At 69.4% G+C, this 43,635-nt stretch carries 43 protein-coding genes and 1 other RNA gene (1 of these 44 cut by a window edge); 20 read left to right on the forward strand and 24 right to left on the reverse strand.

Features of this window, described 5'->3' with window-relative positions:
• Positions 1 to 783, reverse strand: partial view of a 2-hydroxyacid dehydrogenase gene (locus tag EJ913_RS21095; RefSeq protein ID WP_127001553.1) — the 5' portion only. The gene continues 210 nt to the left of window position 1, outside the view; the window shows 783 of its 993 coding nt (coding positions 1-783); its start codon is at positions 781 to 783; its stop codon lies beyond the left edge, outside the window.
• A gap of 109 nt (positions 784 to 892) precedes the next feature.
• Between EJ913_RS21095 and EJ913_RS21100 the strand changes: the two genes are divergently transcribed.
• The 4 genes from EJ913_RS21100 to EJ913_RS21115 all read left to right on the forward strand — a co-directional run bounded on the left by EJ913_RS21100 (position 893) and on the right by EJ913_RS21115 (position 4,126).
• Complete coding sequence (locus EJ913_RS21100; RefSeq protein WP_238519793.1) at positions 893 to 1,783, forward strand: cell envelope integrity EipB family protein; 891 nt, start codon at positions 893 to 895, stop codon at positions 1,781 to 1,783.
• A gap of 161 nt (positions 1,784 to 1,944) precedes the next feature.
• Positions 1,945 to 2,172: a hypothetical protein gene (locus EJ913_RS21105; protein WP_127001557.1), complete on the forward strand. Its 228-nt coding sequence runs from the start codon at positions 1,945 to 1,947 to the stop codon at positions 2,170 to 2,172.
• 85 nt (positions 2,173 to 2,257) lie between these two features.
• Positions 2,258 to 3,553: a replication-associated recombination protein A gene (locus EJ913_RS21110; RefSeq protein ID WP_244939436.1), complete on the forward strand. Its 1,296-nt coding sequence runs from the start codon at positions 2,258 to 2,260 to the stop codon at positions 3,551 to 3,553.
• Positions 3,554 to 3,910: 357 nt separating this feature from the next.
• Positions 3,911 to 4,126: a hypothetical protein gene (locus EJ913_RS21115; RefSeq protein WP_238519795.1), complete on the forward strand. Its 216-nt coding sequence runs from the start codon at positions 3,911 to 3,913 to the stop codon at positions 4,124 to 4,126.
• 84 nt (positions 4,127 to 4,210) lie between these two features.
• Here EJ913_RS21115 and EJ913_RS21120 read toward each other — a convergent pair whose 3' ends face one another.
• Together EJ913_RS21120 and EJ913_RS21125 are read right to left on the reverse strand one after the other, a co-directional pair.
• The gene (locus EJ913_RS21120; RefSeq protein WP_127001561.1) at positions 4,211 to 4,696 is read right to left on the reverse strand and encodes a GNAT family N-acetyltransferase; all 486 of its coding nucleotides are present in this window, start codon (positions 4,694 to 4,696) and stop codon (positions 4,211 to 4,213) included.
• A 108-nt stretch (positions 4,697 to 4,804) separates the two neighbouring features.
• Positions 4,805 to 5,878 (reverse strand): CgeB family protein, encoded by a 1,074-nt coding sequence (locus tag EJ913_RS21125; RefSeq protein WP_127001563.1) that lies wholly within the window; start codon positions 5,876 to 5,878, stop codon positions 4,805 to 4,807.
• A 350-nt stretch (positions 5,879 to 6,228) separates the two neighbouring features.
• Here EJ913_RS21125 and EJ913_RS21130 point away from each other — a divergent pair, with 350 nt between their 5' ends.
• Positions 6,229 to 7,518 (forward strand): lytic murein transglycosylase, encoded by a 1,290-nt coding sequence (locus tag EJ913_RS21130; RefSeq protein WP_127001565.1) that lies wholly within the window; start codon positions 6,229 to 6,231, stop codon positions 7,516 to 7,518.
• A gap of 50 nt (positions 7,519 to 7,568) precedes the next feature.
• Here the strand turns inward: EJ913_RS21130 and phoU are convergent, their stop codons facing one another.
• Positions 7,569 to 8,291: a phosphate signaling complex protein PhoU gene (phoU, locus tag EJ913_RS21135; protein WP_127001567.1), complete on the reverse strand. Its 723-nt coding sequence runs from the start codon at positions 8,289 to 8,291 to the stop codon at positions 7,569 to 7,571.
• Positions 8,292 to 8,465: 174 nt separating this feature from the next.
• On the opposite strand from phoU, the gene EJ913_RS21140 reads away from it, so the two are divergent.
• Positions 8,466 to 9,779 carry a pentapeptide repeat-containing protein gene (locus tag EJ913_RS21140; protein ID WP_127001569.1) on the forward strand — a complete coding sequence of 438 codons (1,314 nt, stop codon included), beginning with the start codon at positions 8,466 to 8,468 and terminating at the stop codon, positions 9,777 to 9,779.
• A gap of 73 nt (positions 9,780 to 9,852) precedes the next feature.
• Here EJ913_RS21140 and EJ913_RS21145 read toward each other — a convergent pair whose 3' ends face one another.
• A complete protein-coding gene (locus tag EJ913_RS21145; RefSeq protein ID WP_244939437.1) occupies positions 9,853 to 10,383 on the reverse strand; it encodes a MarR family winged helix-turn-helix transcriptional regulator in 531 nt (176 codons plus the stop codon).
• Between the two features lie 552 nt (positions 10,384 to 10,935).
• Here EJ913_RS21145 and aguB point away from each other — a divergent pair.
• Positions 10,936 to 11,835, forward strand: coding sequence for an N-carbamoylputrescine amidase (aguB, locus tag EJ913_RS21150; RefSeq protein WP_127001573.1), 900 nt, complete (start codon positions 10,936 to 10,938; stop codon positions 11,833 to 11,835).
• 3 nt (positions 11,836 to 11,838) lie between these two features.
• On the opposite strand, the gene EJ913_RS21155 is transcribed toward aguB, so the two are convergent.
• Together EJ913_RS21155 and EJ913_RS21160 are read right to left on the reverse strand one after the other, a co-directional pair.
• Complete coding sequence (locus tag EJ913_RS21155) at positions 11,839 to 12,405, reverse strand: putative metalloprotease CJM1_0395 family protein (protein ID WP_127001575.1); 567 nt, start codon at positions 12,403 to 12,405, stop codon at positions 11,839 to 11,841.
• Positions 12,406 to 12,474: 69 nt separating this feature from the next.
• A complete protein-coding gene (locus EJ913_RS21160; RefSeq protein ID WP_127001577.1) occupies positions 12,475 to 13,506 on the reverse strand; it encodes a histone deacetylase family protein in 1,032 nt (343 codons plus the stop codon).
• Between the two features lie 235 nt (positions 13,507 to 13,741).
• Here EJ913_RS21160 and EJ913_RS21165 point away from each other — a divergent pair, with 235 nt between their 5' ends.
• The 3 genes from EJ913_RS21165 to EJ913_RS21175 all read left to right on the forward strand — a co-directional run bounded on the left by EJ913_RS21165 (position 13,742) and on the right by EJ913_RS21175 (position 18,114).
• Positions 13,742 to 16,711, forward strand: coding sequence for an SLBB domain-containing protein (locus EJ913_RS21165; protein ID WP_244939439.1), 2,970 nt, complete (start codon positions 13,742 to 13,744; stop codon positions 16,709 to 16,711).
• On the forward strand, positions 16,708 to 17,520 hold the full coding sequence (locus EJ913_RS21170; protein ID WP_127001581.1) for a glycosyltransferase family protein: 813 nt from the start codon (positions 16,708 to 16,710) through the stop codon (positions 17,518 to 17,520). The genes EJ913_RS21165 and EJ913_RS21170 overlap by 4 nt, the downstream gene beginning before the upstream one ends.
• 123 nt (positions 17,521 to 17,643) lie before the next feature.
• Positions 17,644 to 18,114 carry a helix-turn-helix domain-containing protein gene (locus EJ913_RS21175; protein WP_127001583.1) on the forward strand — a complete coding sequence of 157 codons (471 nt, stop codon included), beginning with the start codon at positions 17,644 to 17,646 and terminating at the stop codon, positions 18,112 to 18,114.
• Here EJ913_RS21175 and EJ913_RS21180 read toward each other — a convergent pair.
• From EJ913_RS21180 to EJ913_RS21200, 5 genes are all read right to left on the reverse strand, one after another.
• A complete protein-coding gene (locus tag EJ913_RS21180; RefSeq protein ID WP_127001585.1) occupies positions 18,024 to 19,025 on the reverse strand; it encodes a glycosyltransferase family 2 protein in 1,002 nt (333 codons plus the stop codon). The two genes, EJ913_RS21175 and EJ913_RS21180, sit on opposite strands and share 91 nt — an antisense overlap.
• Entirely contained in the window at positions 19,022 to 19,969 is a 948-nt protein-coding gene (locus EJ913_RS21185) for a hypothetical protein (RefSeq protein ID WP_127001587.1), read from the reverse strand. Before EJ913_RS21185 ends, EJ913_RS21180 begins: the two co-directional genes overlap by 4 nt.
• On the reverse strand, positions 19,962 to 21,161 hold the full coding sequence (locus EJ913_RS21190) for a glycosyltransferase family 4 protein (RefSeq protein WP_244939440.1): 1,200 nt from the start codon (positions 21,159 to 21,161) through the stop codon (positions 19,962 to 19,964). The genes EJ913_RS21185 and EJ913_RS21190 overlap by 8 nt, the downstream gene beginning before the upstream one ends.
• Positions 21,162 to 21,234: 73 nt before the next feature.
• The gene (locus EJ913_RS21195; RefSeq protein WP_244939441.1) at positions 21,235 to 22,485 is read right to left on the reverse strand and encodes a hypothetical protein; all 1,251 of its coding nucleotides are present in this window, start codon (positions 22,483 to 22,485) and stop codon (positions 21,235 to 21,237) included.
• A 7-nt stretch (positions 22,486 to 22,492) separates the two neighbouring features.
• Positions 22,493 to 22,966, reverse strand: a complete 474-nt coding sequence (locus EJ913_RS21200; protein WP_127001591.1) for a DUF3299 domain-containing protein — start codon at positions 22,964 to 22,966, stop codon at positions 22,493 to 22,495.
• Between the two features lie 310 nt (positions 22,967 to 23,276).
• Between EJ913_RS21200 and hutG the strand changes: the two genes are divergently transcribed.
• On the forward strand, positions 23,277 to 24,101 hold the full coding sequence (gene hutG / locus EJ913_RS21205; protein WP_127001593.1) for an N-formylglutamate deformylase: 825 nt from the start codon (positions 23,277 to 23,279) through the stop codon (positions 24,099 to 24,101).
• Between the two features lie 498 nt (positions 24,102 to 24,599).
• Here hutG and EJ913_RS21210 read toward each other — a convergent pair whose 3' ends face one another.
• From EJ913_RS21210 to hflK, 3 genes are all read right to left on the reverse strand, one after another.
• Complete coding sequence (locus EJ913_RS21210; RefSeq protein ID WP_127001648.1) at positions 24,600 to 26,102, reverse strand: DegQ family serine endoprotease; 1,503 nt, start codon at positions 26,100 to 26,102, stop codon at positions 24,600 to 24,602.
• Between the two features lie 410 nt (positions 26,103 to 26,512).
• Positions 26,513 to 27,394, reverse strand: a complete 882-nt coding sequence (gene hflC / locus EJ913_RS21220) for a protease modulator HflC (RefSeq protein WP_127001595.1) — start codon at positions 27,392 to 27,394, stop codon at positions 26,513 to 26,515.
• A gap of 13 nt (positions 27,395 to 27,407) precedes the next feature.
• Positions 27,408 to 28,613 carry an FtsH protease activity modulator HflK gene (gene hflK / locus EJ913_RS21225; RefSeq protein ID WP_238519807.1) on the reverse strand — a complete coding sequence of 402 codons (1,206 nt, stop codon included), beginning with the start codon at positions 28,611 to 28,613 and terminating at the stop codon, positions 27,408 to 27,410.
• Positions 28,614 to 28,779: 166 nt separating this feature from the next.
• Between hflK and apbC the strand changes: the two genes are divergently transcribed.
• Positions 28,780 to 29,946: an iron-sulfur cluster carrier protein ApbC gene (gene apbC, locus EJ913_RS21230; protein ID WP_127001597.1), complete on the forward strand. Its 1,167-nt coding sequence runs from the start codon at positions 28,780 to 28,782 to the stop codon at positions 29,944 to 29,946.
• 25 nt (positions 29,947 to 29,971) lie between these two features.
• Here the strand turns inward: apbC and EJ913_RS21235 are convergent, their stop codons facing one another.
• Complete coding sequence (locus EJ913_RS21235; protein ID WP_127001599.1) at positions 29,972 to 30,349, reverse strand: DUF983 domain-containing protein; 378 nt, start codon at positions 30,347 to 30,349, stop codon at positions 29,972 to 29,974.
• Between the two features lie 164 nt (positions 30,350 to 30,513).
• Between EJ913_RS21235 and EJ913_RS21240 the strand changes: the two genes are divergently transcribed.
• The 3 genes from EJ913_RS21240 (at position 30,514) to EJ913_RS21250 (ending at position 33,341) form a co-directional block, all read left to right on the forward strand.
• The gene (locus EJ913_RS21240; RefSeq protein ID WP_127001601.1) at positions 30,514 to 31,482 is read left to right on the forward strand and encodes an ABC transporter substrate-binding protein; all 969 of its coding nucleotides are present in this window, start codon (positions 30,514 to 30,516) and stop codon (positions 31,480 to 31,482) included.
• Between the two features lie 156 nt (positions 31,483 to 31,638).
• Positions 31,639 to 32,547, forward strand: coding sequence for an ABC transporter permease (locus tag EJ913_RS21245; RefSeq protein ID WP_127001603.1), 909 nt, complete (start codon positions 31,639 to 31,641; stop codon positions 32,545 to 32,547).
• A complete protein-coding gene (locus EJ913_RS21250; RefSeq protein ID WP_127001605.1) occupies positions 32,544 to 33,341 on the forward strand; it encodes an ABC transporter ATP-binding protein in 798 nt (265 codons plus the stop codon). The genes EJ913_RS21245 and EJ913_RS21250 overlap by 4 nt, the downstream gene beginning before the upstream one ends.
• Positions 33,342 to 33,350: 9 nt before the next feature.
• Here EJ913_RS21250 and EJ913_RS21255 read toward each other — a convergent pair whose 3' ends face one another.
• The 3 genes from EJ913_RS21255 to thyX all read right to left on the reverse strand — a co-directional run bounded on the left by EJ913_RS21255 (position 33,351) and on the right by thyX (position 38,191).
• Entirely contained in the window at positions 33,351 to 35,123 is a 1,773-nt protein-coding gene (locus tag EJ913_RS21255; protein WP_127001607.1) for a monovalent cation:proton antiporter-2 (CPA2) family protein, read from the reverse strand.
• Positions 35,124 to 35,328: 205 nt separating this feature from the next.
• Positions 35,329 to 37,224 carry an O-linked N-acetylglucosamine transferase, SPINDLY family protein gene (locus EJ913_RS21265; RefSeq protein ID WP_127001611.1) on the reverse strand — a complete coding sequence of 632 codons (1,896 nt, stop codon included), beginning with the start codon at positions 37,222 to 37,224 and terminating at the stop codon, positions 35,329 to 35,331.
• Between the two features lie 25 nt (positions 37,225 to 37,249).
• Entirely contained in the window at positions 37,250 to 38,191 is a 942-nt protein-coding gene (gene thyX / locus EJ913_RS21270; RefSeq protein WP_127001613.1) for an FAD-dependent thymidylate synthase, read from the reverse strand.
• 107 nt (positions 38,192 to 38,298) lie between these two features.
• Here thyX and ssrA point away from each other — a divergent pair.
• The 3 genes from ssrA to EJ913_RS21285 all read left to right on the forward strand — a co-directional run bounded on the left by ssrA (position 38,299) and on the right by EJ913_RS21285 (position 39,589).
• Positions 38,299 to 38,659, forward strand: a transfer-messenger RNA (tmRNA) gene (gene ssrA / locus EJ913_RS21275).
• A 49-nt stretch (positions 38,660 to 38,708) separates the two neighbouring features.
• Complete coding sequence (locus tag EJ913_RS21280) at positions 38,709 to 39,212, forward strand: SspB family protein (RefSeq protein WP_127001615.1); 504 nt, start codon at positions 38,709 to 38,711, stop codon at positions 39,210 to 39,212.
• Positions 39,213 to 39,223: 11 nt separating this feature from the next.
• Positions 39,224 to 39,589 (forward strand): TfoX/Sxy family protein, encoded by a 366-nt coding sequence (locus EJ913_RS21285; protein ID WP_127001617.1) that lies wholly within the window; start codon positions 39,224 to 39,226, stop codon positions 39,587 to 39,589.
• A 169-nt stretch (positions 39,590 to 39,758) separates the two neighbouring features.
• On the opposite strand, the gene EJ913_RS21290 is transcribed toward EJ913_RS21285, so the two are convergent.
• A complete protein-coding gene (locus tag EJ913_RS21290) occupies positions 39,759 to 40,454 on the reverse strand; it encodes a COQ9 family protein (RefSeq protein ID WP_127001618.1) in 696 nt (231 codons plus the stop codon).
• 9 nt (positions 40,455 to 40,463) lie between these two features.
• Positions 40,464 to 40,991, reverse strand: coding sequence for a peptide deformylase (gene def, locus EJ913_RS21295; protein ID WP_127001620.1), 528 nt, complete (start codon positions 40,989 to 40,991; stop codon positions 40,464 to 40,466).
• A gap of 213 nt (positions 40,992 to 41,204) precedes the next feature.
• Between def and rpsU the strand changes: the two genes are divergently transcribed.
• Entirely contained in the window at positions 41,205 to 41,408 is a 204-nt protein-coding gene (gene rpsU, locus EJ913_RS21300; protein ID WP_012974546.1) for a 30S ribosomal protein S21, read from the forward strand.
• 209 nt (positions 41,409 to 41,617) lie between these two features.
• Complete coding sequence (gene panB / locus EJ913_RS21305) at positions 41,618 to 42,454, forward strand: 3-methyl-2-oxobutanoate hydroxymethyltransferase (RefSeq protein ID WP_127001622.1); 837 nt, start codon at positions 41,618 to 41,620, stop codon at positions 42,452 to 42,454.
• A 4-nt stretch (positions 42,455 to 42,458) separates the two neighbouring features.
• Here panB and EJ913_RS33085 read toward each other — a convergent pair whose 3' ends face one another.
• The 3 genes from EJ913_RS33085 to EJ913_RS21315 form a co-directional block, all read right to left on the reverse strand.
• Positions 42,459 to 42,587 carry a hypothetical protein gene (locus tag EJ913_RS33085; protein ID WP_274389796.1) on the reverse strand — a complete coding sequence of 43 codons (129 nt, stop codon included), beginning with the start codon at positions 42,585 to 42,587 and terminating at the stop codon, positions 42,459 to 42,461.
• A 117-nt stretch (positions 42,588 to 42,704) separates the two neighbouring features.
• Positions 42,705 to 42,992, reverse strand: coding sequence for a DUF1330 domain-containing protein (locus tag EJ913_RS21310; RefSeq protein WP_127001624.1), 288 nt, complete (start codon positions 42,990 to 42,992; stop codon positions 42,705 to 42,707).
• Positions 42,993 to 43,089: 97 nt separating this feature from the next.
• Positions 43,090 to 43,635 (reverse strand): NAD(P)(+) transhydrogenase (Re/Si-specific) subunit beta (locus tag EJ913_RS21315; protein ID WP_148125291.1); only part of this gene is annotated, 546 nt, incomplete at its 5' end.

A 43,635-nucleotide genomic window follows, 5' to 3' on the forward strand; every position in this document is an offset into this window, starting at 1 on the left:
GGCCTCAATCACCGCCGCGTCGTCCACCACCGATCCGCGCGCGGTGTTGATCAGGATGGCGCCCGGCGGCAGCTTTTCGATCCGCTCGGCGTTCAGCCAATGCCGGGTCTCGGCGGTGGCCGGAAAATGCAGCGACAGAAAGTCGCAGACCGCCAGCATCGCCTCGGGGTCGGCGTGGTAGGTCGCGCCTTCCTCCAGCTCCGGGGCCAGACGCTTGCGGTTGCTGTAGTGGATGGTCATGCCGAAAGCCCGCGCCCGGCGCGCCACCGCCTGCCCGATGCGTCCCATGCCGATGATCCCCAGCCGCTTGCCGCCAAGATGGGTGCCCATCAACTGGGTCGGGGTCCAGCCGGTCCAGGCATCGGCGCGAATCATCCGCTCGCCCTCCGACGCCCGGCGGGCGGCGCCCAGGATCAGCAGCAGCGCGATGTCGGCGGTGGCGTCGGTCAGCACGTCCGGCGTGTTGGTGACGGTCAGGCCGCGCGCCCTGGCGGCGTCGAGGTCGATGTGGTCGGTGCCGACCGAGAAGGTCGCCAGCACCTTCACGGACGAAGGCAGCGCCGCGATGGCGGCAGCGTCCAGTCGGTCACCGGCACAGCACAGCACAGCCTCGGCCCCGGCGGCGCGCTTGGCGATGGCGCCGCCGTCCAACGCCTCGTCGGCCGGGTTCAGGATCGCCGCGTAATCGCGCGACGCCCGCGCCTCGACCGCGTCCGGCAGGCGGCGGGTCAGCAGGACGACCGGGCGCGCATCGGGGGTGGAGTCTTCGGCGGAGCTTGTCATTCCGTGGTTTTCCCTTCCAATGGTAGGAATTGCGGGTGGCGGCTCTTCCGGTCCGCGTCGAAAACACCCATAATCCAACCAGCGCCGACAATCACCTGTGGAACCCATCTTGTCCGACCGCACCGCCGCCACCCGCTCCGCCCGCCCAGCGATTTTCGGAGCGGCTCTGGGGGTGACCCTGGGCGCCCTTGCGCTTACAAGCGTGCTCGCAAGCGTTCCGGCGGCGGCCCAGGCCGCGCCGGCCGCCGCGCCGCAATACGGCGCGGTCGCCGCCGGAATCCAGCCGCACCGGGCGATCTATAAGATGTCGCTGGCCTCGGCCCGCAACAGCTCCAAGGTCAGCGACGTGCGCGGCCGCATGATGTTCGAATGGGCCGACGCCTGCGACGGTTGGACGACGGAGCAGCGCTTCCAACTGCGCTTCGTCTACAGCGAGGGCGACGAGATGGCGATGAACACGAACTACACGACGTGGGAATCGAAGAACGGCCAGCGCTACCGCTTCAACGTCCGCAAGCTGATCAACGGCGAGGTCGACGACGACGTTCGCGGTGAAGCCAACCTGGCGCCCAACGACGGCAACGGCTCGGCCCAGTTCACCAAGCCGGAACCGCAGGAGATGGATTTGCCGGCCGCCACCATGTTCCCGACCGCCCACACGCTGGCGATCCTCGACCACGCCCTGAAGGGTGAGCATTTCTTCACCCGCACCGTCTTCGACGGTGCCGACGCCGAAGGCCCGACCGAGGTCTCCACCGTCATCGGACAGGCCGGCGCGCCCAAGGACGCCGCCAAGAGCGCGCTGCTGACCGACGCCAAGGCGTGGCCGGTGCGGATGGCCTTCTTCCCGACCCACAGCGACTCCGCCCAGCCCGAATACGAGATGAGCCTACGCCTGCTGCGCAACGGCATCGCCGAGTCGATGGAGATCGACTATGGCGACTTCACCGTCAACGCGATCCTCGACACCATCGAGGCGCTGCCCAAGTCCGGTTGCTGAGCGGCCGCTGGGCGGGATTTGCGGAAAATACTTAATGGTTGATCGCGACTCGTCCCTGCGCTTAACTGTTGAGACGATCAGGGTCACAACAGGCTGGTACGGGCCGCGGCACCGAATTCCCGGACGCCGCGGACACGGACCGGCCCCACAGGGGTTCCGCCATGAGCAAGAAAAGTGTCCAGATCGGGCAGGTCTTTCAGCCGGTCGGTGCCGGCAAGGGCCGCGCATGGCGGGTGATGGGCACCGTGAACCTGCTGGGCATCCCGCACGCCCGCATCGTCAGCACGGAGGACGGCGGCGTGTCGAAGACGCTGAGCTGTTCCGTTCTGATCGACACCGATCATTATCGCCTGATCGCCGCGGCGCCGATGGACGGCATGGCGGCCTGACCGCCGCTTCTCCCCCGTCTTTCCCCTCGCGTTCCTCCATGACCGGCGGCGACCGGGCGGCCCGCCGTCCACGCCTCCGGAGTTCATGATGTCCACGCCGAGCCTGCTCGCCGCCCAGGCCCCCAGGCCGCTTGCCGACCGTCTGCGCCCGACCCGCCTGTCCGAGGTCGCCGGGCAGGACCACCTCCTCGGCCCCGACGGCCCCATCGGCCGCATGGCCGAGGCCCGCGCTCTGACCTCCATGATTCTGTGGGGACCGCCCGGCTGCGGCAAGACCACCATCGCGCGGCTGCTGGCCCAGGCCACCGACCTGCGCTTCGAGTCCATCTCCGCGCTCCAGACCGGGGTCGCCGACCTCCGCAAGGTCTTCGAAGCCGCCCGCCAGCGCCGCGACGGCGGCCAGGGCACCCTGCTGTTCTGCGACGAGATCCACCACTTCAACCGCAACGTCCAGGACAGTTTTCTGCCCTATTTGGAGGATGGCACCGTCACGCTGGTCGGCGCCACCACCGAGAACCCCTCCTTCGAACTGAACGCCGCCATCCTGTCGCGCGTCCAGGTCTTCGTCCTGCGCCGGCTCGACGAGGCCGCGCTCGACGCCCTGCTGGCCCGCGCAGAGGAGCATGTCGGCCGCCCCCTGCCCCTGCAACCCGAGGCGCGCTCCGCCCTCCTGGCGATGGCGGACGGCGACGGGCGCTTCGTCCTGAACATGGCGGAGCAGATCTACGCTTTGGGTGGAGAGGAGCCGCTCGACAACGCCGCGCTCGGCCGGGTCCTGCAACGGCGCCTGCCCTCCTACGACAAGTCGGGCGACGGCCACTACAACCTGCTTTCGGCCTTCCACAAGAGCCTGCGCGCCTCGGACGCCAACGCGGCGCTTTATTGGATGTGCCGGATGCTGGCCGCCGGGGAGGATTGGCGCACGATCGCCCGGCGCATGCTCTGCGTGGCGAACGAGGACGTCGGCCTCGCCGACCCCAACGCGATCCTCCAAGCCACCGCAGCCTGGGAGACCTACGAGCGGTTGGGCGCGGCGGAGGGTGAACGCGCCCTGGCGCAGGCTTGTCTTTACTTGGCCACCGCCCCCAAGTCGAACGCCGTGGAGGTCGCTCTGGGCGAGGCGCGCAAGCTGGCGCGAATGACCGGCAGCGTCATGCCGCCAATGCACGCGGTCAACGCGCCGACGAAGATGATGGCGGAACTGGGCTATAAGCAGGGCTACATCTACGACCACGACACGCCGGAAGGCTTTTCCGGTCTCGATTATTTCCCGGAATCGGTGGGCCGCCATGAGTTCTACCGGCCGGTCGAGCGCGGATTCGAGCGCGATATCCGAAAGCGCCTGGATTATTGGGCGGGTCTGCGGCGGCGGCGGAAATAATGGTCCGGCGGCAGTAACCAAAAATGTCGCCCGTGACTTCGGTCGCCCACACCTTTCGATGGGCGATGCCACCAAATCCCCCAACCGCCGCGCGCAACCACCGCCAAACCCCGGTGTTGTTCAAAGGCGAGGTTCAGAACGCCGCGCCGCATTGACGCCATATGCAAGAACCAAGTCGTGATCATCCGGATAGAAGGCGGAAAAGGGGTAACTCCAAGGAATAGTCATAGAGATTATTTCCGAGTCCTAGAAGTACCCCTCAAGATACGACTTCGTTCATAGCGCCGTTAGTGAGTCATTAACCGGCGACGTGGCTCAATGACGTCACCACGAACGCACAGGCCAAGGGAGTTCTACATGATCGCCACCACCAAGTCGCAGAAGATCGCCGCTTCCTCCCTGACTCACGTCACGCTGCTGGATGAATTCATCCGCCTGACGCAAGACAAGATCGGCGCTCAGGACGACGCGTTCGTGCGCGACAGCTTGGCCGACCTTCTGATGAACCTGCGCGAAGAGCGCGCCGGCTACGTTGAAATCCTGGGCGCCACCGCCTACAACCGCGCGGCCTGACCCGGATCATCGTCAGCCTTGCGTTCGGGGTTCGTATAGAAGCGAGGATGGCGCGGTACGTCCCACGCCATCTTTCCCCCTTCTTCAGGGGCTTTCGGCGGCCAGCGCCGCCAGCGCGTCTCCGCTCAACCGGTAGGGCAGCCACTCCTCCATCTGGCGGAAGCCGATGCGGTCGTAGAAGCCACGCGCTGGGTTCCAGTTCAGCACGTTCAGATCCACACGCCGGTATCCCCGCTCGACCGCCCGCTGGGCGACGGCGGAAAGAAGGTGACGCCCGACGCTATGCTTGCGCGCGTCCGGTGTGACGTAGAGATCCTCGACGAACAGCCCTGGACGACCTTCCCAGGTCGAATAGTTGCGGAAGGTCAGCGCGAAGCCGACGGGCGTTCCGTCCAACTCGGCGATCAGCGCCTCGAAAACCGGATGCTCTCCCCAACCGTCGCGCCGAAAATCCTCCTCCGACGCCTTGACCGAATGGGCCTCGTGCTCAAACTCCGCGAGTTCGCGGACGAAACGCAGGATGTCGGCGCAATCGGCTTCAACGGCCGGGCGAACGGTCACGGAGGGCATGGGCGGAACTCTCTTGAGGAAGACGGGCGCCGACGATAGCCGCAGGCCGACTCCCCCGCACGCTCAATCACGCCCGGTCCAGTCACGCTGGGCTCAATCCCCCTGGACTCAATCGTCACCGCCGCCTTGAAGGTCGAGAATGCCGCGCAACTCCTGCACGCGGCGCTCGGCGCTGTGCTCCGCCAGGACCCGCTTGCGCGCGCGTTGGCCGAGGTCGGCCAGATGGTTGCGCGGCAGCATCATCGCCGTGGTCACGTCGTCGATCTGCGCGGCGACCAGGATTTCCCGACCCGGCTCGAAGAAGCTCTCAAGCCCCTCCCAGCGGTCCGACACGATGGCGGACCCGTACGCCGCCGCTTCCAGAAGCCGGCTGGTCGGGCACCAGCCGACGCTCCGCTCGTCGTCACGGGCCAGCGCCAGCGTGAGGGTGGAGGAGGCCAGCAGGTCGCCGGTCTCCGCCGGGTCGAAGCCGGGCAGCGTCACGACGTTCGGGGCCGCCCTCGCGACATCCGGCAGATTGCCGCCGGCCAGAACGAAACGGCGGCGGGTCAGCCGCTGCGCCGGATCGATGAAGAAGCGATCCAGCCCCTCCCGCATCGCCCCTGCGTCCGGCGCGACGCAGCACAGGTCGCCGAGGTAGCGGCGTTGGGAAGTGCCAGGCTTGTGCGCCTCGGGCACGATCCAGGGGTAGAGGGGTGCCACGGCGACGGCCCCCGCCTTCTCGCGGAACAGTTCCAGCGCCGGGCCGCCGCCCGAGGCCAGCACCAGATCGAAGCCGCCCAGGCCATCGACCGGCAGATGCGCCAAAGCCTCCCCCGCCGCCAGCGCGGCGAGCGAGGAGGGCGCGTCCGGATCGTACAGCACCCGGCGCGCGCTCTTCGACTCTTGCACCAGAGCGGCGGCGGCCCGCGCGTCCGGCCCATGCGCCACGACCAGGGCGACTCCGGAATCGTCGGCGTGCCGCGCCGCTTCGACGGCGATCGCATCCCAGTCCGTGTAGATCAGCCGCTCGCCGCCCGGAATGCTCCAGGCCGGGTTTCCCGCCGCGTCCGGCCCCTCCCGCTCCACGGCGATCACGCGATGGCCGCGAAGCGCCAGGGCCTGGACGAGAGAGCGCCAGCGCAGGGTGTGTCCGGCGTCGGCAAGGGTACCGGTGGTCAGTCCGAAAATGACGATCTTCATGGCGTCGGCACCTTCATGCGATCGGGAAAGCGATCCGTCGGGCGAAGCGATCCGTGCTCAGTCAACGCGGCCGGGCATGGTGGAGTTCCAGTCATGGCGGGGTTGCGGAGGAGGCCATCCGATGGGCGGAAACGACCGCCGACAGGGCTTCGACCCTGCGTCCTGACGCGGCCGGTTGGGATGAAAGGGATATGGCGCAGCGCCGGAAGCGTTCAAGCTTCGTTCCCGCCCGCGACGCCCGATTCGGATTTCGCGGTTGAGCCCGGCGGCGGGGCACCGTAGGGTCACGGCCCGGCATTCCCAGTGCCCCGGCATTCCCAGCCCCGGCATTCCCAGCGATGATCGAGCGCATGCGAACCCTGTCCCGCACCTTGCCCCGCCATTCCGCCCGCCTCCTTCTCGTCGCGCTCCTGCTGGCCGGCTGCCAGAGCACCGGCGTCACGGCTCCTGTGACGGCGGAGGGCGGTGCCTCGTCGGCGTCCCCGGCGTCGGCCGTCCAGACGGCCGCGCAGCCGCGCCTGCCCTTCCCCGACTGGCTGCGCGCGCTCCGCGCCGAAGCGTTGGGCCAGGGCATCCGCGCCAAGACCTTCGACCGCGCCTTCGAGCGCGTGAAGCTGTCCGACCGGGTGGTGGAACTGGATTCCAGCCAGCCCGAGTCCACCCGCCAAGTGTGGCAGTATCTTGACAGCGCCGTGAACGAAAAGCGCGTCCAGAACGGCCGCCGGAAGTTGCAGGAGAACGCGGCGTTGCTGAATCGCATCAGTCAGCGTTCCGGTGTTCCGGCCGAGATCCTCGTCGCCTTCTGGGGAATGGAAAGCGATTTCGGCAATTCGACCGGCGGTTTCTCCGTGATCGACGCGCTGACCACGCTGGCCTACGAAGGCCGCCGCGCCGCCTATTTTCGGACCGAGCTGCTAGCCGCCCTGCGCATCCTCGATTCGGGCGATATCGCGCCGGAGCGCATGTCGGGATCCTGGGCTGGGGCGATGGGGCAGACCCAGTTCATGCCGACCATTTTTCTCCGCCACGCCATGGACGAGGACGGCGACGGCCACCGCGACATCTGGGGCAGCCTGCCCGACGTGATGGCCTCGACCGCCAAGTTCGTGCAAGCCAACGGCTGGCGCAGCGGCGAGCGCTGGGGGCAGGAGGTGCGGCTGCCCGATGGTTTCCCCTATGACCAAGCCGAGTACACCATCGTCAAACCGGTATCGGAATGGCGCCGGATGGGAGTGCTGCCGGCCGGCGGCGGCGAACTAGCCGGCGACAACCCGGCGGCGATTCTCGTACTGGCCGGGCACCAGGGACCGGCCTTCCTGGTGCACGAGAATTTCCGTGCCATCATGCGCTACAACCCTGCGACCAGCTACTCGCTGGCGGTGGCCCTGCTGGCCGACCGCATGGCGGATCGGCCGGGCGTGGTGGGAAGCTGGCCCCGGCAGGAGCCGGCGCTCAGCAAGGACGAGCGCATGGAGTTGCAGCAGCGCCTTGCCGCGCTGGGGCTGGAGCCCGGCACCCCCGACGGCATCGTCGGCGCCAACACCCGCAACGCGGTGCGCCGCTTCCAGGCCACCATCGGCGCGGTGCCGGACGGCTTCGCCACCAAGGGCCTGCTGGACCGACTGCGGCAGGCGTCGTAAGGGAGCCGGCGCGGCGGCGGACGGAAGCCGCCGAGCCGGAAACCCGATGGTCAGCCCTCCGGCGTCGAGCTTGGCGCCACGGCGAAGCTGCTGTGGTCCCCCTTCCGGCGCTCCTCCGCCGGCAAGCGGCCCTCCACCAGATAGCTGATGTTCTCCGCCACGTTGGTGGCGTGGTCGCCGATCCGCTCGATGGACTTTGCGGCGAACAGCAGATGGGTGCAGCCGGTGATCTGGGCCGGGGTTTCCATCATGTAGGTCAGGAACTCCCGGAACAGGCTGGTGTAGGCGGCGTCCACCTCGCCGTCGCGGTCACGGACCGCGGCGGCCAGCGCCGCGTCCTGCTCGGCGTAGGCCCGGCGCATGTCGCCGATCATCTCCAGCACCGTCCGACCCATCCAGGTCAGCGACCCGGCTGGCGGGACAACCGGAAGCCCGGCCAGCGTGACGGCGCGTTTGGCGACCGACCCGGCGAAATCGCCCATCCGCTCCAGATTCGAGGCGATCTTCAACGCGGCCACGATGTCGCGCAGATCCTTCGCCATCGGCTGGCGCAGGGCCAGCATGCGGATGGTCATCGCCTCGACCTCCATCTCCAGACGGTCGATGGCGGCGTCGCCCTCCACCACGACGGCGGCCTTGGCGGCGTCGGCGGTGGCGAGCGCGTCCAGCGCCGTGGCGAACTGGCTCTCGACCAGAGCCGCCATGCGGTCGATGGCGGAATGCAGCGCCGCCAGCTCGGCGTCGAACGCCGCAACCGTGTGTCCTCCGGCCATGCCCAAGCCCCCTTTTCCAAAGCGTTCATCGTGCCCGTTCCGGCGCCGCGGCCCCCACCGGGCGGCAGGCGTCGCGTGGTCCCGGAACGGTCTTAACCTTTGGCATAGATTATTTTCGGACACTGGTCTATCGCTTGGAAAATCAGGCGACACCACAGACACCGGACGGGGCCGATGACGCCACACGAGTTGGTCGCGGTGCTGGAAAAGCACGAGCGCTGGCTGAAGAAGAGACAGGGCGGCGCGCGCGCCAACCTGACCATGGCGAACATGGAAGGGTCCAACCTCTCCGGCGTGGACCTGACTCAGGGCAAACTGTCGGGCGCCAACCTGTCGCATTGCGATTTGACCCACGCCAACCTGAGCAACGCCGACCTGTTCGCCGCCCACCTGACCAAGGCCGACCTGTCGGGCTGCAACCTGTACCGCGCCGATCTGCGCGGCGCCCACATGCGCGGCGCCAAGATGAAGCGCGCCATCCTGAAGGAGGCCGACCTGCGCGGCGGCGCCCTGCTCTACGGCGGCGGCGCTCCGGGCAAGGGCGGCAAGGGGTTGGACTTCGTCCGCTCCGACCTCTCGGGCAGCGATTTCGACGACGCGTCGATGACCAACGCCAACCTGTCCGGCGCCGACCTGACCGACGTGTCGATGAACGGCGCGGATTGCGAGGGCGCGCTGCTGACCGGCGCCACGCTGATGCGCGCCAGCATGAAAAGCTGCAACCTCGCCCGCGCCGACCTGCGCGGCAGCAACCTGTCGGGCGTGAACCTGCAAGGCGCCATCCTGCGCGACGCCAACCTGACCGGCGCCATGCTGGCCGGCGCCAACCTGCGCAACGCCGATCTCCAGGGCGCCAAGCTGGAGGGCGCCGATCTGGCCGGCGCCGACACCACCGGTGCCAATCTCGCCCGCTCGGCGGAGAATTTCTCGGTCCAGATCCAGCAGGCGCTGCACAGCCACTACACCTGGATCAACACCAGCGGCACCATGGGCGCGCGCGCCGACCTCGCCGGGGCCGATATGACCCACATCGATCTGACCGGCGTGAACCTGTCCGGCGCCAACCTGAAGGGCGCCAATCTAACCGGCGCCAAGATGCGCGAGTCGCTGCTCATCATGTGCGACATCTCGGAGGCCAATTTGTCGGGCGCCGACTTCACCGCCGCCATCCTCGACGGCGCCAACCTGCGCGGCGCCAATCTGGAGGGCGCGCGGCTGGACGGGGCGGGGATCGGCTGGGTCGACATCAAGGGGCCGGACGGGCGACCGACCGGGCGGCTCTGGGCCGCCAACCTGACCGGCAGCCGGCTGGCCGGCGCGTCCTGCGTGCGCACCAACCTGCGGGGCGCCACCCTGGCGGATTGCGATTTCTCCAACGCCGACCTGACCGGCGCGATCCTGAGCGACGCCAACATCCGCGACGCCCGCTTCACCGGCGCGAACCTGACCGGCGCCAGCCTGCCTCCGCCGCCCGATCTGGACGACTGATTTCAGCGGCCGCCCCGGCCAGCACCGGGGATGGCGGCCCCAACCGGGATCAGCCGTCGCTCCGCCGCCGCAATCAGCCCTCGGTGTCCTCTTCGCGGCCGAAACTGGCCGCGTTCAGGTTGGCCCCGACCCGTCGCAGCACGCCGATGGCCCGGGCGACCTCCTCCGGCGCGATGCCATCGACGGCGATCGCCGCGATGTCAGACGCGCTGGGCATCATCGTCTCACGCAGCGCGCGGCCCTTGTCGGTCAGGAAGATGTTCATCTTGCGTCGGTCGTGCGCGTTGCGGACCCGCTGCACCAGCCCCTGCGATTCCATCACGTTGACGGCGGTGACCGTCGTCGGCTCCATCATGCCGACGCGGTGGCTGAGTTCGCGCTGGGTCAGCCCGTCCTCGTCCCACAGGGCGCGCAGGAAGAACCACTGCCCCATGCTGACGCTGGAGCGCGCGATGCGCGCCTGCAACGCACGGCCGAAGGCGCGGTTCACATCACGAACCACGAAGGACAGGACGCCGTCGGAGAGGGCGCCATCGGTCAGGGCACCGTTAGGCAGCGCACCATCCGGTGCCGGTGCCGCATCCACCGTCTCGCTGGCCGTCACCGGTTCCCATCCCTTGAAACACGCAACCATACCGACAATCTTTCTGCCCGTCGTTCCCACATTCCACGCCGCCGCGTCCCGTCGAAGGACGCCGTCGATCGCACTGCCACCGGGGAATGGCGGACAATGAGGTTTTTCCCAATCATAGCGTGTCGCACCCGAAGCGCAAATCAAATGCGCAAGCCTCGCAGCCCGGCATGCAATGATATGTCAGGACCCAAAGCCGGAGCCACCCGCAAAGGAAAAAGACCCACCATGGAAAAATCCCTTCCCGCTTGGGGCCGGTCTATCCTTTTCTAATGGTAGAGCCTCGCAGTTCCATATCCCAATATGGTTGCGTTTCCTGGATTGCGGACCGTCCGGCCTTTTACTTCCCGATGGGAAATGACAAGACGCTCCTAATATGAAGAATTTACTAAAACGCCACCCAGCGCCTCAAGAGGGCTTGCGCCGACGCGGTGACGGAGGCCAAACACGCCGGCGCGCACCATATCCACCCGACAGCCCGATCAAGGCCCCGGCCGAAGCCCCCCGAGACGTCAAGGATCCGCCATGACCACCGCCGCTTCCCCCCGCACCGTCACCGTCGCCGCCACCCAACTGGCCTGCGGCTGGGACCGCGCCGCCAACGTGGCGGGCGTTGAGTCCCTGATCCGCGAGGCCGCTGGGCGCGGCGCCCAGGTCATCCTGCCGCAGGAGCTGTTCGAGACCCCCTATTTCTGCAAGGACCAGAAGCAGTCCCTGTTCGAACTGGCCGCCCCCGCCGAGGGCCACCCGGTCATCGCCCGACTGAGCGCGCTGGCCCGCGAGTTGTCGGTCGTCATTCCGGTCAGCTTCTTCGAGAGGGCGCGCAACGCCTACTACAACTCGGTCGCCATGGTGGACGCCGACGGGAGCGTGCTGGGGATTTACCGCAAGTCGCACATTCCCGACGGCCCCGGCTATCAGGAGAAATTCTATTTCAGCCCCGGCGACACCGGCATCCCGGTGTTCAAGACCCGCTACGCGACGATCGGCTGCGCGATCTGCTGGGACCAGTGGTTCCCGGAAACCGCCCGCATCATGGCGTTGAAGGGGGCGGAGATCCTGCTCTACCCCACCGCCATCGGGTCGGAGCCGCAGGATTCCGGCATCGACAGCCAGGGCCACTGGACCCGCGTGATGCAGGGCCACGCCGGAGCCAACCTGATGCCGCTCGTCGCCTCCAACCGCATCGGGCGGGAAGAGGGCGAGACTTGCGGGATCACCTTCTACGGGTCGTCCTTCATCGCCGGGCCGCAGGGGGAGATCGTCGCCCAGGCCGACCGCGACAGCAGAACGGTGCTGACCGCGACCTTCGACCTCGACCGCCTCGCGGCGCAACGCGCCTCCTGGGGGGTGTTCCGCGACCGCCGGCCGGAGCTTTACGGTGCCCTGCTGACGCTGGACGGCGAGACCACGCCACGCCGGTAACGGCTACACCACCAGCCTGCCAAGCCCACCACCCGGCGGCGCGGTCAATGCCTGCGCCGCCGTTTGTGCCGCCGCGTAGGCCGACGCCCCGCGCGCGGCCAGCGCAGGCGGCGCCGTGCCGCCACCCTGCTGGCGCTGCTCCGACTCCGCCTTCAGCTTCTGCGCGTCGGCTTGCGCTGCGACCCGCAGATCCTGCGGGGACGGATCGTTTGGGGCGAGCGCCGCCGCCTTGACCTGCTCCATCTTGGCGACGGTGGACGAAGGGTCGGCCTCCGCGCTGATGTCGACCTGCACCTCGCCGGCGGTGGCGTAGCTCTTGCCGTCCGGCCCGCGCGTGTAGGTGAAGGACGCCGCCCCGGCGTGCCCGCCGCCCGCCGACTGATGCGCCGCCTCGTGCTGGCGGACGTTGGCATCGCTCTGCCTGAGCTTCTGGACTTGCTGCTGGGTCTCGGCCGACGCCGGTTCCGTGGCGGAAACGGCCCCGTTTCCGAAGGACAGGGGCCGGGACGGGGCGCGGTGCATCCCGATGGGCGCCCCTATCGACGACACGTCGCCAGCCACCGCCTGCATCCCTCAGCGATTGTTCACGAACAGGACGAATTTAGGGCGATTGCCTCCTTCCGGCAATGGCGTGGTGCCTCAGGAATCCTCGAATCCAGTCAGCACGTTGGCGACGTTGACGCCCAGATCGTCCACCGCGTAGCCGCCCTCCATCACGAACAGCGTCGGCAGCCCGATTCCGGCGATGGCGGCGCCCATGCGCAGGAAATCCTCCGACAGCAGCCGGAAACGGGAGATCGGATCGCCACCATAGGTGTCCGCACCCAGCGAGACGACCAGCACGTCGGGCGCGAAGGCGCGGATGCGCCGGGCGGCCACATCCAGGGTCTCGGCGTAGGCGGCCCAATCGGTGCCCCAGGGCAGCGGCAGGTTCAGGTTGGCCCCCTCGCCCGCACCGGCCCCGGTCTCATCGGCGTGGCCGCTGAAATAGGGAAACTCGTCGACCGGGTCGGCGTGCAGCGACACGAACAGCGCGTCGCCACGCTCCCACAGGATTTCCTGCGTGCCGTTGCCGTGGTGGTAATCGACGTCCAGCACCGCGACACGCGCTGCCCCGCCGTCGCGCAGGGACTGCGCCGCGATGGCCGCGTTGTTCAGAAAGCAGTAGCCGCCGTAGAACGCCTTTCCAGCGTGATGGCCCGGCGGACGGCACAGCGCGAAGGCGCTGCGGTCTCCCGCCCGGATCCGGTCCGCCCCGCTGAGCGCGCTGTCGGCGGCTGAGGTGGCGGCACGCCAAGTTCCGGCGGTGATCGGCGTCCCGGCATCGAAGGAATAATAGCCGAGGCGCCCGTCGATCGAGCGCGGCACGACCCGCCGGTGCATGCCCGGCGCCACCCAGTTCAGCGGCAGCGCGTCCCAATCGCCGTGTTCCTGGACCCATTCGCCCCAGGCGTTCTGGAGGAAGGCCAGATAGCCGACGTCGTGCACCCGCTCCAGCGGGGTCAAGCCGTGCGGCTCGGGCGCTCGGACGGAGCCGAAGCCGATCGCGTCCAACCGGTTGCGGACGATGTCGGCCCGCGCCGGCTTCTCGTAGCAGGGCACGAGTTGTCCGTCGTTGAGTTCCGACCGGCCGGACTGGAGCCGATGCTCCTCGCTGTAGAAGACAATCACGCCGCGCGGTTCCTTGCGAAGAAAAGGGAATGAGAAAAACCATGATAGCGTCGCCCGCCCCCGGCCGGTGCGGGCCCTTTTGCATGGCGCCCTTGAGGGAGTCGTTGCCTTTCGATCCGACACACGCAATAGTGTTTCCTATTCGACCACGGCATAGCGCCGGGTGGTGATTTCTGGTTTTCAACGCCCCATGATCGCTGCTGCGAGCAGGATATTCCTCCGATGGCTGCCGGGGATGGCGCCGCTTCTGTGGGTCTGCGCCCTCCTGGCCGCCGAGCCGGCGCGCGCGCCGTCATTGCTTTCAGACACCGAGCCCTCCGCGCTGGAAACCGCCTTCTCCGTCCGCGCCGGGGAACCGTTGCGGCAGTTCGGCTACGACCTGTTCGCCGCCGGCGCGCCGGAACCGCGGACGCCGCCCGGCGCGGTCCAGGGCGATTACGTGCTGAACACCGGCGACGAGTTGCTGGTCACCCTACGGGGCCAGAAGTCCTTCAGCAAACGCTTCCCCATCGACAGCGGCGGTCTTCTTCTGGTGGACGAGGCGCGGCCGGTGACCGCCGCAGGGCTGACCCTGGCCGCGCTGCGGGCGGAGCTGTCGGCCGCCGTCACCGCCGCCCTGCCCAACACCGACACCTTCGTCTCGCTGGCCGACGTGCGGCGGATCGGGATCGTCGTCACCGGATCGGTGAGCCATCCCGGCCGGCAGGAAGTCAGCGCCTTCGCCACCGTGCTGGACGCCCTGTCCGCGGCCGGCGGCGTGTCGCGCACCGGCTCCCTTCGCCGCATCCGCCTGATTCGGTCGAATGGGGGCGGCGCCGATGGCGGCCGGATCGTCGATCTCTACGACCTGCATCTGACCGGTTCCGGCGATTCGGGCGGAGCGGACCAGCGGCTGCGCGACGGGGACCGGCTGTTCGTTCCGCCGCTGGGGGCCACCGTCGCCGTTGCCGGCCCGGTCAAGCGTCCCGGCATCTATGAACTGCCGCCCGGTCGGCCGCGCCTGCCCGCCACCGATCTCCGCGACTTGGCCGGCGGCCCTCTGCGGCCCGGCGCCCAGCGCGCCGTCCGCTTCGGCATCGGCCCGTCCGGCGAGGAGGTGACGGAGGAGGCCGGCGATCCCGACGCCCCCTTGTTCGGCGACGGCGACCTGCTGATCCTTACGCCGCAGCGCGAGGACCGCCGGAACGAGGTCCGTCTGGAGGGGCATGTCCACCGGCCCGGCCCACGCGCCCTGACCCGCACCCGCAGCCTGTCGGCGCTGGTCGCCAAGGCCGATCTGCGGCCCGATCCCTATCTGCCCTTCGCCGCGCTGGCCACCACCGATCCGGCGACCCGCGCGCGGGTGCTGCGCCCGGTCGATCTGGCGGCGGCCCTGAACGGCCGCGACGACCGCCGCCTCTCGGAGGGCGACACGCTCTATGTGCTGGGCGTCGAGGACGTGGATTTCCTGACATCCGAACCGGTGCTGGCCCTGCTGCGCGGCGAGCGTGCGTTGCCGCCCGACGCCTGCCAAGGGCTGGTGGGGCTGGCTCGCGCGCTGGCGGCGGCGCCCGACGGCTTGCTCGCCACCGGCCGGCAAGCCCGCGCCGCCGCCGGTCTGACCGGCTCCCGCAAGCCCTGCCCACCCCTGTTCGAGGCCGTGCCCGACCTGCTGACCTTCGCGCTGGAGCGTTCGGCCCTGCTGCTGGGAGGCGTGCCGCGTCCGGGCTTCTACCCACGGACCGGTCGCGCCACGGTCGCGGGCCTGGCCCGCGCGGCAGGCGGCGAATCGGAGTTCCTGGACTGGAGCGCCCCATCCACCGATTTCCCATCCGGGCCGGACGCCGTTCTGGAATCATCGGCCCCGCACTACGAACTGGTCGGCCACGTCCGCCGTCCCGGCACCCGCCCGATGAACGGCCGGACCACCCTGCGCGAGGCTCTGGGCGAGGGCGGCGCGCTGAAGCGCGACGTCTATCCTCTGCTCGGCGTCATCGAGCGCTTCGACCGCCGGACGCTGACCCGCTCCCTGATTCCCTTTTCCCCACAGGAGATCGGCACCGGACGTGCCGACCGGGTGCTGGCCGATGGCGACCGCCTGCATCTGTTCCCTGCCGCCCGCCTGCGCGCCCTGCTACGTCCCACGCCGGACACCGGAAAGGGCGATGCCGCGAAGGAAAGGCTGGACGACGCCCGCATGGCGGAATCCGAACCGCTCGATCCCGCCATCACCGCGTTGATCGCCGAGCGCACGGTCCAAATCCGTGGTGCCGTCCGGCAACCCGGCGGCTATCCGGTGGCCGACCGGACCCCATTGGCGGCGCTGGTCGCCGCGGCGGGCGGGTTGTCGAGCGACGCCGACCCGGCGGCGGTCGAACTCACCGGCGCGGACGGCGCGCGCACGGCCGTCGACCTCGGCAGCGCCAAGGACAAGGCAAGGGCCGCCGGCCCCGGCGACGCCATCCGCGTCAACCCGCGCGCCCAAGCGCTGGAGGCCCGCGCCGTCGCCATACTGGGCTCGGTGCGGCGGCCCGGCAGCTACGACGTCGGACGCGGCGAGACTCTGTCCTCGCTGATCGCGCGCGCCGGCGGACTGACCGAGGACGCCTATCCGGCCGGCGCCGTCTTTACCCGCGAGAGCGAACGGCGGCGCGAGAAGGAGCAATTCACCCAGCAGGCCCGCGAGTTGGAACGCGCCCTGACCCTGGAGATCGAAAAGGGCGATCCGGTGAAGGCGGAGAACGTGGCGCTGGCCCGTCAGCTCGCCGCGCAATTGCGCGGTATGGAGCCGCTGGGCCGTGTCGTGGTGGAGGCTGACCCCGCCGTGCTGCGCGCCCGTCCTGAACTGGATCCGCTGCTCGAATCCGACGACCGCATCCACATCCCCAAGCGCCCGCTGTCAGTCTCCGTGGCCGGCGAGGTGATGCACCCCACCGCCGCCCAGTTCGTCAGCGGCAAGAGCGCCGAGGCGTATCTCGGTGAGGCCGGCGGCCCGACACGCAATGCCGATTCGGCGCGCAGTTTCCTCGTGCTGCCGGACGGCAGGGCCCAGCCGCTGTCGTTGTCGCCCTGGAACCACCGGGTGAATGTCATTCCGCCCGGCGCCATGCTGGTCGTGCCGCGCGACCCGAAGCCGTTCGACGCGCTGGAGATGACCAAATCCATTGGCGGCATTCTCGGGCAGTTGGCGATCACCGCCGCGTCCATCGCGGTGATCTCGCGATGACCCCGCCCGAGGCGGCGCGCGGCGGGCTGGCCATCCTGACTGTGACCCGGAACGACCGTACCGGGCTGATGGCCACCCGCGGGACCCTGCGCGCGCAGACGGAGCAGGACTTCACCTGGGTCGTCGTCGACGGGGCTTCGACCGATGGCACCGCCGAGTGGCTGCGCGACCATGGCGATGAAATGGGCTGGTGGCGCTCGGCGCCGGACACCGGTCCCTTCGACGCCATGAACCACGCGCTCGACGCCGCCCGGACGCTCGGCTGCGAGCACGCCCTGTTCCTCAACGCCGGCGACCGGCTGGCCGGGCCGGACAGCGCCGCCTTGCTGCGTGATGCTGTCCGGCTGCACCCCGACGCCACGCTTTTGTACGGGGATGCGCTGGAGCGGCTGGGGGACGAACGTATCCTTCTGAAACCGTCCCGGTCACACCGTTGGGCGGCGCTGGGTATGTTCACGCATCATCAGGCCATGCTTTACCGAATTGCCGCACTGACCGGTCTCCGTTTCGACGACCGCTACGCCATAGCGGCCGACTACGCCTTCACCCTGGCAGCCATGGGGCGCGGCGCAGCGGTGCACTTGCCCTTTGCCATCTGCGTTTTCGCGCCGAACGGGCTGTCGCAGCGCAACCCGGCGCAGGGACGCCGGGAACAGTCCCTCATCCGGCGCGAACTGCTCGGCCATGGACCGTTGCGCGAGACGCTTTTGCAGACGGCGCAACGGTCCGCAACAGCCTTGCGCCGACACTTTCCAGCGGCCTATGCGAAATGGCGTTTCCGGAGAGCGGAAACTTTGTTTCTTTCATAAGCCACCAACCGCCCACATCGAATCAAACGGTTGATGCGCACAAAAGGTTGCATAGAATTTACTTTCTGAACTAAGCATTCCTGTGGTGCCTTCCCCTGTGGCTTCCTTTTCGAGGTACGACCAATGAGCGCGACCAAGACCAAGCTTGCCCCTGCCCACACCCTCTCGCGTCGCGGCGAAGGTCCAAACCCCATCGACATCCATGTGGGCGCCCGTCTGCGTCTGCGCCGGACCTTGCTGGGCTTGAGTCAGGAAAAGCTGGGCGAGGCCGTCGGCATCACCTTCCAGCAGCTCCAGAAATACGAGCGTGGATCGAATCGGATCAGCGCCAGCCGTCTCTACAACCTCTCGCAGGTTCTGGGCGTGCCGGTCAGCTACTTCTTCGACGACATGCCCTCCCCCGACAGCGTCGAGACCGAATCGCTGGTCGCCTTGCCGCCATCGGAAACCGACGAGTTCGAATCCATGGCTAGGCGCGAAACGTTGGAACTGGTGCGCGCCTATTACCGGATCGAGGATCCGAGCGTGCGCAAGCGCACCTTCGACCTGCTGAAGGCGCTGGGCGGCGACAAGCTGGCACTGCTCGAAGACTGACACGGAGCCTTGGGGAGAGCCTCGGGGCGCGGTTTCGCCGGCATGACCGGCGCCACACCGGGGGACGAGGCCTTGTCAAGAAGAGCCCGTGTCTTGACGGCAACCTGCCAGTAGTAGAAGGCACGCGCCAGCGCGTGGTCCAACCCGGCCTGCCCATCGAGGATGCCGAGCTTCGCCACATAGGAATGCAGGAAGGCCAGCAGGGGTCGGCAGGGCGCGTGGTGGAGCAGTCTCTTCATCAGTCGTCGCGCACCGGTTTCGCCATCGATCAGGCGTGCCATGCGGCCATCGGCCCGCAACGCCGCCTCCCAATCGGAATAGCGGTTGTGACGGTCGAACCAAGCGGCCGGGGGTTTCCGGTCGTCATGGTCCATCGGGTGGCGTAGGCGTCCGGTCGCTCCCGCCACAGCGGGTTGGTAGTGCCCCTCGACCTCCCACATGCTGGCGACGTCCAGATCGGGAATGTCTGGAAAGCACGCACGGCGACGGTCGAACAGGATCAGCTTGCGGTTCCAGCAGCCGAACCGCAGCGGCCGTCCGCGCACCGCCGGCCGGCCGTCGATCCAATAGCCGGCGGGAGTTGGACCTGAAGCGCCCGCCATCAGCCGGTCGATCTCCTCCACCAGTTCCGGAGTCGGCCGCTCGTCGGCATCGACGAACAGGACCCAATCATGGGCAAAGGGCAAGTGGTCCAGGCACCATTGCTTCTTCTTCGGGTAACGCCCGTTCCAATGGAAAGGAACCACCCGCGCGCCATGGGCGGCGGCGATGCCCGTCGTCCCATCGATGCTGCCACTGTCCACCACGAAGCGCTCGGCGAAACGGTTGAGCGACGGCAGGCACAGCGGCAGATTGGCGGCCTCGTTCCGGGTCATCACCACGACCGACACGGGGATCGGCGCGGAACTCATGCGGCGCTCCCCCGCCACGCCGCGCGGACGGACAGGACGAAGGCCCCCGCCAGCAGGCCGACCAGCCCCGACAGCGGCACCACCGCCACCGGATTCGGCCAGTCGGGCAAAGCCGATGCGGTCGGCGCCTGGATCGGATCGGCGGCGAAGGGCAGATCGACCTCGATCATCATCGCCACCCGCTCCTGGTCCGACAGAAGGTCGTTGAGCGCGCGACGGTGCTCGGTCACCGTGACCCCGGCCAGCCGGGCCTTCACATGGGCGATCTGCGCCGCGCTGCGCCGGGCCGCTTCGGCCCGCAGATGGGCGTCGGTCGCCGCCGCGATCCGGCCCAGCATCTCCAGCCCGGCGCCCCGGTCGCGGTGGCGCAGCGCGATCCGCCGCATCGGCCCGCTGCGCACCATATCGATCACCAGCCGGTCGCGCAGGGCACGGGCCACCCGTTCCGCGTCGGGCTCTACCCAGTCCCGCCGCCCCACCAGCGCCAGAAGCAGACGCTTGACCATTGGCAGCAGGCCGGGCGGCGGTCGCCACTCCCCCTCCTCCGCGCTCCACCGCTCGGGGAACAGACTGCGCAGGAAGGCCGGATCGCCGGCCAGCCGCTCCGCCACCGGGCCGGAGCCGAACAACTCCAGATACCGGGCGTAATCGGACAGCGCCTCGTCCCCCGGCCCCGGTTCGGCGGCGCCAAGGGCGGATTCGCGCCCCGCCATCACCGGAATCCGAGCGCCCATCGCCGCCGACCCGACCCGCGCGGTCGGTCCGACGATCATCACCACCGTGTGCTCGGGCGGCACGACCCACAGCGCACCCAACGCCAACGTCACGCCAGCCAGCGCGAAGACGGCCAACACCCGCCAACCCGACAGCGCCGTCAGCACCAAGGCGCGAAAATCCACGCCCGCCGTGTCGGGCGTCCGCAGCGTCAGCGACCCGTCAGGCATCCGACACCCGCCGCCACCCATCATGCGCCATTCCCCTGCGTCTCAACAACCCTTCGGCCAGGGCCGAAACGCGCGAAGCGGCGTCCTCGGCTGTCCAGGAGGCCGCGACGGCGGCGGCCCGAACGCCTTCCTCCGCACAGCGGGGCGGGTCGGCGGCGTAGCGGCGCACGGTCTCGGCCAGGGTGGCTCCATCGCCGGGATCCAACACCGCTCCACAGCCCCGGACCCGCTGCGCCGCATCGCTGCCGGAGGGCCCCAGGAACAGGCAGGGACGCCCCGCCGCCTGGGCGCCGGCCAGCTTGCTCGGCACCATCAACCCTTCCGCCGCCTCCGCCATGACGGCCAGATGCAGGTCGGCGCAGGAAAGGCTTTCCGCCAGCCGCTCCGGCGGCTGCCAGGGCTGGAAGAGGACGTTGTCGAGTCCCTGGCCGCGCACCGACTGGGCGAAGGCGGCGTGGCCGCGTCCCTCCCCGATCATCAGGAACCGCACCGCCGGGTCGCTCCGCTGCAGCCGCGCGGCGGCTTCCAGCACGCCATCCATCGGGTGCGCCAAGCCGAGATTGCCCGAATAGGCCACGACGAAGCGGCCCCCCAGCCCCAAGGCGGCGCGGAAGCCATTCCCCTCGTGCGGGATCGGGCGCACCCGCGGATCCGGCCAGTTGGGCAGCACCGTCAGCCGGTCCTCCGGCACGCCGGCCCCGGCAAGGCGTCCGGCCATGCAGCGCCCGATGGCGATCACCGCGTCGTGGCGCCGCAACGCCGCCGCCATCGACCGCTCGACGAAGCCGAGCAGGGGCGCCGGCAACCGCACGCCCAGATGCGGCAGCAGCGCCGGGTAGACGTCCTGGCTCCAATGGATGGCGACGGCGCGGTGGCGGGCGGCCAGCAGCGGGCCGACGCGCGCCAGCAGCGGCGGATCGGTCATGGTGACCACCACGTCGTGGCGCGGCTGCCGCAGCGCATGCCACGTCAACCGGCGCAGCGAATCGAGGTAGGAGCGCGCGTCCGGCCGCTCCCGCCCATCGACGGCGTCGCCGGTCCGGTGAAGAGTCACGCCCGGCGGTGTTTCCGCTTCCCCGCCCGCGCCGTCCGCCACGACGGTGACGCGCCAGCCCAACGCCGCCAGCCGCTCCGCCAGATCGGCAAGGCAGCGTCCGGTCGCCCCGCGATCCGGGGGGAAGACCCTGTTCACGAACAAAATGGACGGACGACACGGACGCACGGGACATCACCGCATGAATTGCACGCGGAAGTATGCATAAGCGTCATTGCATGGACAACGGTTTCCTGATGCCCGACGCCAAAACCATCAAAGAGAGCAGAACGCCAGTGTCGAGGTACTTGAAGCTCGTGTGCAGCCCCAGCGCCATCAGCAGCGGCGGCAGCAAAGACCAGCCCAGCAGCGGATCGACGCGCAGCAGCCGCAGCGCCGCCGGAACCAGCCCGCCGAGATAGGCGGCCAGCGCCAATGCGCCCAGGACGCCGCCCTTGACCAGGACGTAGGTCGCCAGGGTGTGGGTGTAGGACACGCGCCAGCCGCCCACCGCCGGGTTGGACAGCTTGGCGCCCCAGCCGTCGCCGAACAGCAGCGACCAGGGCGATTGCGCGACATGCGCCAGCACCGCCGCCGCCTCCTCCCAGCGGGCGTTGGCGCCGGTCAGGCGGGTCTTCTCCGCCGCCTGCCCCCAGGCGCCGAGCAACGGGTCGCCGAGCAGCAGCCCGACGACCAGCGCCGCCGCCAGGACCGGCACGGCCAACCAGGGCCGCCGACGCCCCAACCAGAGGATCAGGGCGAGCCCCGACAGCGCGGCCAGCCCCAGCGCCGTCCGGTGCACCGCCCCGGCCAACGCCCCCAGGCATAGGGCTCCCCCGCCCGCGCAGCACAGGGCGGCCACCCCGCGCCCCAAGCCGCCCCGCGCGAACAGGCCGAGCGCCAGGGCCGGCAGGGCGACCGCCGCGAACAGCACCGACGGCGCGTTCAGGAAATAGCCGTCGCCATCGGGCATCGCCCGCGTGCCGACCGCGCCGAAGCCCCATTCCACCTGCTTCCACCAGCGCAACGCCAGGAACAGCCCGGCCAGGATCAGCCCGGCGCCCAGGATCGGAACCGCCCGGCCGGCGACGCCGCGCAGGACCGGCACCAGCAACACCGGCAGGAAGAGGTACAGCAGCGGGACCGCGTCGCGCAGGATGTCCGCCGCGTCCCAGCCCAAGGCCGCGGCGCGCAGCAGCGGCGCCCAGAGCAGCCACGCGAAGGCCGGCAACGCCAGGGCCTCCCAGCGCGGCAGCGCGGGCGCCCGCAGGGCATGGCCGGTGACGGCGAACAGCGGGCGGCGCCAGCCCACGGCGGCCAGCAGCAGCAGGCCGATGACCGCCTCGGTCGCGCGCAGCACGGGCGGGGCCGGCGCGCTGAAGGCGCCGTACAGCACCAGCGCAAGGGCCACGGCCAGAGCGGGGAAGGCCGCGCTCCACCGGCCTGCCGCCTCCCCTTCCCCGGCATCGGCGACGGGGATCACCGGAGGCTCAGGCCCAGCGCGCTTCGGCCCGGTCCAGGCGGTAGAACAGCCCTTCGTGCGGGCGCAGGCGCAGGGTGCCGGTCAGCAGGATCGGCTCCTGCGTCTCCCCCAGCGGCGTCCGGCTGTGGACGTGGATCATGCTCGACGGGGCGGGGCTCTGGCAGGCCGGGCAACTGACCGGGTTGGCCGACAGGATGAAGCGGTTGTGCGAGGCCCCGCCGGTGAGGGGAACCATGAACCCGCGCACCGACACCGGCTGCCCGTCCATTTCGGACACGCGGATCGGGAATTGCGGATCGCCCACCGGCCCGCCCAGGCGGACCTGCGCCAAGTCGCGCCACAACGCGGTGTGTTCGTCGAGCGGCAGGTGGAACGGCCCGGCGGCGTGGGCCGGGGCGTCGGCCGAACCGGCGGCCCAGACCGCCCAGCCGGCGACCGGGGCAAGGGCGAGCGGCAGAAGGAACTGACGGCGTGTGGTCATCGCGGTTTTCTCCCTTGATGCGTCCCACCGGCCCCCGCCGTCTTTCGCAAGTGCGCGCACGGGGTGACCGGGGCGGCTCTGCGGCCGACGCTGATCGGCGGGAAGTGTCCAGCATGTGGGACAACCGGTCAACGCGCAAAGCGACGCGGAGGGAAGAGCTTGATGGGAAAGGCATTTCACAAAATGGAATAGGGGCTTCACAAGTCCGCAATGTGTTTGACGCGGCGGGTTTCCGCATACGATAGTCCTGCCGATGTTGCGCCGCACTGGCGATGGCAGCGGCGTATCCGTTCCGGGGACGAGACGAGCCATGGAAACCTTTCGCTTCCAGCCGGGGGAGACCCCGGTCCTGCTCAGCATCCCGCATGTCGGGACGATGATTCCGCCGGACATCGCGGCCGGCATGACCGAGGTCGGGACCGCGCAGCCGGACGTGGACCGCCATCTCGACCGGCTCTACCACTTCGCCCCGGCGCTGGGAATCGGCTTCCTGACGCCGCTCTGTTCGCGCTACGTGGTGGACCTGAACCGCGACCCGTCGAACACGCTCCTCTATCCCGGCGCCAGCGACACCGAAATCTGCCCGCTGACCAGCTTCGACCACGCCCCCCTCTACAAGCCCGGCCACGAGCCGGACGCCGCCGAGGTCGAGCGGCGAATCGGCGCCTACTGGCGCCCCTACCATGAACAGCTTCAGGCGGAGCTGCGCGCCCTCAAGGAGCGCTTCGGGGTCGCCGTGCTGTTCGACGCCCATTCGGTGCGCCGTCGGGTTCCCCGCTTCTTCGAAGGCACCCTGCCCGATTTCAGCCTGGGCACCGCCGAGGGGCAGACCGCCGCCCAGCCGCTGGTCGGCCGGCTGATGAACGTGCTGACCGCGTCGGAGCGGTATTCGGCGGTGCTGAACGGCCGTTTCAAGGGCGGCTACATCACCCGCGCCAACGGCCAGCCCGACGAGAACATCCACGCCATCCAACTGGAGCTGACCCAGTCCACCTACATGGACGAGGAGGCGCCCTACCGCTTCCGCCCCGATCTGGCCGGTCAGGTCCGCCCCTCGCTGGAGCGGCTGATGAGCGTCATCGTCGAATGGGCGTGGGAAAAGGCCTCGGGCCGGCGGCGGGCCGGGTATCTCTGACGCCGGCGCGGTGCGGCGAATGGAACGTTTGGAACGTTTGAAACACCGTGGAACGTTTTTCCGGGTCTGTTCCATGTTCCATCGGCTTGTCCGCCGCACGCTCCGGGGGATGGCGGAAGTGGAAAGGAACATGGCGGAGGCTCCATGGGCGGCGGCAAAGGGCCGTCATGGTAGGGGAAGGTTTGCCGGGTTGTGGGATTTTCGGCAAAAGCTGGCCATCCCAGACTTGGCTGCGGGGCGCGCGAAGATAGCCCTCTCCCGCCCCGGGAGAGGGAAGGGACCCGCCGCGAAGCGGTGGGAAGGGTGAGGGGCTATCGGGACATGGATCCGGTACCACAGCCGATAGCCCCTCACCCTCCCCGCTTCGCGGGTCCCCTCCCTCTCCCGGGGCGGGAGAGGGCTGTGTCGGCGTCGCTGTGTTCTTGGAAATGAACCGCAAGGAAAAAGCGCCGGAGGTTTCCCTCCGGCGCTTTTTTCATACCGAACGAACCCCGCCGATCAGCTCAGCGGCAGCGCCACGAAGCGCAGGTCGCCCTTGCGGTCGACCAGCAGCAGGATGGACTTCTTGCTCTGCTCCTTGGCCTTCTGGACCTTGGCGGTCACGTCCTCCGGCTTGCGGACCTCTTCCTGACCGACCTCCAGCACGACGTCGCCGGCCTTCAGGCCCTTCTCGGCGGCGGTGGAGCTGCTCGACACCTCGGTGATGACCACGCCCTTCAGCTCGGGCTTGATGTCGTACTGCTGGCGCAGCTCCGGGGTGATCGCGGTCAGCTTCATGCCCAGGCTTTCGGTCGGCTTCTGGGCCGGGGCCTTGTCCTTGGGCGCCTGCTTGTCCTCGGGGCCGGCGGCGAGCAGGCCCTGCTCCTCGGCGGCTTCGAGTTCGCCGACCTTGACCTGGATGGTCTGGGTCTTGCCCTTGCGCCACACCTCGACCGGCACGGCCTTTTCGATGGCGGTCTCGGCGACGACGCGCGGCAGGCGCCGCATCTCGTTGATTTCCTTGCCGTCGAACTTGATGACCACGTCGCCGGCCTGGATGCCGGACTTGGCGGCCGGACCGTCCGGCGTGACCGAGGCGACCAGCGCGCCCTTGTGCGCCGGCAGGCCGAGGCTCTCGGCGATCTCCGGCGTCACCGCCTGGATGCGCACGCCCAGCCAGCCGCGCCGGGTCTTGCCGTATTCCTTGAGCTGCGCCACGACCTGCTTGGCGAGGTTCGACGGGATGGCGAAGCCGATGCCGACCGAGCCGCCCGACGGCGAGAAGATCGCCGTGTTGATGCCGATGACCTCGCCGTTCAGGTTGAACATCGGGCCGCCGGAATTGCCCCGGTTGATCGAGGCGTCGGTCTGGAGGAAATCGTCGTAGGGGCCGGCGTCGATGTTGCGCTGCCGGGCCGAGATGATGCCCGCCGTCACCGAGCCGCCCAGACCGAACGGGTTGCCGATGGCCAGCACCCAGTCGCCGACCCGCATCGCGTCGCTGTCGCCGAAGGGAACGGCGGTCAGCGGGTGGCTGGTCTTGATCTTCAGCAGGGCGAGGTCGGTCTTGCCGTCACGGCCGACCAACTCCGCCTTGATGTTGGTGTCGTCCTGGAGGATGACGGTGATCTCGTCGGCGTCCTGGACCACGTGGTTGTTGGTGACCACGTAGCCGTTGGTCGCGTCGATGACGAAGCCCGAGCCCAGCGAGGTCGCCTTGCGCTGCGGCTGGTCCTGCTGCTGCTGGCGGTCGAAGAAGTCGCGGAAGAAATCCTCGAAGGGCGAGCCCGGCGGAAATTGCGGAATCTCGGGGCGCTGGCCCGGCTGGCGCTGCGGCGCGGCCTGGCTGGTCGAGATGTTGACCACGGCGGGCAACAACTTTTCCGCCAGATCGGCGAAGCTGCCGGTGGCCGCGCGGCCCGGCCCGGTCTGGACCTGGGGCTGGCCTTGGGCGTGAGCCTTGGCCGCCATGGAGGGGGCCGCGACCGGGGCCGCCAGCGCCAGCAGCAGCGCCGCCGTCATGGAACGGATGCCCGCCTTCCGGACCGCCCCGCGCCGCCGGGCGGGAGCCGCCGTGGCGGGTTCGATTTTGGGGGTGCTCGTCAACTCTGCTCTCCCTGCCGGACGTTCGGCCCGTTTCGTCAAATCCTGGGGCCGTCCCAGTGTTGGGTCAGGAGTATGGCCGCAAAATGGCGCGCCGGTCCAGTCGAAGGCATGTGAAACTCTTTGTCACGGAGGTCATAGGCCGGACTCCGGGGCAATTGCTTGAAGCGATCGAAAGCCCTTCTCCCCTTGCGGGAGAAGGGTTGGGATGAGGGGTATTCGCCGAAGGCGAAGGACGTTTGCATTCCCCTCACCCCAACCCCTCTCCCGCAAGGGGAGAGGGGCTCAGGCAGCGCCTCAAAACGCTTCAGATTGCTCCGGGACCGGATTCACCGGGGCTGGGGGGCCTGCGGCGACGCCGTTCCGAAATAGCGGAAGAACTCGCCGGTCGGGGACAGCACCATGGTGGTGTCGTCCTTGTTCAGCGTCTTCCGGTAGGCTTCCAGCGAGCGGTAGAACCCGTAGAACTCCGGATCCTGCGCGGTCGCCTCGGCGATCAGCTTCAACGCAGTGTTGTCGCCTTCGCCGCGCAGGATCTGCGAATCGCGCTGCGCCTCGGCCACGATGACCGTGCGTTCGCGCTCGGCGCGCGAGCGGATCTGCTGGGCCTGCTCCTGGCCCTGCGCGCGGGCTTCGGCCGCCTCGCGCTCACGCTCCGAGCGCATGCGGGAGAAGATCGACTGGCTGGTCTCTTCCGGCAGGTCGGCGCGGCGGATGCGGACGTCGACGATCTCGATGCCGAAGCGCTGGGCCTCCGCGTTCACCTGGAGCTTGATGTCGTTCATGATCTTGGCGCGCTCGTCGGACAGCACGGCCAGCACCGTGACGTTGCCCAGCACGCGGCGCAGCGCCGAGTTCACGGTGGCGTTCATCCGGGTCTCGGCGATCGCCTCGGTTCCCGCCGTCTGGTAGAAGCGCAGCGGGTCGTGGATGCGGTAGCGGGCGAAGGCGTCGACGTCCAGGCGCTTCTGGTCGGCCAGGATGACCTGCTCCACCGGCGGGTCGAGGTCGAGCACCCGGCGGTCGAGGATCCGCACCTCCTGGATGAAGGGGATCTTGAACTTCAGGCCCGGTTCGCGGATGACGCGGCGCGGTTCGCCGAACTGGAGGACCAGCGCCTGCTGCGCCTCGTTCACCGTGAAGACGGAGGAGGTCAGGACGACGCCCAGCACGACGATGCCGAGGCCGATGGCGGCGAGAGTGCGGTTCATGATGCGTCCCTCCTCACCGGTTGGTCGCTTGCGGGGCGGGCTGGGTCTGCGTCCCCGGCTGCGGGGCCGCCGGGCGGACCGGCACGCCGGCTCCGGGGGCCTGCGGCTGCGGCGCCAGCTGGTTCAGCGGCAGGTAGGGCACGACCCCCTGCGCGGAGCCGTCGACGATGATCTTGTTCCGGCCGCGCAGGATCTCCTCCATGGTTTCCAGATACATGCGCTTGGCGGTCACGTCCTTGGACAGCGCGTAGGCCTCGTAGATCTTGCTGTAGCGCTGGGCGTCGCCCTGCGCCAGGCTGACGACCTGCTCGCGGTAGGCCGAGGCCTCCTGCACCAGCCGTTCCGCCTCGCCGCGCGCGCGCGGGATGATGTCGTTGCGGTAGGTCTCCGCCTCGTTGCGGGCGCGTTCGCGGTCGGCTCTGGCGCGCTGCACGTCGTTGAAGGCGTCGATCACGGGGGCCGGCGGGTCGGCCTTCTGCAGCTGCACCTGGGTGATCTCGATGCCCGACTGGTACTCGTCCAGCATGGTCTGGAGCAGCTGGCGGGTCGAGGTCTCGGTCTGCTGGCGGGCTTCCGTCAGGGCGGGCTGGAGGTCGGTGCGGCCGATGACCTCGCGCATCGCGCTCTCGGCGGCCTTCTTCACCGTCGATTCCGGATCGCGGATCTTGAACAGGAAGTTGCCGGCGTCCTTGATCACCCAGAACACCGTGAAGTCGATGTCGATGATGTTCTCGTCGCCGGTCAGCATCAGCGATTCGTCGGGCACGTCGCGGTCGCCACGGCGGCCGTCGCCGGCCGAGCGGTAGCCGACCTCGATGCGGTTGACGCGCGTCGTCTTGGGCAGAAGCACCGTCTCGATCGGCGACGGCAGGCGGTAGCGCAGGCCGGGCTGCTCGGTGCGGGTCCATTCGCCAAAGCGCATGACGACGCCCTGCTCGTCCGCCTCGACGCGGTAGATGCCGCTGGCCAGCCAGATCAGCGCGAGAACGCCGACGACCAGCCCGACGCCGCGCCCGCTGCCGATGCCGCCCGGCATGGCGCGGCGCAGGCGGTCCTGGCTGCGCCGCAGAAGATCCTCAAGGTCGGGAGGCGTGGGGCCGCCACCGCCCCCTCCACCGCCGCTGGGGGGACGCCCCCACGGGTTGTTCGGGCCATTGCCGCCCGGCGGAGGACCCCAGGGGCCGCCACCGCCACCCCCACCTTGATTGTTCCACGGCATACGATTCGATCCCCCTTTTCGTGCTCGCTGTTTCGGGATGCGGGATGCAGACCCCCGTTCCCTTTACCATTCTCGAAGAACGGCCCTATAGTGCCCCCCTCCCTTCGGAGCGGTTTCCACCATCGGATACCCGCCAAATATCGGGAAGGCAGCGGAGTTTTCAACCATGGCGCCGATCGGCGAAGCTCAAGTCATGGCGGCGCTGAAGTCCGTCATCGATCCCGACCGGGGCGGCGACATCGTCAGCCTGGGCATGTTGTCGGGTCTCGTGGTGCGCGACGGGCACGTCGCCTTCTCCATCGAGGTCGACCCGAAACGCGGCGCCCAGGCCGAACCGGTGCGCCACGCCGCCGAGAAGGCGGTGGAGGCCCTGCCCGGCGTGTTGTCGGTCACCGCCGTGCTGACCGCCCACCGGAGCGGCCCGCAGGCGGCGCCGGCGAAGGCTCAAGCGCCGGGTCATTCGCACGCCGGTCATTCGCACGGCCCCGGCGGGCATGGCCACGGCCCGGCCCAGGGCGCTTCGGAGCAGAAGCCGCTGGTTCCCGGCGTGAAGGCGATCGTCGCCGTCGCGTCCGGCAAGGGCGGCGTCGGCAAATCGACCACCTCGGTCAATCTGGCGCTGGCGCTGGCCGCCAACGGGCAGCGGGTCGGCCTGCTCGACGCCGACATCTACGGGCCGTCGATGCCGCGCATGATGGGCATCTCCGGCCGCCCCAGCAGCCCCGACGGCAAGCGGCTGGAGCCGATGGAGAATTACGGAATCAAGGTGATGTCCATGGGCTTCCTGGTGGCCGAGGACACGCCGATGATCTGGCGCGGCCCGATGGTGATGAGCGCCTTGCAGCAGATGCTGCGCGACGTGAACTGGGGAGATCTCGACGTGCTGGTGGTCGACATGCCGCCCGGCACCGGCGACGCGCAGCTCACCATGGCGCAGCAGGTGCCGCTGGCCGGGGCGGTGATCGTCTCGACGCCGCAGGACATAGCACTCCTCGACGCCCGCAAGGGGCTGAACATGTTCCGCCGGGTCGACGTGCCGGTGTTGGGCATCATCGAGAACATGAGCTATTTCTGCTGCCCCAACTGCGGCCACCGCACCGAGATCTTCAGCCACGGCGGCGCCCGCAAGGAAGCGTCGGACCTGGGCATGGAGTTCCTCGGCGAGATCCCGCTGCACCTGTCGATCCGCGAGACCTCCGACCTGGGCCAGCCCATCGTGGTGTCGCAGCCCGATTCGGAGCACGCGCAGTCCTACCGCCGCATCGCGGCGCGGCTGTGGGAGAAGATCGGCGGCGGCGGCGGGCGGGCCGCGCCGAAGATCGTCATCCAGTAGGCGAAACGGTTCGGGGCGGGTCTTCTCAGGCCCGCTCCGAGCCCGGCGCGCCGGTGCTCCACAGCAGGCCCAGCACCACGCCCTTGCAGCGCGGCAGCAGGATCAGCGTCATCACCAGCGCCAGCAGCGGCCAGACCGCCATGTGGACCCAGGTCGGCGGCTCGTAGACCTGCTCGACGTGCAGCAGCGCCGGGATGACGACGTGGCCGACGATCAGGATCGTCATCCAGGGCGGCGCGTCGTCGGCGCGCAGATGGCCGTAGACCTCGCCGCAGACCGCGCACTGGTCCACCGGTTTCAGGTAGTTGCGCAGCAGGCGCCCCTCCCCGCAGTTGGGGCAGCGGCCGATCAGGCCGCGCAGCGACGCGATGAACTTCGAGGGTGCCGGCGTGCTCGTGATCATGCCCTGTCCTTCCGTGTTGCCCGCAATATAGGCTCTTTCCAAACGCGACGCACCCCCGGTCCATTCGCCGCGCCTCTTGGCGCTCGATCCTGGGGGCGAGGCGGTTGACGGCGGCGCGACCCCGGTCTAGGGGATGGCCTTCCCGTTCCGGAGACGACGAAGCCATGTTCCTCCCCCGCCTGCTGTCCGCCGCGGTCGCTCTGGTCGCCGCCCTGGCCCCCCTGCCCGTCCTGGCCCAGACGAAGACGGTCGCCATCACCGCCATCGTCCAGCACCCGGCGCTCGACGCCACCCGCGACGGCGTGGTCGAGGCGCTGAAGGCGGCCGGCTGGACCGTCGGCGAGAACCTGAAGGTCGAATACCAGAGCGCGCAGGGCAACCCGGCCACCGCCGCCCAGATCGCCCGCCAGTTCGCCGGGTCGAAGCCGGACGTGATCGTGCCGATCTCCACCCCCTCGGCCCAGGCGGTCGCGGCGGCCACGCGCGACGTCCCGGTGGTCTTCACCGCCGTGACCGACCCGGTCGGCGCGCAGCTGGTCAAGAGCCTGGAGAAGCCCGGCGCCAACATCACCGGCCTGTCCGACCTGTCGCCGGTGGCCGCCCATGTCGGCCTGATCCGCGAGATCCTGCCCGCCGCCAAGCGGCTCGGCGTGCTGTACAATCCGGGCGAGCCGAACTCGGTCGTGCTGGTCAAGCTGCTGAAGGAGGAGGCCGCCAAGGCCGGCTTCTCGGTGGTCGAGGCCTCGGTGCCGAAATCGTCGGACGCGCAGCCGGCGGTGCGCAGCCTCGTCGGCAAGGCCGACGCGGTGTACATCCCGCTCGACAACACGGTGGTCTCGGCGCTGGAGAGCGTCATCTCGGTCGGGCAGCAGGCCAAGCTGCCGGTCTTCTCCGCCGACACCGACAGCGTGGCGCGCGGCACGGCGGCGTCCATCGGCTTCGACTATGCCCAGGTCGGCCGCCAGACCGGCGAGATCGTCGCCCGCGTGCTCAAGGGCGAGAAGCCGGGGGACATCGCGGTGTCGGCCGCCAAGGGAACGGATCTGGTCGTGAACCCGAAATCGGCGGCGGCGATGGGGGTGACCATTCCGGACGCGGTGGTGGCGCGGGCGACCAGGGTGGTCGGGCAATAAGGTTCAGGGGCGTTTTGCCCCCTCCCTAACCCTCCCCCGCTTCGCGGGAGAGGGAACTCCGCCGAACGCCGACACCCCCCCTGCCCCCTCTCCCGCCAACGGCGGGGGAGGGATGGGGAGGGGGCCAAGCACTTCATCTTAAAAAAGCACCCCCGCATGAGCGAAATCGCCCTCTTCGGCGCCATCGAGATCGGACTCGTCTACGCGCTGGTCGCGGTCGGCGTGTTCCTGTCCTTCCGCATCCTCGACTTCCCCGACCTGACGGTGGACGGCAGCTTCCCGCTGGGCGCGGCCGTCTGCGCCGTGCTGCTGATCGCCGGGGTCAACCCGTGGCTGGCCAGCCTCGCGGCGGCGCTGGCGGGGGCCTTGGCCGGGCTGGTGACGGCGGCGCTGAACCTGCGCTTCAAGATCCTGCACCTGCTCGCCAGCATCCTGACGATGATCGCGCTGTTCTCGGTCAATCTGCGGGTCATGGGGCGGCCGAACGTGGCGCTGCTGATGCAGGACACGGTGCTGACGCCCTTCTATGGGCTGGGCATTCCCGACCACATCGTGCGGCCCCTGGTGGTGCTGGTGATCGTCGCCGTGGTGGTGGCGCTGCTGGCGCGCTTCCTCGCCAGCGAGTTCGGGCTGGCCATGCGGGCGACCGGGGTCAACGCGCGGATGGCCCGCGCCCAGGGGGTGAACACCGACGCCCACGTTTACAGTGGGATCGCGCTGTCCAACGGGCTGTGCGGGCTGGCGGGCGCGCTGTTCGCGCAGACCAACGGCTTCGCCGACGTCACCACCGGCATCGGCACCATCGTGGTGGGGCTGGCCGCCGTCATCGTCGGCGAGACGGTGCTGCCGGCCCGCGCGCTGGTGCTGACGCTGGTCGGCTGCGTGGTCGGCTCGATCCTCTACCGGCTGGCGGTGCAGTTGGCGCTGTCGGCCGACGCCATCGGCTTGCAGGCGTCGGACCTGAACCTCGTCACCGCGCTGCTGGTCGCCGTCGCGCTGATCCTGCCGCGCCTGCGCCAGAAGGCCAAAGCCAAGTCCACAGCCGGCGGGAGGGTCGCGCGATGATCGCCGTCCAGGACATCCACGTCACCTTCGGTCCCGGCACGCCGCTGGAGAAGCACGCGCTGCGCGGCATCGACCTGACCATCCCGGAAGGCCAGTTCGTCACGGTGATCGGCTCCAACGGGGCCGGGAAGTCGACCTTCCTCGGCGCGCTGGCCGGCGACGTGCTGGCCGACCGGGGGCGCATCGCCATCGACGACACCGACGTCACCCGCTGGGACACGCCGCGCCGCGCCGGGCTCGTCGCCCGCGTCTTCCAGGACCCGATGGCCGGAAGCTGCGCCGCCCTGACCATCGAGGAGAACATGGCGCTCGCCGCCGCGCGCGGGCGCCGGCGCGGGCTGGGACTGGCGCTCGGGCCGAACCGGCGGCGCGGCTTCAAGGAGCGCATCGCGGCGCTGGGCCTCGGGCTGGAGAACCGGCTGCACGACCGGATGGGGCTGCTGTCGGGCGGGCAGCGGCAGGCGGTCAGCCTGCTGATGGCGACGCTGGCCGGCTCGAAGATCCTGCTGCTGGACGAGCACACCGCCGCGCTCGACCCGGCCACCGCCGATTTCGTGCTGGACCTGACCCGGCGCATCGTCCGCGAGAACCGGCTGACCACGCTGATGGTCACCCATTCGATGCGGCAGGCGCTGGATTACGGCGACCGCACGCTGATGCTGCACGAGGGGCGGATCGTCCTCGACGTGGCGGGCGAGGAGCGCGCCGGCCTCGACGTGCCGCATCTGCTGGCGCTGTTCGCCAAGCAGCGCGGCGGGGCCGAGATCAGCGACGACAGCCTGCTGATCGGCTGAAGACGCGCATCACTTCTCCTCCCGGTCCGCCTCGAACAGCGATTGCAGCTCCTCGGCGGCCTGTTTGGAGGTCTGGATCAGCCGGCCCTCGTCGTGGTGGACGGCGTGCTGGCGGATCAGGGTGCGCTCGTCGTGGGCGCGGAAGGTGTCGAGCGACCGCGTCACCTCGGCCTCCTCGACGCCCAGCGCGCGCAGCACGTCGGCGGTCAGCCGCAGGCTCGAATCGAAGGTCTCGCGGACGATGTTGGCGACGCCCCGGTCCATCAGCTGGTGGACGTGCCAGCGGTTGCGGGCGCGCACGAACACGGTCAGGTTGGGGAAGTGCCGCCGCACCATCTCGACGACGCGCAGCGATTCCTCCATCTCGGCGAGCGCGACGACCAGGATGCGCGCCTTGTCCGCCCCGGCGGCGCGCAGCAGGTCGACCCGCGTCGGGTCGCCGTAATAGACCTGGGTCCCGAATTTCCGCACGAAATCGACCTGCGCCGCGCTCTTTTCCAGCGCGGTGAAGGGGATGCCGCGCATCCGCAGCACGCGCCCGACCACCTGCCCGACCCGGCCGAAGCCGCAGATGATGACCGGCGCGCCGTCGCTGTGGATGGCGTCGAAGGGACGCTTGGGCTTGACCAGCAGGCGCGGCACCAGCCAGCGCTCCGAACCCGCGAAGACGAAGGGGGTGGCGATCATCGACAGCGTCACCACCAGCATCGCCGCCGACGCCTGCTCCGGCGCCATCGAACCGCCGGCCACCGCCAGCCCGAACAGCACGAAGCCGAACTCGCCGCCCTGGCTCAGCACCGCGCCCATCCGCACGGCCCCGGCCAACGGCACCCCGGCGATCCGCGCCAGCGCCACCAGCACCAGCGCCTTGGCCGCCATCACGCCCAGCGCCAGCCCGATGAAGCGCAGCGGGTGTTCCATCAGGGCCGGCAGATCGGCCCCCATTCCCACCGAGACGAAGAACAGGCCGAGCAGCAACCCCTCGAAGGGCTGGATGTCGGCCTGGACCTCGTGCCGGTATTCCGAATCGGAGAGCAGCACCCCGGCCATGAAGGCGCCGAGCGACATCGACAGCCCGGCCTCCTCGATCAGCACCGCCGTGCCGATGACCACCAGCAGCGCGGTCGCGGTGAAGATCTCCGGCGCACCGGCCCGGTCCACGATCCGGAACAGCGGGCGCAGCAGGAACCGCCCGCCGAGCAGCACGGCGGCGACCGCCAGCGCGCCCTCGGCCACCGCGACCCAGGGGCTGCCGGTGGCCGGCGCCGAACCGCTGCCGAGCAGCGGCAGCAGCGCCACCGCCGGGATGATCGCCAGATCCTGGAACAGCAGCACGGAGAAGGCGTTGCGCCCCGACTGGTTGGCGAGCAGGCCGCGCTCCGCCAGCATCGGCAGCGCCATGGCGGTGGAGGACAGCGCCAGCCCGAACCCCGCGACCACGGCGGCGGCCACCGGCAGGCCCAGCGCCAGCACGCCCAGCCCGGCGACCAGCGCCGCCGTCACGCCGACCTGCGCGCCGCCCAGCCCCAGCACCGATTTGCGCATGACCCACAGGCGGGCCGGGCGAAGCTCCAGCCCGATCAGGAACAGCAGCATGACGACGCCAAGTTCCGAGGCGTGGCCGATGGCCTCGACGTTGGTGACGAGGCCCATCCCCGCCGGCCCCACCGCCAGCCCGGCGGCGAGGTAGCCGAGCGGCGCGCCGAATCCGAACCGTTTCGCCACCGGAACGGCGACCACCATCGCCACCAGCAGCACCACCACCGTCACCAGCCCCGCCATCGCCCTGTCCGTTTTCTTTTGCTTGGAGTCGAGACTATGGCCGGAATTGGGCGAAGGGCGAGAGGGTTTTCCGACGAAAAGGCCCTTCTCCCCTTGCGGGAGAAGGGTTGGGATGAGGGGTATTCGCCGAAGGCGAAGAAGAGGGGTTTGCCCCCCTCACCCCAACCCCTCTCCCGCAAGGGGAGAGGGGCTTCAAACGCTCAGCTCAATCGATGTTGAGCGCGAAGGAGGCCCTTCCCTGCCCCGCCGCCGCGCGCTGCCACATGGCGCCGAAGGCCGCCTCCAGCGCGCGGGTGAAGCGCACGCCGTCCAGCGCGGGCGAGGCCCGCAGGCGGTCGCGCAACAGCCCCCGCAGCCCGGCCAGCGCCTCCGGGTCGGAGACCAGCGCCGCCGCCATGGCGACGTAGGCGTCCTCGCCCTCGACCGCCAGACCCGACAGCCCGGCCGAGGCCAGATGGGTCACCGAATGGCGCGAACAGAAGCGCTCGCCCCCCAGCGTCACCACCGGCACGCCCATCCACAGCGCCTCCAGCGTCGTCAGCCCGCCCGAATAGGGGAAGGGATCCAATGCCACGTCGACGGCGCCGTAGCCGTCCAGGAATTCCCGGTGCGGCGCCCCGCCCAGCAGCTCGATCCGCCCCGGATCGGCCCCGGCCCGCGCGAACAGGGCGAGCACCCGCTCCCGCTGCCCGGCATCGTCCAGCCCCGGCGTGCGCAGCAGCAGCCGCGAGCCCGGCACGGCGTCGAGCACCCGCGTCCACAGCGCCGCGACCGCCGGGTTGAGCTTCGGCAAGGCGTTCAGCGACCCGAAGGTCGGGGCGCCGCGCGCCAGCATCGGCAGCGGCGCCACCGGCGGCGCGTCGTCGGGCGGTCCCCAGGGGACGTAGGAATCGGGCATGCGGACGATGCCCTCGATGGCCCAGCCGTCGGCCCCCTCGGGGCTCTGGCGGCGGTCGGAGATCAGGTAGTCCATCGCCGGCAGGCCGGTGGTGCCGACATAGCCGGCCCAGGTGACCTGCACCGGCGCCGCCCGCGTGGCGAAGACGCCCAGCCGGTTGCCGAAGGTGTGCCCGGCAAGGTCGACCAGCACATGGATGTTGTCGGCGCGGATGCGCGCGGCGAGATCGGCGTCGCTCATCGCCGCCGTCCACACCCAGGTGTCGGCCAAGGCCCGCAGCCGCTCGGTCTTCCGATCCGGGTTGGCGGTGTTGGCGTAGCAGACCACCTCCACCGCGTCGCGGTCGTGCGCGGCCAGCACCGGTTCCAGGAAGAAGCCGACCGGGTGCGCCCGGAAATCGGGGGAGACGTAGCCGATCCGCAGCTTCGGCGCCGGGGCCGCGACGGCGGGGGCCGGACGGTCCGGATAGCGCGCGCCCCAATCGGCGTGGGCCTGGGCGACCTGCGCCATGGTCCGGCCGGGGTCGAACTGCATCAGGAACAGCCGCGCCGTGTGCAGCGAATCGGCGCCGGGGTGCAGGCGCAGGGCGCGCTCGATCCCGGCCAGCGACTCGGCCAGCCGGCCCTGGACCGACAGCACGCGGGTGGAACGGTTGGCGAGCGCCTCGGCCCGCGCCGGGTCGAGCGCCAGCGCCGATTCGTAGGCACGCCCCGCCGCGTTCAGCCGGTTCAGCTCCGCCAGGGCGTTGCCGATGTTGTAGGGATGCACCCAGCCGCCGGGCTCCAGCACGCCCGCGCGGCGGTAGAGCCGCACCGCCTCGTCCCGGCGCGCCTGGGCGCGCAGCAGCACCCCGGCGTTGGCGACCGCCGCCAGCCCGGCCGGGTCGAGCGCCATCGCCCGGCGGTAGCAGCCTTCCGCCAGATCGGCGCGGTCGGCGGTGCGCAGGGCGTCCGCCATCGCCAGCAGGCCGTCCATCGCCATCGCCAGCCCGCCGTCGAGGTTCAACGCCCCGGCGTAGGCCTGCACGGCCCCCAGCGCGTCGCCCCTGCTCTCCAGCACCAGCCCGTAATTCGCCCACCACACCGCGACGCCGGGATGGGCGGCGATGGCCTGGGCGATGAGATCCTGGGCCTCGTCGAAACGGCCCGCCTGCGCCGCGACCAGGCCCCGGCGGTGACAGCCTTCGGCCTGATCGGGCGTCATGGCGATGGTCTCCCTATGGTGTGGATCAGCCTTCGGCGCGGCCGAGCTGGTCCATCAGTTCGCGCCATTCGCGCTTGGACAGACCGCTGCTCTCCTGCGTCACCGGCTCGCCGGCCAGCAGGCGCTTCACGACCTCCAGCCCGGTGCGGGACAGGTGGCTGCCGCCCATGCGGTACTCGGTGAAGGAGTCGTGGACCGCCGGGACCCAGCGGCGGACGATGTCCAGCATCGCCTCGGCGTAGACGCGGATCTCGTACTGGGCGTGGCTGTCGGCGCGCAGCGACAGGAAATGCAGCAGGTTCTGGAGATCGACCTTCCAATACCACTGCGTGTAGTAGTTCAGCGGCAGGTTCATGCGCGCCAGTTCGCGGGCCAGACCCTGGCGGGACTCGTCGATGACGGTGCCGTCCTCGCGCTGGTTCAGCATCTCCTCGTAATGGTCGTAGGAGCGCTCGGCGTCGTCGCGCAGCAGCTTGAGGACGGCGGCGGCCTCCTCGCCCTCCAGCACGTCGCCGCGGCCCTGCCGGTTCACCACCGCCTGGGCGCCGAGCTGTTCGGGCGCCGGGATGTAGAACTCGCGGTCGAGGATCGAGTAACGCGCCGAATACTCGTTCACGTTGGCCGTGCGGTGGCGGATCCACTGGCGGGCGACGAAGATCGGCAGCTTGACGTGGAACTTGATCTCGCACATCTCGAACGGGGTCGAGTGGCGGTGGCGCATCAGATACTTGATGAGGCCGGCGTCCTCGCTGACCTTCTTGGTGCCCTTGCCGTAGGACACGCGCGCGGCCTGCACGACGGCGGCGTCGTCGCCCATGTAGTCGATGACGCGGACGAAGCCGTGGTCGAGCAGTTCGACCGGCTGGTAGAGGATCTCCTCCAGCGCCGGAACGGTGGCGCGGCGGGTGGTGGCGGTGACGGCGCGCAGGCGATCGATTTCGTCGCGCTGCTCGGGCGTGATCGGCATGGTGACTCCGGTGCTTCGATGGCCGGCACTCTAGCGCGCGCGCCGGGTCGGTTCCAAGGGAGTCAATGCCGCAATCCGACGACGCAATTGGAATGGACGCCACGCAACCCCTTCCATTGCCGGGCGGGACCTCCTATATTCCGACCGTCGGTTCGCCGACTATGGTGATAAACGCCTTATGGAATAAGCGTTGTGGACCCGGGGGCGGTACCCGGCGCCTCCACCAACCATCTTCCGGACTCATTGGCCGGGGTCGTTGGGGGCGAAACAGGATCGACACGCGTGGTAAAGATAAGGTTTTTGCCCGGCATGGTTCCGCCGTTATCGGGCCGTTGCAATAGTTGCCAATGACAACGTTGCTCAGGCTCGCCTCGCTGCCTAACGGCGGCTGGTAGCCTAAACTTAATCCCTGATGGTTAGCGCCTGAGGGTGGGGCCGTGGGCCGCCTAGCAACAGAAGGCCCACACTTCTCCGTTCTTCCAGCTTCCCAAAGCGATTTCCAGGGACCCGCCCAAGCATGCCGAAAGAGCAGCTTCGCTATGACCGGATGGTCGAAACCGCGCTGCGCGGAGTCGTCCGCGACGCGCTGACCGACGTGGCCGAGCGCGGGCTGCCCGGCAATCACCACTTCTACCTGACGTTCCGCACCGGCTATCCCGGCATCGACATCCCGGAATACCTGACGTCGCAGTATCCCAACGAGATGACCATCGTTCTCCAGTTCCAGTATTACGGGCTGGAGGTGCACGACGATCATTTCGAGGTGACGCTGAGCTTCAACAACGTGCACGAGCGTCTGGTGATCCCGTTCGCCGCGATCACCACCTTCGCCGATCCCTCGGTGAACTTCGCCCTGCAGTTCCAGCCGGCGACGCCCGGCGAATCGGCCGATGTCGCCGCCATCCCGGCCCGTCCGGTCACGGTCGAGCGCAAGGACGAGTCGAAGACCGCCGACGACGCCCCGGCCGAGGAGCCCAAGCGCGGCGAGGTCGTCGCCCTGGACGCCTTCCGCAAGAAGTAACCGCCCTTCCCATGCCCGCCCGTCCGCCGAGCGAGTTCGTCGTCACCGTCTGCGAGACGCTGGCGGCGCTCGGCGACGTGCGGGCGCGCCGCATGTTCGGCGGCTACGGCATCAGCTGCGACGGGCTGACCTTCGCGCTGGTGTCCGACGACACGCTCTATTTCAAGGTCGACGACGCCAACCGGGCGTCCTACGAGGCGCTGGGGCTGGAACCGTTCCGCCCCTTCACGGACAGGCCGACGGCGCTGTCCTACCGCCCTCCCCCCGACTCGGCGCTCGACGATCCCCGCGACTTGCTGGATTGGGCGCGCCCGGCTTTGGAAGCCGCCCTGCGCGCGGCGGCCCGCAAGGGGCGGTCGAAGGGCGAAGGGCGCTGACATGCCCTTCTCCCCTTGCGGGGCGAATCCCGGAGGACGCCAAAGGCGTCCGATGGGTTCGCGGGTTGGGATGAGGGGTATTCGCCGAAGGCGGAAAGCTTGCAACCCCTCACCCCAACCCCTCTCCCACAAGGGGAGAGGGGCTATAATGTTTATCCCCGATCGCCCGTCAGATGTTCTCCGCCATATGCTCCGTCGCGGCTGCGGGCTTGGGCTCCGTCGCGCGGCGGCGGATCTGCCGGGCGAAGCGCAGCGGATTGGGCAGGAAGGACAGCACCGACCCGACCTTGCCCAGCGAGGCGGTCGCCTTGCCCACGCTCATCACGTCGGCCAGCCGCCGGTCGATGAAGGCCCAGGTCTCCGCGTGGTCCTCCGACTGGTCGTCGAGCCAGTAGAAGGTCGCGGAGCTGACCACGGCGGCCAGCAGGGCGCGCTTGGTGTAGTGGTTGTGGTCGGTGGAGGTGTCGCCGGCCGCGAACCACATCGAATCGACCGTCCGGTGCAGCAGCTTCAGCCCGAGCCCGAAATTCTGCGGCATCGCCAGATAGGAGATCTGCCGGCGCTTGGCCTCGCGGTAAGGCGCCAGCACCTCGAAATGGGTGCGGACGGCGAGCGCGATCTTCTCGCGCACCTTCATCGCTTCGAACGACGGGGTGTCGAGCCGGTTCAGCGTCTCGCGGTCGGTCCAATCGGCGAAATGCTCGATGGCCTCGGGAACGCCGCCCGGAAAGGCGCGGGTCAGGGCCGAGGGCTGGTGCCCCGCCATTTCCGTCCCGTCGCGCAGCGCCTGGAGGCTCCAGCCGTCGAAGACGACGTTGGGCAGCGTCGCCAGAAGGATCTCGTCGCGAAGCCGGTCGATGCTCATCGGTGTCTCCTACCCGTTCCGGGCTTCGGTGATGTGGTGGGCTTCCTCGATGAAGGTGAGGAGCTTCAGGTCGTCCATGCGGTCGATGTAGAGGACGCCGTCGAGGTGGTCGGTCTCGTGCTGGACGACCCGGGCGTGGAAGCCGCTGGCTTCGCGCTCGATGGGCTGGCCGTCCAGCCCGACGCCCCGGTAGCGGATGCGGCTGTGGCGCGGCACCAGCCCGCGCAGGCCGGGGATCGACAGGCAGCCCTCCCAGCCCAGCTCCATCCCGCCGTCCAGCGGCTCGATCACCGGGTTGATCAGCACGGTCGTCGCCACCGATTCGCCCTCGCCACGGTCGGCGGGCACGCGGAAGACCACGATGCGCCGCGACACGTCGATCTGCGGCGCCGCCAAGCCAACACCCGGCGCGTCGATCATGGTGTCGATCATGTCGGCGGCAAGCCGCGCGAGGTCGGGATCGGTCGGATCCGCAATCGGCTGGGCCATCGCGCGCAGTACCGGGTTGCCCATGCGGGCGATCGTCAACAAGGCCATGCCTTATTATCTGTGACCGGCGCCCGTCACGGCAACAGTTTCACCGCGGTTATTCCGGCTTTTCCAAGCATAAGCGTCACAATCTCCCAAGACTCCCCTTCACAAGGGGGCGGCAGCGTGCTACACACTCAACCACACAAGGGGTGCGCCCGCCGCGCATGCCTGCTTGTTGCTTACGGGCAACACGGCTCACTTGGAAGGGTGACGGTTAACGTGCAAGTTCTGGTCCGAGATAACAACGTCGATCAGGCCCTCCGCGCGCTCAAGAAGAAGATGCAGCGCGAGGGAATTTTCCGTGAAATGAAGTTGCGTCGCAACTACGAGAAGCCCTCGGAGAAGCGCGCTCGCGAGAAGGCCGAAGCGGTTCGTCGCACCCGCAAGCTTCTCCGCAAGCGGATGGAACGCGAGGGCTATTAATCGACAGGCGCCGTCAGGGCGCCTTGCGATTTCGGGCGCGCCACGGTGCGCCCAAGACCCCTTTGTGTCTTGCACCTGGACCGTCCCGTGAATCATCGCGTGGGCGGTTTTGGTGTATCCGCTTTTTGCCTGCCCGATTGTGCGTGGGACCCGCGTATTGCCGCGCCACGCCGCTTTCCTGGGGCCGGCTTTCTCGTGGGAAGATCGTCATGAGCGCTTCGAAGTCCAACGCCCGCGTGTCGGTTCCGGCGCTGCGCGCCCGCAAGGGCGGCGAGCCCATCGTCTGCCTGACCGCCTACACCGCACCGGTGGCCCGCCTGCTCGACCCGCACGTCGACCTGCTGCTGGTCGGCGACTCGCTGGGCATGGTGATCTACGGCTTCGACAGCACGCTGCCGGTCACGCTGGACATGATGATCGCCCATGGCGCCGCCGTGACGCGCGGGTCGGAGCGGGCCTGCGTGGTGGTCGACCTGCCCTTCGGCAGCTACCAGGAGAGCCCGCAGGCGGCCTTCCGCGCCTCGGCCCGCGTGATGGCGGAGACCGGCGCCCAGGCGGTGAAGCTGGAGGGCGGGCTGGAGATGGCCGAGACGGTGGCCTTCCTGACCGCGCGCGGCATCCCGGTGATGGGGCATGTCGGGCTGACCCCGCAGTCGGTCAACACGCTGGGCGGCTACAAGGCCGTCGGCCGCGACGAGGCCGCCGCCGAGCGGATCGCCGCCGACGCCCGCGCCATTGCCGAGGCCGGCGCCTTCTCGCTGGTCATCGAGGGCACCATGGAATCGCTGGCCCGCCGCATCACCGAGGAGGTGGCGATTCCGACCATCGGCATCGGCGGCTCGCCGGCCTGCGACGGTCAGGTGCTGGTGACCGACGACATGATCGGCCTGTTCGGGGCGTTCCAGCCGAAATTCGTCAAGCGCTACGCCGAGTTGGGCGCCGCCGTCGGCGAGGCCGCCGCGTCCTACGCCGCCGAGGTGCGGGCGCGCCGCTTTCCCGGCCCGGAGCATTGCTTTGGCGTGAAGAAGGCCGCCGCAGCGGTTTGAAGCGTCAAACCTCGGTCAGCAGATAGATCGAGGTCGCGCACAGCCACAGCCCGAACAGCAGGATTCCGCACATCACGCGGGTCCACAGGCTGATCTGCGACTCGACGGGGCTGTCGTCCTTATCATCATCCATGGGGGCGGCTCCGCTGCGGCTTGAGGTGTCGTTCGCCCAAGCTCTAGCGAAGCCGTGTTTCCGCCTTGTGTCCCGGACAGCCGCTTTGTGTAACCGAACGTAACCGTCCGGCCCCGGTCACAGCCCGTCGACGATGATCATGTTGAAGTCGGCGGCGCCCGCGCGGGCCGCCCGCGCCGCGCGGTATTCCGGGCTGTCGTAGAAGGCGCGGGCGGCGGCCATGTCGGGGAATTCCAGGATCACAACCCGGTTCGGCTGCCAATTCCCCTCCATCACCGCCGTCTCGCCGCCCCGGCTGAGGAAGCGCCCGCCGTTGACGGCGACGGCGTTGGGCGACAGCGCCTTGTAACTCTCGTAAGCGACCGTGTCCGTCACCTTGATGTCGGCGATCACATAGGCGGGCATGGGCGTCGTCCTCTTCTGGAAATGCGCGCACGAAAAAGGCGCGAGGAGCCTAGCCCCTCGCGCCCGTTCGTTCAAACCCCGCTCGTGCGGCGGAGGATCAGGCTTCCATCGCCTTCACGACCTCTTCGGTGACCTTCTTGGCGTCACCGAACAGCATCATCGTGTTGGGGCGGAAGAACAGCTCGTTCTCGACCCCGGCGTAGCCGGCGGCCATGCCGCGCTTGATGAAGAACACCGTCTTGGCCTTCTCCACGTCGAGGATCGGCATGCCGTAGATCGGCGAGGCCGGGTCGGTCTTGGCGGCCGGGTTGGTCACGTCGTTGGCGCCGATGACGAAAGCCACGTCCGCCGTGCCGAACTCACGGTTGATGTCCTCCAGCTCGAAGACCTCGTCGTAGGGGACGTTGGCCTCGGCCAGCAGCACGTTCATGTGACCGGGCATGCGGCCCGCCACCGGATGGATGGCGTATTTGACGCTGACGCCCTCGTGCTTGAGGGTGTCGGCCATCTCGCGCAACGCGTGCTGCGCCTGCGCCACCGCCATGCCGTAGCCCGGCACGATGATGACCGACTGCGCGTTCTTCATGATGTAGGCGGCGTCCTCGGCCGAGCCGGCCTTGACGCTGCCCTGCGGGCCCTTGGC

The sequence above is a fragment of the Azospirillum doebereinerae genome (genome assembly GCF_003989665.1).
Taxonomy (GTDB): domain Bacteria; phylum Pseudomonadota; class Alphaproteobacteria; order Azospirillales; family Azospirillaceae; genus Azospirillum; species Azospirillum doebereinerae.

Bases quoted from the DNA above. Each gene is read 5' to 3' on its own strand.
- EJ913_RS21105 (WP_127001557.1), top strand. From the start codon at position 1,945: ATGAGCAAGAAAAGTGTCCAGATCGGGCAGGTCTTTCAGCCGGTCGGT.
- EJ913_RS21110 (WP_244939436.1), top strand. From the start codon at position 2,258: ATGATGTCCACGCCGAGCCTGCTCGCCGCCCAGGCCCCCAGGCCGCTT.
- EJ913_RS21115 (WP_238519795.1), top strand. From the start codon at position 3,911: ATGATCGCCACCACCAAGTCGCAGAAGATCGCCGCTTCCTCCCTGACT.
- EJ913_RS21120 (WP_127001561.1), bottom strand. From the start codon at position 4,696: ATGCCCTCCGTGACCGTTCGCCCGGCCGTTGAAGCCGATTGCGCCGAC.
- EJ913_RS21125 (WP_127001563.1), bottom strand. From the start codon at position 5,878: ATGAAGATCGTCATTTTCGGACTGACCACCGGTACCCTTGCCGACGCC.
- EJ913_RS21130 (WP_127001565.1), top strand. From the start codon at position 6,229: ATGCGAACCCTGTCCCGCACCTTGCCCCGCCATTCCGCCCGCCTCCTT.
- phoU (WP_127001567.1), bottom strand. From the start codon at position 8,291: ATGGCCGGAGGACACACGGTTGCGGCGTTCGACGCCGAGCTGGCGGCG.
- EJ913_RS21140 (WP_127001569.1), top strand. From the start codon at position 8,466: ATGACGCCACACGAGTTGGTCGCGGTGCTGGAAAAGCACGAGCGCTGG.
- aguB (WP_127001573.1), top strand. From the start codon at position 10,936: ATGACCACCGCCGCTTCCCCCCGCACCGTCACCGTCGCCGCCACCCAA.
- EJ913_RS21155 (WP_127001575.1), bottom strand. From the start codon at position 12,405: ATGCAGGCGGTGGCTGGCGACGTGTCGTCGATAGGGGCGCCCATCGGG.
- EJ913_RS21165 (WP_244939439.1), top strand. From the start codon at position 13,742: ATGGCGCCGCTTCTGTGGGTCTGCGCCCTCCTGGCCGCCGAGCCGGCG.
- EJ913_RS21170 (WP_127001581.1), top strand. From the start codon at position 16,708: ATGACCCCGCCCGAGGCGGCGCGCGGCGGGCTGGCCATCCTGACTGTG.
- EJ913_RS21175 (WP_127001583.1), top strand. From the start codon at position 17,644: ATGAGCGCGACCAAGACCAAGCTTGCCCCTGCCCACACCCTCTCGCGT.
- EJ913_RS21180 (WP_127001585.1), bottom strand. From the start codon at position 19,025: ATGAGTTCCGCGCCGATCCCCGTGTCGGTCGTGGTGATGACCCGGAAC.
- EJ913_RS21185 (WP_127001587.1), bottom strand. From the start codon at position 19,969: ATGCCTGACGGGTCGCTGACGCTGCGGACGCCCGACACGGCGGGCGTG.
- EJ913_RS21200 (WP_127001591.1), bottom strand. From the start codon at position 22,966: ATGACCACACGCCGTCAGTTCCTTCTGCCGCTCGCCCTTGCCCCGGTC.
- hutG (WP_127001593.1), top strand. From the start codon at position 23,277: ATGGAAACCTTTCGCTTCCAGCCGGGGGAGACCCCGGTCCTGCTCAGC.
- EJ913_RS21210 (WP_127001648.1), bottom strand. From the start codon at position 26,102: ATGACGGCGGCGCTGCTGCTGGCGCTGGCGGCCCCGGTCGCGGCCCCC.
- hflC (WP_127001595.1), bottom strand. From the start codon at position 27,394: ATGAACCGCACTCTCGCCGCCATCGGCCTCGGCATCGTCGTGCTGGGC.
- hflK (WP_238519807.1), bottom strand. From the start codon at position 28,613: ATGCCGTGGAACAATCAAGGTGGGGGTGGCGGTGGCGGCCCCTGGGGT.
- apbC (WP_127001597.1), top strand. From the start codon at position 28,780: ATGGCGCCGATCGGCGAAGCTCAAGTCATGGCGGCGCTGAAGTCCGTC.
- EJ913_RS21235 (WP_127001599.1), bottom strand. From the start codon at position 30,349: ATGATCACGAGCACGCCGGCACCCTCGAAGTTCATCGCGTCGCTGCGC.
- EJ913_RS21240 (WP_127001601.1), top strand. From the start codon at position 30,514: ATGTTCCTCCCCCGCCTGCTGTCCGCCGCGGTCGCTCTGGTCGCCGCC.
- EJ913_RS21245 (WP_127001603.1), top strand. From the start codon at position 31,639: ATGAGCGAAATCGCCCTCTTCGGCGCCATCGAGATCGGACTCGTCTAC.
- EJ913_RS21250 (WP_127001605.1), top strand. From the start codon at position 32,544: ATGATCGCCGTCCAGGACATCCACGTCACCTTCGGTCCCGGCACGCCG.
- EJ913_RS21255 (WP_127001607.1), bottom strand. From the start codon at position 35,123: ATGGCGGGGCTGGTGACGGTGGTGGTGCTGCTGGTGGCGATGGTGGTC.
- EJ913_RS21265 (WP_127001611.1), bottom strand. From the start codon at position 37,224: ATGACGCCCGATCAGGCCGAAGGCTGTCACCGCCGGGGCCTGGTCGCG.
- thyX (WP_127001613.1), bottom strand. From the start codon at position 38,191: ATGCCGATCACGCCCGAGCAGCGCGACGAAATCGATCGCCTGCGCGCC.
- EJ913_RS21280 (WP_127001615.1), top strand. From the start codon at position 38,709: ATGCCGAAAGAGCAGCTTCGCTATGACCGGATGGTCGAAACCGCGCTG.
- EJ913_RS21285 (WP_127001617.1), top strand. From the start codon at position 39,224: ATGCCCGCCCGTCCGCCGAGCGAGTTCGTCGTCACCGTCTGCGAGACG.
- EJ913_RS21290 (WP_127001618.1), bottom strand. From the start codon at position 40,454: ATGAGCATCGACCGGCTTCGCGACGAGATCCTTCTGGCGACGCTGCCC.
- def (WP_127001620.1), bottom strand. From the start codon at position 40,991: ATGGCCTTGTTGACGATCGCCCGCATGGGCAACCCGGTACTGCGCGCG.
- panB (WP_127001622.1), top strand. From the start codon at position 41,618: ATGAGCGCTTCGAAGTCCAACGCCCGCGTGTCGGTTCCGGCGCTGCGC.
- EJ913_RS33085 (WP_274389796.1), bottom strand. From the start codon at position 42,587: ATGGATGATGATAAGGACGACAGCCCCGTCGAGTCGCAGATCAGCCTG.
- EJ913_RS21310 (WP_127001624.1), bottom strand. From the start codon at position 42,992: ATGCCCGCCTATGTGATCGCCGACATCAAGGTGACGGACACGGTCGCT.